The organism is Haloarcula sediminis, from assembly GCF_035656455.1.
In the GTDB taxonomy this organism is placed as follows: domain Archaea; phylum Halobacteriota; class Halobacteria; order Halobacteriales; family Haloarculaceae; genus Haloarcula; species Haloarcula sediminis.
Map to the genome: position 1 here is coordinate 57672 of NZ_JAYMGA010000006.1, position 54792 is coordinate 112463.

At 66.0% G+C, this 54792-nt stretch carries 58 protein-coding genes (2 of these 58 running past the window's edge); 31 read left to right on the plus strand and 27 right to left on the minus strand.

The window, feature by feature from the left end; all coding sequences use genetic code 11:
• Both VJ162_RS11170 and VJ162_RS11175 read right to left on the minus strand, forming a co-directional pair.
• On the minus strand, window positions 1–435 hold the 5' end (the start) of the coding sequence (locus VJ162_RS11170) for a glycosyltransferase family 2 protein (RefSeq protein WP_324664328.1). 483 nt of this gene lie to the left of the window's left edge; the window shows 435 of its 918 coding nt (coding positions 1–435); the start codon lies at window positions 433–435; its stop codon lies beyond the left edge, outside the window.
• The gene (locus tag VJ162_RS11175) at window positions 428–1657 is read right to left on the minus strand and encodes a glycosyltransferase family 4 protein (RefSeq protein ID WP_324664329.1); all 1230 of its coding nucleotides are present in this window, start codon (window positions 1655–1657) and stop codon (window positions 428–430) included. Before VJ162_RS11175 ends, VJ162_RS11170 begins: the two co-directional genes overlap by 8 nt.
• A 159-nt stretch (window positions 1658–1816) precedes the next feature.
• On the opposite strand from VJ162_RS11175, the gene VJ162_RS11180 reads away from it, so the two are divergent.
• Window positions 1817–2989, plus strand: a complete 1173-nt coding sequence (locus VJ162_RS11180) for a hypothetical protein (RefSeq protein WP_324664330.1) — start codon at window positions 1817–1819, stop codon at window positions 2987–2989.
• Window positions 2990–3116: 127 nt separating this feature from the next.
• On the plus strand, window positions 3117–4130 hold the full coding sequence (locus VJ162_RS11185) for a glycosyltransferase (protein WP_324664332.1): 1014 nt from the start codon (window positions 3117–3119) through the stop codon (window positions 4128–4130).
• Window positions 4131–4156: 26 nt separating this feature from the next.
• On the opposite strand, the gene VJ162_RS11190 is transcribed toward VJ162_RS11185, so the two are convergent.
• Genes VJ162_RS11190 through VJ162_RS11200 form a run of 3 tightly spaced genes read right to left on the minus strand, consistent with a single transcriptional unit; the run spans window position 4157 to window position 7679 of the window.
• Window positions 4157–5314, minus strand: coding sequence for a glucosamine inositolphosphorylceramide transferase family protein (locus VJ162_RS11190; RefSeq protein ID WP_324664334.1), 1158 nt, complete (start codon window positions 5312–5314; stop codon window positions 4157–4159).
• A gap of 26 nt (window positions 5315–5340) precedes the next feature.
• Window positions 5341–6666, minus strand: coding sequence for a hypothetical protein (locus tag VJ162_RS11195; protein ID WP_324664336.1), 1326 nt, complete (start codon window positions 6664–6666; stop codon window positions 5341–5343).
• Window positions 6666–7679 carry a LamG domain-containing protein gene (locus VJ162_RS11200; protein ID WP_324664338.1) on the minus strand — a complete coding sequence of 338 codons (1014 nt, stop codon included), beginning with the start codon at window positions 7677–7679 and terminating at the stop codon, window positions 6666–6668. Before VJ162_RS11200 ends, VJ162_RS11195 begins: the two co-directional genes overlap by 1 nt.
• 294 nt (window positions 7680–7973) lie before the next feature.
• On the opposite strand from VJ162_RS11200, the gene VJ162_RS11205 reads away from it, so the two are divergent.
• The gene (locus VJ162_RS11205) at window positions 7974–9374 is read left to right on the plus strand and encodes a PQQ-dependent sugar dehydrogenase (RefSeq protein ID WP_324664340.1); all 1401 of its coding nucleotides are present in this window, start codon (window positions 7974–7976) and stop codon (window positions 9372–9374) included.
• Here VJ162_RS11205 and VJ162_RS11210 read toward each other — a convergent pair.
• The 3 genes from VJ162_RS11210 to VJ162_RS11220 are packed head-to-tail and all read right to left on the minus strand — an operon-like array spanning window position 9371 to window position 12868.
• Window positions 9371–10840 carry a flippase gene (locus VJ162_RS11210; protein WP_324664343.1) on the minus strand — a complete coding sequence of 490 codons (1470 nt, stop codon included), beginning with the start codon at window positions 10838–10840 and terminating at the stop codon, window positions 9371–9373. The genes VJ162_RS11205 and VJ162_RS11210 overlap by 4 nt on opposite strands.
• A 1-nt stretch (window position 10841) precedes the next feature.
• Window positions 10842–11762, minus strand: coding sequence for an NAD-dependent epimerase/dehydratase family protein (locus VJ162_RS11215; RefSeq protein WP_324664346.1), 921 nt, complete (start codon window positions 11760–11762; stop codon window positions 10842–10844).
• On the minus strand, window positions 11759–12868 hold the full coding sequence (locus VJ162_RS11220) for a Gfo/Idh/MocA family protein (RefSeq protein WP_324664348.1): 1110 nt from the start codon (window positions 12866–12868) through the stop codon (window positions 11759–11761). Before VJ162_RS11220 ends, VJ162_RS11215 begins: the two co-directional genes overlap by 4 nt.
• A 280-nt stretch (window positions 12869–13148) precedes the next feature.
• On the opposite strand from VJ162_RS11220, the gene VJ162_RS11225 reads away from it, so the two are divergent.
• From VJ162_RS11225 to VJ162_RS11240, 4 genes are all read left to right on the plus strand, one after another.
• Complete coding sequence (locus tag VJ162_RS11225; RefSeq protein ID WP_324664350.1) at window positions 13149–13655, plus strand: universal stress protein; 507 nt, start codon at window positions 13149–13151, stop codon at window positions 13653–13655.
• A gap of 302 nt (window positions 13656–13957) precedes the next feature.
• On the plus strand, window positions 13958–16243 hold the full coding sequence (locus VJ162_RS11230) for a nitric-oxide reductase large subunit (RefSeq protein ID WP_324664352.1): 2286 nt from the start codon (window positions 13958–13960) through the stop codon (window positions 16241–16243).
• 325 nt (window positions 16244–16568) lie between these two features.
• Window positions 16569–17723, plus strand: a complete 1155-nt coding sequence (locus VJ162_RS11235) for a multicopper oxidase domain-containing protein (RefSeq protein WP_324664354.1) — start codon at window positions 16569–16571, stop codon at window positions 17721–17723.
• Window positions 17724–17987: 264 nt separating this feature from the next.
• A complete protein-coding gene (locus tag VJ162_RS11240) occupies window positions 17988–18560 on the plus strand; it encodes a plastocyanin/azurin family copper-binding protein (RefSeq protein WP_324664355.1) in 573 nt (190 codons plus the stop codon).
• Between the two features lie 258 nt (window positions 18561–18818).
• Here the strand turns inward: VJ162_RS11240 and VJ162_RS11245 are convergent, their stop codons facing one another.
• Window positions 18819–19124, minus strand: coding sequence for a CGCGG family putative rSAM-modified RiPP protein (locus VJ162_RS11245; RefSeq protein ID WP_324664356.1), 306 nt, complete (start codon window positions 19122–19124; stop codon window positions 18819–18821).
• A gap of 47 nt (window positions 19125–19171) precedes the next feature.
• Window positions 19172–19585 (minus strand): SRPBCC family protein, encoded by a 414-nt coding sequence (locus VJ162_RS11250; RefSeq protein WP_324664357.1) that lies wholly within the window; start codon window positions 19583–19585, stop codon window positions 19172–19174.
• A 107-nt stretch (window positions 19586–19692) separates the two neighbouring features.
• On the opposite strand from VJ162_RS11250, the gene VJ162_RS11255 reads away from it, so the two are divergent.
• The gene (locus tag VJ162_RS11255) at window positions 19693–20343 is read left to right on the plus strand and encodes a helix-turn-helix domain-containing protein (RefSeq protein ID WP_324664359.1); all 651 of its coding nucleotides are present in this window, start codon (window positions 19693–19695) and stop codon (window positions 20341–20343) included.
• 53 nt (window positions 20344–20396) lie between these two features.
• A complete protein-coding gene (locus VJ162_RS11260) occupies window positions 20397–20618 on the plus strand; it encodes a DUF2249 domain-containing protein (RefSeq protein WP_324664361.1) in 222 nt (73 codons plus the stop codon).
• On the opposite strand, the gene VJ162_RS11265 is transcribed toward VJ162_RS11260, so the two are convergent.
• Window positions 20615–21145, minus strand: a complete 531-nt coding sequence (locus tag VJ162_RS11265) for a hypothetical protein (protein ID WP_324664362.1) — start codon at window positions 21143–21145, stop codon at window positions 20615–20617. The genes VJ162_RS11260 and VJ162_RS11265 overlap by 4 nt on opposite strands.
• Before the next feature lie 87 nt (window positions 21146–21232).
• Between VJ162_RS11265 and VJ162_RS11270 the strand changes: the two genes are divergently transcribed.
• The 3 genes from VJ162_RS11270 to VJ162_RS11280 are packed head-to-tail and all read left to right on the plus strand — an operon-like array spanning window position 21233 to window position 22184.
• Window positions 21233–21601, plus strand: a complete 369-nt coding sequence (locus VJ162_RS11270) for a cupin domain-containing protein (protein WP_324664363.1) — start codon at window positions 21233–21235, stop codon at window positions 21599–21601.
• Window positions 21602–21660: 59 nt separating this feature from the next.
• A complete protein-coding gene (locus tag VJ162_RS11275) occupies window positions 21661–21894 on the plus strand; it encodes a DUF2249 domain-containing protein (protein WP_324664364.1) in 234 nt (77 codons plus the stop codon).
• A 2-nt stretch (window positions 21895–21896) separates the two neighbouring features.
• Complete coding sequence (locus VJ162_RS11280; RefSeq protein ID WP_324664365.1) at window positions 21897–22184, plus strand: cupin domain-containing protein; 288 nt, start codon at window positions 21897–21899, stop codon at window positions 22182–22184.
• Here the strand turns inward: VJ162_RS11280 and VJ162_RS11285 are convergent.
• From VJ162_RS11285 to VJ162_RS11295, 3 genes are all read right to left on the minus strand, one after another.
• Window positions 22181–22426, minus strand: coding sequence for a hypothetical protein (locus tag VJ162_RS11285; protein WP_324664366.1), 246 nt, complete (start codon window positions 22424–22426; stop codon window positions 22181–22183). The genes VJ162_RS11280 and VJ162_RS11285 overlap by 4 nt on opposite strands.
• A complete protein-coding gene (locus VJ162_RS11290) occupies window positions 22423–22692 on the minus strand; it encodes a DUF2249 domain-containing protein (RefSeq protein ID WP_324664367.1) in 270 nt (89 codons plus the stop codon). The genes VJ162_RS11285 and VJ162_RS11290 overlap by 4 nt, the downstream gene beginning before the upstream one ends.
• 61 nt (window positions 22693–22753) lie before the next feature.
• Window positions 22754–23869 carry a radical SAM protein gene (locus VJ162_RS11295; RefSeq protein WP_407066856.1) on the minus strand — a complete coding sequence of 372 codons (1116 nt, stop codon included), beginning with the start codon at window positions 23867–23869 and terminating at the stop codon, window positions 22754–22756.
• Window positions 23870–24021: 152 nt separating this feature from the next.
• Here VJ162_RS11295 and VJ162_RS11300 point away from each other — a divergent pair, with 152 nt between their 5' ends.
• Both VJ162_RS11300 and nirK read left to right on the plus strand, forming a co-directional pair.
• Complete coding sequence (locus VJ162_RS11300) at window positions 24022–25389, plus strand: hypothetical protein (RefSeq protein WP_324664369.1); 1368 nt, start codon at window positions 24022–24024, stop codon at window positions 25387–25389.
• A gap of 119 nt (window positions 25390–25508) precedes the next feature.
• Window positions 25509–26591, plus strand: coding sequence for a copper-containing nitrite reductase (gene nirK / locus VJ162_RS11305; RefSeq protein WP_324664370.1), 1083 nt, complete (start codon window positions 25509–25511; stop codon window positions 26589–26591).
• 141 nt (window positions 26592–26732) lie between these two features.
• Here the strand turns inward: nirK and VJ162_RS11310 are convergent, their stop codons facing one another.
• From VJ162_RS11310 to VJ162_RS11320, 3 genes are all read right to left on the minus strand, one after another.
• Entirely contained in the window at window positions 26733–26855 is a 123-nt protein-coding gene (locus tag VJ162_RS11310) for a hypothetical protein (protein WP_324664372.1), read from the minus strand.
• A 678-nt stretch (window positions 26856–27533) separates the two neighbouring features.
• Window positions 27534–28142 carry a hypothetical protein gene (locus tag VJ162_RS11315; RefSeq protein WP_324664705.1) on the minus strand — a complete coding sequence of 203 codons (609 nt, stop codon included), beginning with the start codon at window positions 28140–28142 and terminating at the stop codon, window positions 27534–27536.
• A 20-nt stretch (window positions 28143–28162) separates the two neighbouring features.
• Complete coding sequence (locus tag VJ162_RS11320) at window positions 28163–28777, minus strand: hypothetical protein (RefSeq protein WP_324664373.1); 615 nt, start codon at window positions 28775–28777, stop codon at window positions 28163–28165.
• A gap of 75 nt (window positions 28778–28852) precedes the next feature.
• Here VJ162_RS11320 and VJ162_RS11325 point away from each other — a divergent pair, with 75 nt between their 5' ends.
• The 3 genes from VJ162_RS11325 (at window position 28853) to rdfA (ending at window position 32225) form a co-directional block, all read left to right on the plus strand.
• Entirely contained in the window at window positions 28853–29455 is a 603-nt protein-coding gene (locus VJ162_RS11325) for a metal-dependent hydrolase (protein ID WP_324664374.1), read from the plus strand.
• Between the two features lie 187 nt (window positions 29456–29642).
• Window positions 29643–31595 (plus strand): archaea-specific SMC-related protein, encoded by a 1953-nt coding sequence (locus VJ162_RS11330; RefSeq protein ID WP_324664375.1) that lies wholly within the window; start codon window positions 29643–29645, stop codon window positions 31593–31595.
• Window positions 31596–31643: 48 nt separating this feature from the next.
• Complete coding sequence (gene rdfA / locus VJ162_RS11335) at window positions 31644–32225, plus strand: rod-determining factor RdfA (RefSeq protein ID WP_324664376.1); 582 nt, start codon at window positions 31644–31646, stop codon at window positions 32223–32225.
• A gap of 186 nt (window positions 32226–32411) precedes the next feature.
• Here the strand turns inward: rdfA and VJ162_RS11340 are convergent, their stop codons facing one another.
• From VJ162_RS11340 to VJ162_RS11350, 3 genes are all read right to left on the minus strand, one after another.
• Window positions 32412–33647: an FAD-dependent monooxygenase gene (locus tag VJ162_RS11340; protein ID WP_324664377.1), complete on the minus strand. Its 1236-nt coding sequence runs from the start codon at window positions 33645–33647 to the stop codon at window positions 32412–32414.
• Between the two features lie 133 nt (window positions 33648–33780).
• A complete protein-coding gene (locus tag VJ162_RS11345) occupies window positions 33781–34101 on the minus strand; it encodes a hypothetical protein (RefSeq protein ID WP_324664378.1) in 321 nt (106 codons plus the stop codon).
• Between the two features lie 139 nt (window positions 34102–34240).
• Complete coding sequence (locus tag VJ162_RS11350; RefSeq protein ID WP_324664379.1) at window positions 34241–35566, minus strand: CoA-binding protein; 1326 nt, start codon at window positions 35564–35566, stop codon at window positions 34241–34243.
• Window positions 35567–35695: 129 nt separating this feature from the next.
• On the opposite strand from VJ162_RS11350, the gene VJ162_RS11355 reads away from it, so the two are divergent.
• Window positions 35696–36145 (plus strand): MaoC family dehydratase, encoded by a 450-nt coding sequence (locus VJ162_RS11355; RefSeq protein WP_324664380.1) that lies wholly within the window; start codon window positions 35696–35698, stop codon window positions 36143–36145.
• A gap of 62 nt (window positions 36146–36207) precedes the next feature.
• Window positions 36208–37560 (plus strand): methyl-accepting chemotaxis protein, encoded by a 1353-nt coding sequence (locus tag VJ162_RS11360; protein WP_324664381.1) that lies wholly within the window; start codon window positions 36208–36210, stop codon window positions 37558–37560.
• A gap of 3 nt (window positions 37561–37563) precedes the next feature.
• Here the strand turns inward: VJ162_RS11360 and VJ162_RS11365 are convergent, their stop codons facing one another.
• Entirely contained in the window at window positions 37564–37962 is a 399-nt protein-coding gene (locus tag VJ162_RS11365) for a universal stress protein (protein ID WP_324664383.1), read from the minus strand.
• Between the two features lie 99 nt (window positions 37963–38061).
• Here VJ162_RS11365 and VJ162_RS11370 point away from each other — a divergent pair, with 99 nt between their 5' ends.
• From VJ162_RS11370 to VJ162_RS11380, 3 genes are all read left to right on the plus strand, one after another.
• On the plus strand, window positions 38062–38661 hold the full coding sequence (locus VJ162_RS11370; protein WP_324664384.1) for a GNAT family N-acetyltransferase: 600 nt from the start codon (window positions 38062–38064) through the stop codon (window positions 38659–38661).
• Window positions 38662–38765: 104 nt separating this feature from the next.
• Window positions 38766–39293, plus strand: coding sequence for a gamma carbonic anhydrase family protein (locus tag VJ162_RS11375; protein WP_324664385.1), 528 nt, complete (start codon window positions 38766–38768; stop codon window positions 39291–39293).
• 198 nt (window positions 39294–39491) lie between these two features.
• Window positions 39492–40259 (plus strand): IclR family transcriptional regulator, encoded by a 768-nt coding sequence (locus VJ162_RS11380; protein ID WP_324664386.1) that lies wholly within the window; start codon window positions 39492–39494, stop codon window positions 40257–40259.
• Here the strand turns inward: VJ162_RS11380 and VJ162_RS11385 are convergent.
• Window positions 40176–41111 carry a UbiA family prenyltransferase gene (locus VJ162_RS11385; RefSeq protein ID WP_324664387.1) on the minus strand — a complete coding sequence of 312 codons (936 nt, stop codon included), beginning with the start codon at window positions 41109–41111 and terminating at the stop codon, window positions 40176–40178. The two genes, VJ162_RS11380 and VJ162_RS11385, sit on opposite strands and share 84 nt — an antisense overlap.
• Window positions 41112–41217: 106 nt before the next feature.
• Here VJ162_RS11385 and VJ162_RS11390 point away from each other — a divergent pair, with 106 nt between their 5' ends.
• A complete protein-coding gene (locus tag VJ162_RS11390; RefSeq protein WP_324664388.1) occupies window positions 41218–42759 on the plus strand; it encodes a class I adenylate-forming enzyme family protein in 1542 nt (513 codons plus the stop codon).
• A 73-nt stretch (window positions 42760–42832) separates the two neighbouring features.
• Here VJ162_RS11390 and VJ162_RS11395 read toward each other — a convergent pair whose 3' ends face one another.
• The gene (locus VJ162_RS11395) at window positions 42833–44242 is read right to left on the minus strand and encodes an SLC13 family permease (RefSeq protein WP_324664389.1); all 1410 of its coding nucleotides are present in this window, start codon (window positions 44240–44242) and stop codon (window positions 42833–42835) included.
• A 93-nt stretch (window positions 44243–44335) separates the two neighbouring features.
• Window positions 44336–45085, minus strand: coding sequence for an ABC transporter ATP-binding protein (locus VJ162_RS11400; protein ID WP_324664390.1), 750 nt, complete (start codon window positions 45083–45085; stop codon window positions 44336–44338).
• A gap of 92 nt (window positions 45086–45177) precedes the next feature.
• On the opposite strand from VJ162_RS11400, the gene VJ162_RS11405 reads away from it, so the two are divergent.
• The 8 genes from VJ162_RS11405 (at window position 45178) to VJ162_RS11440 (ending at window position 52476) form a co-directional block, all read left to right on the plus strand.
• Entirely contained in the window at window positions 45178–46554 is a 1377-nt protein-coding gene (locus VJ162_RS11405; protein ID WP_324664391.1) for a CoA-binding protein, read from the plus strand.
• Entirely contained in the window at window positions 46547–47257 is a 711-nt protein-coding gene (locus VJ162_RS11410; protein WP_324664392.1) for an acetate--CoA ligase family protein, read from the plus strand. Before VJ162_RS11405 ends, VJ162_RS11410 begins: the two co-directional genes overlap by 8 nt.
• Window positions 47254–47658: an acyl-CoA thioesterase gene (locus VJ162_RS11415; protein WP_324664393.1), complete on the plus strand. Its 405-nt coding sequence runs from the start codon at window positions 47254–47256 to the stop codon at window positions 47656–47658. The genes VJ162_RS11410 and VJ162_RS11415 overlap by 4 nt, the downstream gene beginning before the upstream one ends.
• 69 nt (window positions 47659–47727) lie before the next feature.
• Complete coding sequence (locus tag VJ162_RS11420) at window positions 47728–47898, plus strand: hypothetical protein (protein WP_324664394.1); 171 nt, start codon at window positions 47728–47730, stop codon at window positions 47896–47898.
• 155 nt (window positions 47899–48053) lie between these two features.
• Entirely contained in the window at window positions 48054–49154 is a 1101-nt protein-coding gene (locus tag VJ162_RS11425; RefSeq protein WP_324664395.1) for a cupin domain-containing protein, read from the plus strand.
• Window positions 49155–49270: 116 nt separating this feature from the next.
• On the plus strand, window positions 49271–50512 hold the full coding sequence (locus VJ162_RS11430) for a substrate-binding domain-containing protein (protein ID WP_324664396.1): 1242 nt from the start codon (window positions 49271–49273) through the stop codon (window positions 50510–50512).
• A 6-nt stretch (window positions 50513–50518) separates the two neighbouring features.
• Entirely contained in the window at window positions 50519–51400 is an 882-nt protein-coding gene (locus tag VJ162_RS11435) for a branched-chain amino acid ABC transporter permease (RefSeq protein ID WP_324664398.1), read from the plus strand.
• Window positions 51397–52476, plus strand: a complete 1080-nt coding sequence (locus VJ162_RS11440; protein ID WP_324664399.1) for a branched-chain amino acid ABC transporter permease — start codon at window positions 51397–51399, stop codon at window positions 52474–52476. The genes VJ162_RS11435 and VJ162_RS11440 overlap by 4 nt, the downstream gene beginning before the upstream one ends.
• Before the next feature lie 113 nt (window positions 52477–52589).
• Here the strand turns inward: VJ162_RS11440 and VJ162_RS11445 are convergent, their stop codons facing one another.
• From VJ162_RS11445 to VJ162_RS11455, 3 genes are all read right to left on the minus strand, one after another.
• Complete coding sequence (locus tag VJ162_RS11445; protein WP_324664400.1) at window positions 52590–53294, minus strand: ABC transporter ATP-binding protein; 705 nt, start codon at window positions 53292–53294, stop codon at window positions 52590–52592.
• A gap of 124 nt (window positions 53295–53418) precedes the next feature.
• Window positions 53419–54297 carry a fumarylacetoacetate hydrolase family protein gene (locus VJ162_RS11450; protein ID WP_324664401.1) on the minus strand — a complete coding sequence of 293 codons (879 nt, stop codon included), beginning with the start codon at window positions 54295–54297 and terminating at the stop codon, window positions 53419–53421.
• Between the two features lie 89 nt (window positions 54298–54386).
• Window positions 54387–54792: the 3' portion of an SDR family oxidoreductase gene (locus VJ162_RS11455; RefSeq protein WP_324664402.1), read on the minus strand. It continues 482 nt past the right edge of the window; the window shows 406 of its 888 coding nt (coding positions 483–888); its start codon lies off the right edge, out of view — the gene reads right to left on this strand; the stop codon is at window positions 54387–54389.

Here is a 54792-nt window from a genome sequence, read left to right on the forward strand (position 1 = left end):
CCGGGCCGCGCCGGAGCGAAACAGCGTCTCCGAGACGGCGCCGGCGACCCGGCCCAGCTGCGAGAGCCCCGCCGTCGCCACGTCGCAGTACGCGCCGACCCACCCCTCGCCCCGCTCGGCCAGTACCGCGAGCTGTCGTTCGAGCTTCCGGGGCAGCCACTCGTCGTCCGAGTCGAGGAAGGCGACGTAGTCGCCGGTGGCGGCCTCGACGCCGGTGTTGCGGGCGGCGCTGACCCCACGGTTCGTGTCGTGGGCGAGATAGCGAACGCGGTCGTCGTCGTATCCGGACACGACCGACGCCGTGTCGTCGTCGCTCCCGTCGTCGACGACGAGGACCTCGATGTCGTCGACGGTCTGGGACAGCGCGCTGTCGATGGCCCGGCCGACGATATCGGCCCGCTCGTAGGCCGGAATCACGACGCTCACCTCAGTCATGCATGACCTCTCGGTGGATCTCGGACAGGCGCTGGGCGTGTCGGCGCCAGGTCCACTCCTGGTCGAGGAGGCGCCTGTGGCCCGCCGCCCCCATCGCCCGCAACCGCTCGGGGTCGGCGAGCAGGTAGTCGAGCGTCTCGGCGAGTGTCTCGGCGTCGTGTGGGGGGACGAGGACGCCGGTCTCGCCGTCGACGACCATCTCCGGGATGCCGCCGACGTTCGACGCCAGCACGGGCGTCCTCGCGGCCATCGCCTCGTAGATGACCGTCGGGCGCGCCTCGAAGTGACTGGGCAGGACCAGCAGGTCGGCCGCGACGTGGAGCCGCCGGACGGCGATTGGGTCCAGTTCCCAGTAGGCGTGGGCGGGGTGGGACAGCTCGCCGAGCTGTTCGAGGAACCACCACCGCAGCGCGCCGCCGTGGCCGACGGCGGCGACGGCCACGTCGTCCCGGTCGAGCGAGTCCAGGGCGGCGGTCAGCTCCCTGACGCCCTTTTCCTTCTCGAAGCGCCCGACGAACAGCAGCAGTTTGGTTTCGGGGTCGATACCAAGCTCCCGGCGTATCGCCTCGCGGTTGTCGACCGGGTAGTTCTCGGGGTCCTCGCCGATGGGGAGGGTCTCGACCTTGCTCGCCGGCGCGAACCGCCGGGCGACGTCGCTGAGCTCGTCGCTGACCGTGAGGACGGCCGAGCAGTAGTCGATGGTCTCGCGGATGTGGGACTGGACGCGGTCGTTGAACCGGTCGAAGTTCTTCAGGTCGCCCGCGTGTGACAGCGCCACAAGCGGGATGTCGTGGCGCTTGCAGTAGGCCAGACAGCTGTAGCCATCGAGGTAGAAGCCACAGGCCTGAACCACGTTGTGGGGCGTCTCGAACGTGCCCTCGACGAAGCGAGTGACCCGCTTCTGTGCGGAGTTGCCCGAGACGTGATAGAGGTACCGCTTGGGCAGTGCGTACAGAAACCGCGGGTAGTGGACCTCGTAGGAGCCCCACCGCTCGCTGGCCGGGACGCGTCTGTACTCGGCGTAGGGGCCGACCGGCGGGGCGTAGGGCGTCGGCGAGACGACGTCGAGGTCGGCGCCAGTGGCGTTGAGCGCGTCGAACGAGCGGTGATTGAACGGCGTCCGGACCGGGAAGATGTGGTTCGGGTGTTCCGTCGCACAGCCGAGCACCCGGTACGAGCGCTCTGTCGCTGGGTCGGTGCTGGATGACTGGTCGTCGGGCATGAGGGGTCGACACCGCGGCGCGGCGGTATGTTCGTCCTACCATACTCCGGAGTCGGATGATATGCTTTCCGGGCCGGGACAGACGTCGCAAACGCTTTCGTGGCGCCTGTCCAACACTGCTCGTGTGTCACATACCAGAAATTCGCCGACAGGGGGCCGATGAGCCCCGGTATCGGCCGCCGTCCGTTTCTCGCACTCGCTCTCGCGGCACCGCTTGCCGGCTGTTCGCTGTTCGGGGGCGATGACGTGCCCACGGAGACACAGGCCACGCCGCCCGCCGTCCAGTCGCTGGCCGACGGGCACGTCGTCGCCGTCGGTCGGGACTTCGAGCGGACGACCGTCGAGACGGCCGATACTGAGACGCCGGTTCAGGACGCCCTCGACGCCGTCGCCGACAGCGGCGGCCGCGTCTACCTCCCGCCCGGCGTCGTCACCGACAGCGGGCCGATTCGACCCCACGAGAACACCGGTATCTACGGGTTTGGGATGAACGTCTCGGTGCTGGAGATCGGCGGACGAGGGACCGACGGCATCCGGTTCGACCGCGGCGAGCGGACCCACCGCGTCCAGCTCGACGGTTTCGAACTGCGCGGCCCCGGCGTCGACGCCGACACCGGCGTCGCGGTCAACTTCCGGCCCAACGAGCGGGACGCGGCGACCGACCCCGCCGACTTCTACGTCGGCCGGCTCTACTGCCGGGAGTGGGGCAACACCGTCTACCGCGTCGCCGACGGCGTCGGTCCGTTCCAGTGTCGCCACGACTTCCTCCGCATCGACGACTGCGACGCCGGCGACCGCGACGCCCTCATCGAGTGGCACTCGGGGTACGGGCCGGCAAACTGGTTCGGGACCGTCGTCGCCTACCCGACGGCCTCGGCCAGCGGCGCCGACAGCCGGCTGCTCCACCAGCGCGGGGGCGGGCTCTCTATCGAGCACATCACCGTCGGCTCGACGACCGGCCGGCTGGTGGACACGGCCGGCGGGCGCCTCCACGTCGGCCGGCTCCACTACGAGCCCGTCGGACAGCGCTCGGTGCCGTCGGCGCTCGTCGCCATCGGCGACGACGCCGTCACGCGCATCGACGACGTCATCGTCGACTCGGGCGCGGTCGAGTATGTCTACGAACTCACCGCCGGGGCCGGCGACGCGATGCTCTCGAACGCGACACAGGGCAGCGGCGTCATCCGCGAGAACGTCGTCCACGTCAGCAACCGCCCCGACCCCGACCGCCCGTCGTTCTACTTCGGCCCCGCCCGTGATGTCGACGTCGCCGGCTCCTGGGACACCGGGAGCCTCCGCGCGCTCGGGGCAGCCGGGGTCGGACTGGGGTAATACCGGCGGCTGTGACAAACTGACGGAATTTGTCACCCAGGGGTGTCGAATGTCGTTAGGGACGTACAGCCGCCAGTATAACGCGACCACCGATAGGATTATTCGCCGACCCCGCGAGTGGACAGCCGTGTCGGACCAGTCACCCGACGACGACCCGTTTGTCACCGTCGTCGTCGTCACCTACAACTCGGCGGCGACGGTGGGAGAGACGCTGTCCTCGCTCGCCGACCAGACGTATCCGGATGACCGCTACGAGCTCCTCGTCGTCGACGGCGGCAGCACCGACGACACCGAGGCGCTGGCGGCCGAATACGGCGCCGCGTTCCATGCCGTCGAGGGCGGGACCATCGGCGCCTGTCGGAACCGCGGTATCGACCTGGCCGACGGCGACTACGCCGCTTTCACCGACTCGGACTGTGCGGTCCCGGCGACGTGGCTCCGCTCGCACGTCGACCGCATCGCGGACGCCGGGGACCACATCGCCGGCGTCGGCGGCCCGAACCGCCCGTTCCCGTCGGACCCGCCCTTCGCGAAGCTGGTCGGCAGCCTCCAGGGGACCGTCTTCGGTTCGGGCGGGTCGCCACAGTCCCACGCCATCGACCGGGTCCGGGAGGTCCGCTCCGTGGCCTGCTGTAACGTGCTCTACGACGCGGCCGTCTTCGAGCAGCACCGCTTCGACGGCGACATCAACGTCGGCGAGGACGCCGAGTTTCACTTCCGGCTCTCGGAGGCGGGTCACCGATTCCTTTTCGACCCCGCTATCGCCGTCTCTCATCACCTCTCGGCCACCTTCGGAGCGTTCTGCAAGAAGAGCCGCTCCTACGGCTACGCGATGGCCCGCATCCAGCGCCGACACGGCAAGGTCATCCGGTGGTACTCGGCGCTGCCGTCGCTGGCGCTGTTTGGCGGCTCCCTGGCGTCGCTTGCCGACCTGCGGGCGCACCGGCTCCGAGCCGTTCCGCTGCTCGCACTCGGGTTCCTGGTCGTCAGCGGCTACGCGACGGGACAGGTGTACCGGGACCGCGGGACCGCACTCGCCCTGCTCGTTCCGCTCATGTTGCTGGCCCAGTACACCTGCTACGGCGTCGGGTTCCTCCAGGGGCTGGCGACGCCGGAGCCGGTCCCACAGGAGCTCCCGTAGGCCCGAAGCTCGGGCCGGGCAGACTCCTAGGCCCGGTAGATGCCGATGGCCCAGTGGTGTTCGCCCAGCACCTGATACCCGAGCCCCAAGTTGCCATCGACCGCGCAGTGCCACCCCTCGCCGTCGTACCAGGGGTCGACCTGGTGCATGGCGCCGGAGTTCCATCCCAGCCCGCCGGTGGGATTGACGACCGGCGAGTCGGCACGCGGCGCGTCGACGTAGCTGTCGGGTGTCAGCTCGGCTATCTCGTAGGCGTGGATTCGCTCCCCATACCGGTGGGAACAGTCCTGGTAGAACGCCAGCACGCGGTCGTCGAAGACGATGGGGCGGCCGCCGGGACGGGCCGCCGTTGGCCTCCCCTCGACGACCGGGTTCGCCTTGTGTGGCGTCCACTCGGGCGCTTCGAGCTCGTCGCTGTAGTAGGCATAGAGGTCGGTCCCGTCGCCCAGCAGCGCCCACCACCGGCCCTCCCAGCGGAACGGGCTGAAATCGTGCAGCGGCGTCGCCGGCTGGACCAGGTCGGCCACCGGCTCCCACTCGTGGGGGAAGCGCTCGGCGCGGTAGAGGGTCACCCCCGCCGGCCCGCGTTCCTTCGCCCACCGGTCCGGCACCATGTAGTACTCGCCGTCGGCCCGGAAGACGTACGGATACGAGAGGTGTTCGTCCGTTTCGAGGACGACCCGGTCGTACGCCCAGTCGTAGCCGTCCGCGCTCTCGGCGTGGGCGATGGCCGCCGTCGGCTCGCGGTTGTGCGTGTACACCTCGAAGAACATGTGCCAGTCGCCGGCCTCGGTGACGTATAAAAAGGGGTCGGCAACGCAGTCCGTTCGGCCGAAGTCGGTCACGTCGGCCGCTGTCAGCACCGGGTTGATGTCGCCGGCCGGTTCGAAGACCGCGGGCCCCCTGTCGGCGTCGGTCGGGAACGACGGCACCGTCGCCCCGTCGTACCGGCCCGACACGCCGACCGGTGCCGGGCGGTGCCGGCCGGCCGGCTCGCGCATGTGGAGCCGCTCGCCGGCGTGCCAGACGGTCCGTTCCAGCAGCGTCGACTGGCCGACGGCCCGTCTGAGCCGCCCGACGAGTGGCTCCGTTCGGTAGCGAGCGTGGGCGAGCAGCCGGGTCGGTAAAGCGTCGTCGGCCATGTTAGCTGGCTCCGTCTCCGTCACGGGGATACTTGAACTCACACGTCTCGGGAACCTATCTGCCGCTGTCAGAACCCGGTGCCGGCCGTCCCGAGCGCGCGGAGGCCGCCGGTCGACCCCTGGCTGTGGGTGACGTCCACGTCGTCGGGCGAGCCCTGGTACAGCGACGGATTGCTCGCGTCGGCCGGATACGAGAGGTTGACGATGTTGCTCGCGATGTCGGCCTCGGCGCCCAGCTCGATGTAGGGGCCGAGTATCTTCTTGGCCGGTCCGCGGCCGTTGTAGCTGTCGTAGCCGACCTCGTAGACGTAGTCGGCCACGCCGGTGACGTGTTTCACGGTGTCGATGACGGCGGTCCCCTGGCCCAGCAGCCGGACGATGGCCGGCGGGTTCGTCGGGTTCGACGTGGGCTCCCAGTGGACGTTGCCAAACTCGATGAGGCTGTCCCAGGTCTGCTCGATGGCGACGCCGGCGGAGCCACCCATCGTCAGATAGTCGACGGTCTGGGTGCCACCCCGGGAGTAAAACACCGTCGTGTTCCGCCCGCTAACGGTCGCGCTCGGGTAGGCTGCGATGGTCCCGAACCAGTTGGCCGGCCCGTACCACGAGCGAAACTCGAAGAGGCCGTCTTGGTCGCCGGCGTCGCACTCGTAGATGGTTATCTGGTCGTGGCGACACTGGAACGGGCCCACGCCCTCGTCGACGCGGTAGACGGAGTTGTTCCAGCCCCACAGCAGCAAGCGACCCACGTAGAGGTCCTGAGTGTCCCTGTTCGTGTGGTGGATGGCCACGCCGGTGGGCAGGTCACCGGCCGGTCCGTTCAGCGCGAAGCCGTCGAGTTTCACGCGGCTCACGCCCGAGTCGCGGTCGAACAGGATACCGTCGGCGTCCCGGTCGGTGATGGAGACTTTCGATATCTCGATGCCGAGCCCGAGTATCTGGGTCTCCTCGTAGGGCCGGATGGGACCGGTCTCCTCTATGACGCCCGCCGGGAGGCGGACCTCGCCGCCGCCCGCGGCCGCGGCGATGTCGAGCGCGTCCTGGACGGGTGTGTCCGTCTCGGCCGGGTCGACCGACTGCGGGGCCGAGTTGTTCCGGCCCAGCGCGACGACGAGGCCTTGGAGCAACAGCGAAGTAATGCCGTCGCCCTCGACCGTCGAGTCGCTATCGCCGATGGTCCCCAGCTGGGTCCAGTCCCCGCCGTCGCCGATGTAGACGTTCCCGGTGTCGGTCGCGAGGAACTTCGCGCCGGTCTTGGCCACGTAGTTCCCGCGGCTCGCGTCGGTGTCGCGTATCTCGACGTCCGTGTCGATGCGTTCGAAGTTGCGGTTCAGCGGTTCGTCCCAGTTGAGGCTGCCCTCGGCCGGGGTCTCGTATTGGTGGTTGTCTGTCATTAGTTGTCTCCTGTCGCGCCGCCGAAGCCGTAGTCGCCGTAGCCTACCTCGCCGAACTCGTCGTTTGGCACCGGCGTCACTGTGGGTGTCGGCGTGGGTGTAGGTGTCGACGTGGGTGTAGGTGTCGACGTGGGCGTGGGGGTCGGCGTCTCCCCGATACCGGCGCCGTCGAACAGCGCCCCGATCTCGGTTGCCGACAGCGCGCGGTCGTACACCCGGAGGTCGTCGACGGCGCCGTCCATGTCGTAGTAGGTGGTGTAGCCGTTGTCGCCGTAGCCGATGTACAGCGGCCGGTCGGCGTGGACGACGGCGCCCGACTGGGACGTGTCGCGGTCGACCGCCTCGCCGTTGAGGTACATGGTCAACGCGGCGCCGTCCCACGTACAGGCGACGTGGTGCCACTGGCCGTCCTGGGTTGGGACGCCCCAGGGGTTGACCGACGCCCGGCCGCTCTCGACGCCGACGTGGGCACGCAGGCTGTTTGTCGTCTGGACCTCCACGGCGAAGCCGCGGTCGCCGTAGCGGGCGTCGGCTTTCTGGACGACGGTCTGGCTGTTCTCGCCGCTGTCGGTCCTGAACCAGCCGCTGACGGTGAGCTGCTCGGGACGTAGCGCGCCCGCGTCGGGCACCTCGACGTAGTCGTCCGGACTCTCTCCGAAGGCGACGGCCGCGGTGTCGTAGACGCCGGCGACGCCCCGCTCTGGCTCGCCCCGGACCGTCCCGTCGTTCCCGCCGGCGGCGTCATCAACCGCGCCGCTGGTCCCGTCCAGGGGCCAGTGGCCGACGAGTCCGTCGCTCGGTGCGGAGAGCGACGACGCGAGCAGCGCCGGGGAAACCCCCGCGGCCACCGCCCAGGTGTGCCCACCGTAGCCGAGCTGGTACTGGGTGTTCCTGTCGGTTCCCAGACAGCCGGCGAGCGACGTCGCAGCGGCCGCACTGACACCGGTGAGTTTCAGCATCGTCCGCCGTGTCAGGGCGGCGTCATCATCGCCTGTCGGCGGTTCGGTTGCCATGTTCGTACCGTACACTACCAGCAAATATATCCTTTTCTACTACTATCGTCGATGATAGCTCGGACCAACCGGGCAGCCGCGCCGAGTCTCCCGATTAAACACGTACAGGGCGGCGCCTTATCAAGCAGTGTAACCGCAGCGGTCGCAGAACAGACGGTGACTGTCGAAGGAAGCGAGCGGCCGGACACGTCGCGGCCGGCGCGCTGTCTACGGGGCCGGAACATACCGGATACCTGCAACAGGACCCATCAGAGTTTGATTAACGGTTATATGGTCCCACGACATCGGTGGCGTATGCATCGGAAACCACAGGGGGGCTCGTCCGGCGCCGCCCGGCTCTCACGTCGACGCCTGCTGGGAACCATCGGCGCCGCCGGTGTCGCGGGCGTTCTCGCCGGCTGTTCGACCGACGGGCGCGACAACGCCCGGAAGACACAGACCCCGCCGGGAACCCGGGCAGGCACCGGCGGGCCGGGCGGCGATAGCGGCGGACCGACGAACTACTTCGAACAGGGACCGACTGTCGACGCCGAGACCGTCGCGACGGGGCTCGTCTCGCCGAGCGCGCTCGTCACCGCCGACGACCGCCGGTTCGTTCTCGACCAGGTCGGACAGGTCTACGGGCTCGGCGACGACGGACTCCGCTCTGACCCGTTTCTGGACCTCTCCGACCGACTGGTCGCGCTGGGCGAGGGGCTCCCGAACTGGGTCGCCTACGACGAACGCGGGCTGTTGGGGCTGGCCTTCCACCCCGACTTCGAGACGAACCGGAAACTGTACGTCCGCTACAGCGCACCGAGTGACGACCCCGAACTGGACCACCGCGAGCTCCTCTCGGAGTTCACCGCGACCGAAGACCGGGACGGCGTCGACACATCGTCCGAGCGCGTCCTGCTGGACCTGCCCTGGCCGCGGCCGCTCCACCAGGCCGGCACTATCGAGTTCGGTCCCGACGGCTACCTGTACGGGGCCCTCGGCGACGGGCTGAACTCGTTCAGCGGTCAGGATATCGACACGCTCAAGGGCTGTATCGTTCGCATCGACGTGGATTCCCGGACCGGCGACCTGCCCTACGGTATCCCCGAGGACAACCCCCTCGTCGGGGGCGAGGGCCGCGACGAACTCTACGCCTGGGGGCTGCGAAACCCCTGGAAGATGGGCTTCAGCGGCGACCGACTCATCGCCGGTGACGTCGGCCAGGCCACCTGGGAGGAGGTCAACGTCATCGAGGCGGGCGCCAACTACGGCTGGCCGCTCAAGGAGGGGTTTCACTGTCACGACCCCCAGCTCGGCACGAGTACCGGCGGGGAGTGCGTTCGCGAGTCCGAGCGCGGAGAGCCCCTCGTCGACCCGAAACTGGAGTTTCCCCACTTCGACGAGGCGGGCGACGCGGTCGGCTTTGCCGTCATCGGCGGGCACGTCCACACCGGGGATATCGGCCCTCTGCGGGACGACTACCTCTTTGGCGTCTTCACCAGCTCCTTTACCAGCGCGGCCGGGCGCCTCGTCGCGGCGACCCCACAGGAGTCGGGGCGCTGGCCGACCCGCGAGGTTCGCGTCGAGGGCGGGCTGGACATCCAGGTGCTCTCGCTCGGGCAGGCCGACGGGGACAGCTACGTGCTGGGCACCCGCGCGGCGCTCGCCGACGACCCGCTCTCGACGGACGAGGGCGTCGTCTACCGGCTGACGAGCTAACCGCGGATGTCCCGGACGTTCTCGATGACCTTCATGCGCAGCGGCGGCGCCGCCAGCACGCCGGCGCCGTAGACGACCCCCGACAGCGCGACGGCCGCCAGAAGCACTGCCGGCGTCTCGACTGGCAACAGCTGTGTCAGCCCCCACAGCGCGACCCCCATTCCGAGGGCGGCGGCGACGGTCCAGCCGATGTCCCGGACCGGGAACCGCACCGGCGTGAGCTTTCGGAGATAGTAGCCCAGAAGCAGCGTGTTCACGACCACCGAAAGCAGCGTGGCGGCGGCCGCCCCGACCAGCCCGTATCTCGGTACCAGCGCGACGTTCAGGACGATGTTCATCGAAAGCGAGACGACGGTGGCGATGGCGCCGTATTTCGGGCGGTCGAAGGCCTGAATGGCCTTGTCGAAGACGAGGTTCACGGCCTGTGGGAGCTTCTCGACCATCAGGACTAGAAATGCGGCCGCCGCGACGGTGTATTCGAGGCCGAAGATGACCCCCAGTATCTCCCGCCCGATGAGCGCGACCCCGACGACGGAGGGGACGATGAGCAACAGCGAGGTGGTCATTGCGTCCGAGATGAGGTCCCGGACCTTCTCGGTGGCGCCGTCGGCCTGCCAGGCCGACAGCTGCGGGAACAGGGCCTTGGCGAAGACGGTGCTGAACATGATGGCCGTCGTCGTCAGCCGCCAGGCCAGCTCGTAGGCGCCGACGGCGGCCTGCGAGAGGAAAAAGCCGATGACGATGACGTCCATCCAGTTGTAGACGTGCCCGCCCAGCCCCCAGATCCCGTTGAACTTCGCGTAGTCGTACAGCGACCGAAGGTGGTACCGCCCGGGGCGGGCGAGTGGGGTCGAGAGCCGGAGGCTCCCGGCGACCAGTAACACGGTGTAGCTGACCAGCAGCGCCCAGACGAGCGCCCGGACGCCGTAGCCGTACTGGAGCAGTCCCACGGCGACCGTGATGAACGTCAGGCTCCGGAGGAAGTGCAACACGGCGGTCTGGGCGACCCGCAGCTCCCCCTGGAGGACGTGGACGACGAGCATCGACAGCTCGAAGGCGACGACCACGCCGACGAGCTCGACGGCCAGGTCGGTCCCGATGTAGGCCCCAAGGGGCTCCCGAACCGCGAGGACGGCGACCGAGACCACGACGATGAGCAGGAGCTTCAGGACCACGGCCGCGCCGAACATCTGGCCGGGGTCCTCGCCGGCGCTGATGCGCTTCTCGACGGCCCCGCGCAGCCCGAAGTCGACGACGGTCGCCATCGTGTACAGGGTCGCCTCGAACAGGAAGAAGACGCCAAGCAGCGTCGCGCCCAGCTCGCGGGCGAAGTAGACCGTCCCGAAGAAGCCGATGGCCGTGTTGAGCAGTTCGACGACGAACAGGAGCGAACTCGCGCGGGCGAGGTTCATCGTCCGCCCCAGCGGCGACGGGGCGAGCGTCCCGCGTGGCCCACGCCCGCGCATGCTACAGCAGTCCCACCTGCTCGTACCAGGCCACGGTGTCGCCGATGGCGGCCTGCCAGGAGCGCTGGCGGACCGGCGCCCGCTCGGTCAGGTCGTCCCGCACCGTCCCGAAGTCCTCGCGCTCGGTAAAGCCCGCGCCCGGCACCGGCGAGACGCCGACCCGGTACAGCAGGTCCATCGCGGGCTTGACGCCGTATCTGATGACGGGGTAGGGGACGGTCACGACCCGACAGGCCCCCGGCGTGTGGCGTGCAACCGTCGTGAGGAACTGTCGGTTCGTGAGGTTCGGCCCGGTGACGAGGTGGCGACCCGCGTGGCCGTCCAGACAGTGCGTGATTGTCCCGACCACGTCGTCGACGTGGACGACGTTGTACTTCGCGTCCGTGTACAGCGGCGGCACCAGCACGCGGTTGGTCGCGATGGGCCGGACGTGTTCGTAGCGGGTCAGCCGGTAATCCCGCGGGCCGAAGATGTAGGTGGGGTAGATGGCCGACACGTCGAAGGGGTGGTCCCGGCCGAAGAGCAGCTCTTCGGCGGCGACTTTCGACTGCTGGTAGGTTGAGTCGGCGTCGGCCGGCACCTCGGGGTGGGCGCCGATAGTGCTCAGGAACACAACGCTGTCGAGGTCGGCCTCGGTGGCCGCCTCGACCAGCCGCTCGGTGCCGGCGACGTTGGTGTCGGCCATACTGGCGGTGTCGTACACCGCCGCGGCGAGGTGGACGACGCCGTCGGCGCCGCTGAGGGCGGCGGACAGCGACTCGGGGTCCGAGAGGTCGGCCTCGACGGTCTCGATCCCGTCGGGGAGCCGGGCCGTCGAGGAACTCGGGCGGACCATCGCGACGGGGTCGTAGTCCGACTCATCGAGGGCAGCGAGGAGGTTCAGGCCGATAAAGCCCGCCGCGCCGGTGACGAGGACGGTCACGGCTCGGCCCCCCAGTCGACGCTACACTGCCCGTACACCGCGTCGATGACCTCGGCGACGGCGACCCCGCGGCTCGCCGGGGCCGCCGTCTCGCGGTCGCCCGCCGCGGCGTGGTCCGCGAAGTCGTGGAGCCGGGCGGTGTGGGCGTCCTCGTCGGTGGCGCCAAAGAGGTTCGCGACGCCGATGTCCACCAGGGGTAGCTCCCCGTGCTGGTACTCGAAGGGACGGCCGTGGATGTCACCCTGAAGCGTCTCCGAGTCCAGCTCCAGCCACCCCTCGGTGCCGACGACGAGGACGCGGGTGACGCCCTCGGTCTGTGTCCAGGTCGCGGATAGCTCGACCGGGACGCCATCAGACTCGCTGTGCTCGTCTGATGAGCCTCCGTCGTCCGCGGAGACGCCATCGGACTCGCCGCGCTCGTCTGACGACCCCCCGCTCGCGGCGGTGCCGTCAAAGGACAGCGACACCCGCGCCGCGTCCTCGACCGCGCGGTCGCGGAGGTGGCGGACCGACGCGTCGGTCACCGTACAGTCCTCGCCAAACAGCTCGAAGAGCACGTCCAGCGAGTGGGGAAACAGGTCGCGGGCGACGCCCCCGCCCGAGAGCGCGGGGTCGTAGTACCAGCCCACCGACGGCGGGGCCGAGTGGTGGGCGATACTCACCTCGACGATGTCGCCCAGCATGTCGTTTGAGAGCAGTTCGAGGGCGCGCTCGTAGTTGCGGTAGTACCGGTGGAGGTAGCCGACCTGCGTGACGACGCCGGCCTCGTCGGCCGCCGTGGCCATCCGCCGGGCGCTCTCGGCGGTCAGCGCGAGCGGTTTCTCACAGAGGACGTGACAGCCCGCCTCGACGGCCTGCAGGAAGATGGCTTCGTGCGTGCTTGGCGGCGTGCAGATGCTCACCACGTCGAGGTCGTGTGCGGCGAGCATCGATTCGGCGTCCCCGTAACCCGGCAGCGACTGCTCCCGTTCGACGGTCGCCCGTCGGTCGCTGTCGCGCTCCGCGAAGGCGACGACCCGGGTCCGCGGATGCGAGGTGAACGCCGGAACGTGGTAGTCGGTGGCCATCCAGCCGGCGCCGACCACCCCGACGGCGAGTTCAGTCATACCGTCCTGTGTTCAGTCACCGCCATAAACCCACCTGCTGCGGTTGTCTCCGCCAGATATTGCCGGAATGACTACATAACTCGCGGGCCGGGGTGTGGCTGTGACCGAACCAACGACCCCTGTCAATCGCTCGTTACAGGCGGTCTCACGGGGAGTGATACGCCGTCGCCCGGCCGTTTGGCGGCGGTCGGCACGGCTGAGCGACCGCCGAACAAACCTGTTTGCAGTACACGCCCCCCATCTTTAAAAGTCAGGCAGTCTAACTTTCACGTGGAAGACCATGTACAATCACGTTCTATTCCCGACAGATGGCAGCGAGGCCGCGGACGCGGCCCTTGACCACGCCGTCGACCACGCCCGGCAGTACGACGCCGTCTTGCACGTCCTGTTCGTGGCGCAGGACGACTTCGGGCCGTCGGGACTGGTTCACGGGGACCACGACGACATCGAACAGTCCGACATGGTCGGCGAACACGACGCGGGCCAGTCGTCCGGAATGACAAACGAGGAGCCCGAGCGGCTGGGCGCCATCGCCGAACACGGCGAGACCGTCGTCGCGGACGTCGCTGACACGGTCGGTGACGACGTGACCGTCGAGACGGCGGTCCGCAGTGGCAACGCCTACGAGCGCATCCTCGATTACGCCGACGAGGAGGGCGCGGACCTGGTCGTGATGGGGACCCACGGGCGGACCGGCGTGGACCGGTACCTCCTCGGCAGCGTCACCGAGAAGGTGGTCCGGACCGCAGATGTCCCGGTCCTCACGGTTCGTGCAAAAGAGAGCTAGTGGCTTCGACACCACCGTTTTCAACAGGCCGTTCCGGACGGGGAAAGACCGCGCTCCGCACCTGACAGCCGTTGCAGCCCCCGCTGTCGCTCGGGGGCGTCACCCGCCGGGCGAGCGTCGGCCCGGCAGCGAGGGAACACACCGGCGAGTGAGTGACAGAAGCGCCGACTGCGGTGGGACGGACGTATGAACTGCAGTGGCCGAGACAACTGACGGTGGCCCCCTGTTCGCCAGTGGGTCGGCGAGAGTTCGGTAACATGTTCGGGAATTCGGTTTACCCCCTCCAGTAGGCACCTATCGATATGGAGCTACAGCGCAGGACGATTGCGAAGGTCATCGCGGCGGCCTTCATCTTCAACCTCGTCGTCATGGGCGCAGGTGCGTGGTTCGCATATCAGGAGGCCCCACCGATTCCGGACCGGATGGTCGGTCCGGACGGTGAGGCCGTCGCGACGGGCGAAGACATCAGGGACGGGAAGAAAGCCTTCCAGCGCGACGGGCTGATGAACCACGGGTCGATTCTCGGGAACGGCGCGTACTACGGCGAGGACTACACCGCCGACGCGCTCGAACTGAAGACCCAGTTCATGCGGACCTACTACGCCAAAGAGCGGTACGGTGACGGCTACGACAGCCTCCCCTCGGAGGACCAGGCCGCCGTCGACGACGTCGTCAGGTCCGACATGGACAGCGACTACGGGGGCGGGAACATCGAGTACTCCGCGGCGGAGCTGTACGCCCACCAGCAGGTCCGCGAGGAGTACGTCGAGCGGTACCACGAGGGGAGCCACGAGCGGGGCGTCCCCGTGGACATGATCGACAGCGAAGAAGAGGCCCGGCAGTTCGCCGACTTCGCCATGTGGACGGCGTGGTTCTCCCACACTGACCGACCCAACAGCGACCACTCCTACACGAACGAGTGGCCCTACGCGCCCGGCGCCGGCAACGACGCCACGGCTGCGGCGATGACCTGGAGTGTCATCGCGATGGTGTTGCTGGTCGCGGGTGCCGGGTTCGGCATCTGGCTGTACAGTTCGGTCCGACTCCCCGAGCCCTCGACCGAGGGGCTCTCGGTGCCGGAGCCGGGTGACGTGAGCGTCTTCCCCAGCCAGCGGTCCGCGCTGCGGTTCGTGCCGGTCGCGGCCGGGCTGTTCCTGGCACAGGTGTTGTTGGGCGGACTGCTCGCGCACTTCTACATCGAACGGGCCGGCTTCTTCGGCATCGAGGAGATATTCGGCGTTCACATCCTCCAGATACTCCCCTTCGCGATGGCCAAGACGTGGCACATCGACCTGGGTATCCTCTGGATTGCGGCGACGTGGCTCGGGGCGGGCCTGTTCCTCCCGCCGCTGCTGACCGGCCACGAACCGAAACACCAGTCGACGCTCGTCGACGGACTGCTCGGTGCCATCGTCGTGGTCACCGTCGGCGGGCTGGGCGGCATCTGGCTCGGCGCGAACGGCTACTTCGACGGGAACCTGTGGTGGCTGCTGGGCAACGAGGGCCTAGAGTACCTCGAAGTCGGGAAGATATGGCAGGCCGGGCTGCTGGTCGGCTTCGGGCTCTGGGCGGTCCTCGCGATTCGAGGGCTCAAGCCGCTGCTGGACCGCGAGCCGCCCTATGGCCTCGCGCACATGATACTGTACGCCGGCGGCTCCATCGCCCTGCTGTTTACCGCGGGGTTCTTCTTCACGCCGTCGACCAACATCGCGGTGACTGAGTTCTGGCGCTGGTGGGTCGTCCACATGTGGGTCGAAGGCGCCTTCGAGTTCTTCATCGTCGCCATCATCGGGCTGACGCTGGTGTCGATGAACCTGCTGAGCCGCCGCAGCGCGGAGAAGGCGGTGATGTTGCAGGCGCTTTTGGTGATGAGTACCGGCGTCATCGGCGTCTCCCACCACTACTGGTGGGTCGGGATGCCGGACATGTGGGTGCCTATCGGGAGCGTCTTCTCGACGCTCGAGCTCATCCCGCTCGTGTTCATCCTCTATGAGGCGCTGGGCCAGTACCGGGCGATGAACGAGGGCGGGAGCTTCCCCTACCGGCTGCCCTTCATGTTCATTATCGCCAGCGGGGTCTGGAACTTCGTCGGCGCCGGCGTGCTCGGCTTCTTCATCAACCTCCCGCTTATCAACTACTACGAACACGGGACCTACCTCACGGTCGGCCACGCCCACGCGGCGATGTTTGGCGCCTTTGGCTTCCTCGCGCTCGGGATGGTCACCTACATGCTCCAGATAGCCATCGAACCGGGCCGCTGGGACGGCTCGTGGCTCCGCGCGGCCTTCTGGTGTTGGAACGTCGGGCTCGCGCTGATGGTGTTTGTCTCCGTCCTCCCGGTCGGATTCCTCCAGCTCGAAGCGGTGTTCACGGGGAGCTACGCCGCCGGGCGCAGCCTCGCCTTCTACAACCAGCCGCTCGTCCAGACCCTGTTCTGGGCCCGGCTCCCCGGGGACACGCTGCTCATCCTCGGGACGGTCATCTACGCTGCGGACCTCGTGCGCAAGCGGTTCGTCCTCCGCAAGTCCGAGGACGACCCCGCGGTCGACGACATGGCCGTGGCAGAGGGCGTTCTCAACGACGACTGATACTGGTGGCTGTAAGTTCGGAAAGATATTCGCCACCCCGGGGTGGCGAATTACTTCAGTTTGTTACAGCCACCAGTATGAGCGTCGGCTGGCACCGACCTCGGGACCATCCACGGCGGCTCCGCAGGACGTGTCGCGATATTTATCCGGTACCGCTCGGCGAACAGCCGCCGGCTATTCGGACCGGTCGCCGCTTCCGGGCCGAACCACGTACGTTCCCCTGTCATACGTATCCGGCTGTCGGCGAACATATTCGTGCCCTGTCCCGCGAATTAGGAATCCGCCGTCCCCCTATACCGGAGCACTGCAAAGCGTCGAGCGTATCATGACCAACCGTTTCGGTGCCCCTGGCACAGGACTGTCGCGGCGGGAATTTCTCACGGCGACCGGCGCAACCGGCGTTTCGGCGCTGGCGGGCTGTTCGACGGGCGGCTCGGACACACCGGCCACAGCGACGAACTCCCCGGCTCGCTCACAGGCTGACGCGGACGACTTACCCTACACGAGCCCGCCATCGGTCGTCAACGTAGACGAACAGGGCGGGGCGGTAACGATGAAGACCAAGCAGGCCCGCCACGCCGCCCATCCGACCGACACGATGGGCGGTCCCGTCGAGTTCCCGCGGGTCTGGGCGTGGCAGGCCGACGACAACGACCCGAGCGTCCCGGGGCCGGTCCTCCGGACGACCGAGGGCAACGCGATGGAGGTCACACTCGACAACACCAACGGGCGCCGGGCGCACACGATTCACTTCCACGGCGTCCAGAAGACCTGGAAGAACGACGGTGTGCCGACGACGACGGGCATAGAGGTCCCGCCGGGCGAGAAACACACGTACGAAATTCCGGCCAACGTCCCGGGGACGCACCTCTATCACTGTCACTTCCAGACCCAGCGCCACATCGATATGGGGATGTACGGCATCTACCGGGTCGACCCCGAGGGGTACGAACCGGCCGACCGCGAGTACTTCCTGACGATCAAGGACTGGGACTCCCGAATCCCGAAGAAGTGGGCCGGCGAGACGGATTTCAGCTACGACACGACCAGTCGAAACCCCGACGTGTTCACCGTCAACGGCAAGAGCGCCCCGCGGACGCTCCACCCCGAGAAGGGCTCGCCGCTCATCGTCGAGAAAGGCGACACCGTCCGCGTCCACCTCGTCAACGGCGGGTACATGTCCCACCCGATGCACATTCACAACCACCGCTTCCAGCGCGTCGAGAAGGACGGCGGGACGATTCCACAGGCCGCCCGACACGAGATGGACGTCACGAACATCGCCCCCGCTGAACGACACACCATCGAGTTCACGGCCGATGCCGACCCCGGCATCTATCTGATGCACTGCCACAAGGTCAACCACGTGATGAACGGGTCGTTCTACCCCGGCGGGATGCTCACCGGCGTCGTCTATAAGTCCGTCATGGACACGGACATCTTCAACCAGCTCATGGAGTACGCTGGCTACAGCCAGTAGTCACCGTCGGCGCGGCTATCCGCGGCTGTAGGCGGAGACTGTCTCCGTTTTGCTCGTCGTGCTGTCCGGGACACTCAGTCCGGACTCGCCGTTGTGCTGTCGCTATTTTTGTCGCCGTCGGTGGCGTGCCCCGGTGGACTCGAATCCGACCAGCGGCTGCCGGACCGGGACGGCGCCCCAGCGGGAGCGGCGAGGGACCCTTCCAGGGAAATATGGGAACATATTCGGGACTGTACTCACTACTCTAGGCTCGATAGGATGCATATGGAACGACGACAACTCCTGAAAACGAGCGGCGCCGCGTTGACTGCTGGACTCGTCGGGATGGCCGGCTGTAGCGGTGGCTCCGACGACACTGGGGGAGCGGACACTCCACAGTCCACCGATTCACAGTCCGATTCCTCCGGTTCATCGTCCAGTCCCGTCGACGGAACGACCGTACAGATGGTCACGGAGGGCGGGGAGTATTACTTCGACCCGATCGGTCTCGCCGTCGACCCGGGAACCACGGTCACGTTCGAAAACGAGAGCGGCAGTCACTCGTCGCTATCGTACCAGGACGGGGTCGGGCAGGCGTCGACGACCCGTATCCCCGAGGGCGCCGAGTCCTGGGAGAGCCAGATATTCACCGAGTCCGGCGCGACCTTCGAGCACACGTTCGAGACCTCGGGGACGTACGACTACTTCTGTGGCCCCCACAAGTCGCTGGGCATGGTCGGTCGCATCGTCGTCGGGGAGCCGGGCGGCCCTGCCGAGGGGAGTATGCCCCCGGACGGTGACGTACCCGAGAGCCAGACTATCGTCGACTCGGGTAGTGTCGCCTACTCGGACTTCTAGAAGACGAAAGCCGCCGCGACTCGGTCGGTCAGCGAACCAGCGGGGTGACCCAGGTCCGGGCGTCTCCCGGCCGCGGCAGCGGACGTTCTCGGATGGCTCTTCCGGGGAGTCGCTTCCAGCGGTGTCCTCGCCAACCGGCGTCTCGACGATACCGGCGACGGCATCCCGACGGGTTCGGACCCCAATCGCGGTTCCAGTCACGGAGCAACGACGCTCGTGGGACGGGACCGCCGTCGGGAGAACGGCGACCCGTCGGTCTCAGCGGACGTGGACGCGGGTGACGTGGCCGCCACAGCCACACTGCTTGACGTACTCGACGTCGATATCGTCGCCGTAGGCGTCGTCGAGATGCGGGTACAGGTAGCTCTCGGGGTGGCCGTGGTTCGCGTGCGTGACGAGGTTGACGTGGTTCCCCGGCACCGTCCACTCGATGGCTGCCGCCGCTTGCGAGAGCACCAGCTCCTCGTCGTCGGCGTGGTGGGGCTTCTCGAGGTTGGCCGACCACGAGTTGTCGTGGCTGTGGTCGGTCACCGGTTCGACCGAGTCGTGAGAGTGTGCGGTCATACGGGCTAGTTCGACTCGCGTCGGTGTAGCCCGTGTGCCGAACATGTTCACTCCGGGAGCGACGCGAGGTAGTCGAACTGGGCCCGCAACTCGCGCCGGCGCTGGCGGGAGACGACGGTGGCGTCGAGGACGGGGCCGACGAGCCGGGCCCGGACGGCGAACTCCGTGGTGGCCTCGACTTCGACCCCCTCGGTGGTCTCCCGCAGCGTGTACCGGGTGACCATCTCCTCGAAGATGCCGTCGCGTTGCTCGTAGACGAGGACCGCGTCGCTGTCCTCGACGACTTCAAGCTCCAGCTCGATGGTCGCGAGGCCGACGTGGTTGGTGATCCACACGGTATCGCCGTCGACGGCCACGTCGTCGAACTCGGCGGCGCGCATGAACGGCCCGACATCGGTTATCGCGTCCCGGAGGCTGTCGATGTCCGCGTCGAGCGTCTCGGTTACTGTGACGGTTTCCATAGTTGAGCGTAGTCGCCCCACCCGGGCCAATGTTCCGGACAGTGGGACCAGTGTCGGCGAACATGTTCGGGAACACTGACGGTATTGCGGACCGACTACCGGGACGTATGCCAAACGCGAAACTCAGACTCACTGTGCCCGAAGAGGTCTGGCTCGGTGAGATCACTCGGAGCTATCCCGAGACCCGCATCCGCGTGCTCGCGGCCATCCCGGACGGGCTGTCGGGGGTCGGGCTGGTGGAGATAACCGGCCCCACGACGGACGAAGTCGTGGCGTCGATGGGCGCACAGGACGACGTCACCGACATCGAGACGCTCCAGCGGCGGGACGACGAGGCGCTGGTGCAGTTCGAGACCTCCGACCCCCTCTTGCTCCTGCCGGCTCGCGGGTCGAACGTCCCCCTCGAAATGCCGTTCGACATCAGGGACGGCGAGGTGACCTGGTCGGTGACGGCCCCGACCGAACAGCTCTCGGAGCTGGGCGGGCAACTGGACGAGTTCGGCATCTCCTTCTCGGTGGAGTACATCCGCCAGGAACCGGACCAGGAGCGGCTGCTGACCGACCGGCAACAGGAGGTCATCGAGGCGGCGGTCGAGGCCGGCTACTACGACACGCCCCGCCAGTGTTCGCTGACCGACCTCGCAGCGCAAATCGACATCGCCAAGTCCACCTGTTCGAACACCCTCCACCGGGCGGAGGAGGCCATCATCAAGGAGTACGTAAAGCGGGAGATCATCGGGGACATATCGCCCGTCTGATTCGAATATGTTCGGGGCAATCGCTACTCGGTGACACCGCTAATACGACGGATATGACGGCAGATACCGTACTGGACGTCCGGGAGGTCGAGGGCGAACCGTTCGGGGATATCGTCGCTGCCCTGGACGAACTCGACGAGGGCGCGACCCTGGAACTGGTCAACAGTTTCGAGCCGGAGCCGCTGTACGACGTGTTGACGACCCGCGGATTCGAGTACGAGAGCGAGCGCGTCACCGCGGACGAGTGGCGCGTCCGGATACGCCACGCCGATTAAAACGGGGGACTGCCGGATTCGGCCGTCTCACCGGCCGGAACGTCCTCGCCGTCCCGCAGCGCCGCTTCCTGCTGTTTGAGCTTCCCGTTTATCGCCGTGGCCTCCTGGTGTATGGGCGCGACGCGGACCCGGACGAGGTCGTACTCGTGGCGGTGGCTCTCGCCGTTGAACGCCCGCATCGCGCCGGCGGTGAGCGTGTCGCTCTGCGGGCAGAACTCGGTCGTGGGAGTAAACTCCGCGCGGAGGACCGCGTCGTCGTCGGCCTCCCGAGCGTATCGGAACCCGGCGTCGGGGTGTCGGCGGTCGACGTTAAGCCGGGCCAGGTTGTAGCCGAAGGTCATGTCGTACACGCCCCGTTTTTCGAACAGCGAGCGCGCGAGCCGGTGGGTGGCGAGGTGGTCTGCCCCGGTCAGCACGTCGTGGTCGGCGATGAAGGCGCCCGGCTCGGGGACGGACTCGGGCACGAACTCGTCGTACGCGTCGAACGTGTCGTCGCCGTCGGTCGCGAACGGGTTCGGGACGTTCATAGACGCCAGTATGGTCGCGATGAGTCTATCCGTATCCCCGAACGTGTTCGGCACAACAGGGAGCCGTTCGGCCGACGAGGGGTTCCTATGGTCGCGACAGCGTTCGACAGTGACCGCGAGTACGAGTCGGACCGGTTTCACGCACACGTCCTCCACGAATCGGACGCACAGAAAGTCGTGCTTGGATACTTCAGACCGGGGCAGTTCATCCCGGTCCACGCGCCGGACAGCGACGTGGCTATCACCGTCCACGAGGGGACCGGCATCGTCCGCGAGGGCGACCGAACACACGAGGTAGAACCGGGCTCGGTCGTCGTGGTGCCGGCCGGCAAAGCCCGCGGGGTCCGCGCCGAGACGGAACTCGAAGCCACACTCGTCACCGCCCCACCGCCGGGCGAGGCGGCCCACGAACCCGTCCGCCGGGGCCTCGCCGAAGGGACGTTCGAGCCGGAGTGAGTGCGACCCGAACGTGTTCGCGCGCAGCTACTCGGTCGATGGCGGCGTACCGTCGGTGTATGCCAGCAGAGACACTCGACCTGCGCGACGTACCGCCGTCGGAGCGACACCCCAAGATTCACTCGGCGTTCGAGGCCCTGGCGAGCGGTGAACGGCTCGAAATCGTCAACGACCACGACCCGAAACCGCTGTTCTACGAGTTCCAGGCCGAGGTCGAGGCCTTCGACGCCGAGAACTACAGCTGTGAGCGCCAGGGCGTAAACGAGTTCGTGGCGACGCTCCCGAAACAGTGACCGTGGAACGGGCCACGGTCGACGCCGACGAGACGGGCCGACAGTCCCTCTTCGAGGGCGAGCCCCGGACGGTGCTGCTCTCACTGGCGGCCGACGAGCGCGTTCCCGCCCACTCCCACCCCGAGCGGGCGGTCGTCTTTCAGGTCCTCTCGGGGGAGATCGAACTGACGCTCGACGATGAGACCGAGACGCTGCAGGCCGGGGAGCTAGTCCGCTTCGACGGCGACTGCGACATCTCGCCGTACGCCCGGACGGCCTCGCGGGCGCTCGTGACGCTCGCGAAGCGCTAGTCCGGACACAGCAGCATCTCGGGCTCGCTCTCGCCGGCGTCGGGGCCCTTGGTGGCCGCCTCGTCCGGGTCGAACATATCGAGGAGTTCGTCGGTGAGGCCGTCGGCCAACCGCTCGACGGTCGCCCGCTGTTCGGCCGTGAGCCCCCCGTCGTTTCGCAAGCGGTTGAGTGCGCGTTCGACCTGCTCGTCCCGAACCGCGTCGGCGTCCGCGGGCCGCTCCAGCCCGTTCCTGTCTGTCATTTCTCGGTCCAGATGACCGTCGTCGTCACGCCCGTCTGCGTGACCGTCTCGTAGCTGTACCCGCGGTCGTCGAGTTTCGGGTAGAGGTGCTGGGGGGCGCGGTCGTTGTACTGTACCAAAACCGTCCCGTCGTCTAGCTCCGCCAGTCGTTCGAGCGTCTCCCGGAGCGGCTTGGGCGGGCCTAACTGGCGCACGTCGAGCGTCTCGACCGGCGCGTCGCTCGGCGCGTTAGTCCGGTACAGCAGTGAACCGTCTGGCTCTCCCATGGGCGGCGGTACGACACACAGGGGGGCGACAGTTTTCCCGAACATGTTCGCGATCCTTGCCTCAATCGCCCGCGACATCTGACTTACCGGCCTCCCCGTCCCACCTCTCCGGCACGTGGGCACAGAGGGGGTCACTCGCCAGCGGGTCGCCGGTCGCGGCGTAGGCGCGGGACCGGCTCCCGCCACAGACGTGTCGGTACTCGCAGGCGCCGCATTTCCCCGTGAGTCGGTCCCGGTCACGGAGGGCCTCGAACAGGTCGGCGTTGCGGTACACGTCGACGATGTCGTCGGTCCGAACGTCGCCGGCGGCCTTCGGGAGAAATCCCGACGGGTAGATGTCGCCGGTGTGGCTCACGAAGGCGAACCCGTCCCCGGCGATGATGCCGGCGCGGCGTTTCGCCCCCGGGGGCTGGTCGTCTGTCGGCTGCTCGCGCGCTTCTAGGCCGACCCGCCGGTAGTGCGGGGCCTCGGTCGTCTTGATGCCGAAGGGAACGTCCGCCCGGATATCGTGGAGCCACGTCATCACGTCCTCGGTCCGTTGGGGCGAGACCGGGTCGAGTATCCGCCCGCGGCCGACGGGGACGAGGAAGAAGACGCTCCAGAGGACGGCCCCGAGGTCCGCGACCAGTTCGGCGATGGCCGGCAGCTCGTCGACGGTCCCCGCACAGACTGTCGTGTTGATCTGGAGCGGGAGCCCCGCCCGCGTGGCCGCTCGGGCCGCCCGCAACGTCTCCTCGAAGCTCCCACGCTCGCCCCGGAACGCGTCGTGTGCGTCGGCCGTCGCCCCGTCGAGGCTCACGGCCATCCGCTTGAGCCCGGCCGCCGACAGCGCCTCGATGCTGTCGGCGGTCAGCGCGCTCGTCCCGCTCGGGGTCAGCGTCATCGTGAGCCCGATGTCGGTGCCGTACTCGACGAGTTCGACGAGGTCCGGCCGCTGCATCGGGTCCCCGCCCGAGAGCACGACGAGCTGGTTCTCGGAGAACTCCCGGACGTCGTCGAGCAGCGCCTTCCCCTCGGCCGTCGAGAGCTCGTCCGGGTGACGCCCCGGTTTGGCGTCGGCCCGGCAGTGTTCACACGCCAGTTCGCAGGCCTGTGTGACCTCCCAGATGAGGACCATCGGCCGCTCTCCCGTGTCCGTCGGCGGTCGCATAGGCGAGGGTACCCCCCTCACGGACATATCGGTGCCACGCTGTTCCCGTTCGGTGGGAACCAGCCCGAAGATGTTCGCACTGAGTTACTGGGACCGCCGGCGGCTACCACCCAGTGTGAGATATCCGACTGTCACGGCGGGGTCCGGACGGCCACGCCGTTGCCGGAGGGTGGTGTAGTATGGGCGCCGTTCCCGGCAGCATCGACACGGACACCGACCTCCCGACGACGGTCCCGTTGCGCCACTTCATCGCCGGACTGGGCTCTCTCGCCGCCGGCGCGCTCGTCGGTCTCGGCGCGATCGCCGGCGTCGTCCCCGGCTTTGACTCGCTCACCCACGTCCATCTCTTGCTCGTCGGCTGGGTCTGTGTGACGATCATGGGCGCGATGACGCAGTTCGTCCCGGTGTGGTCGGGCACGTCGCTGCACTCACAGCGGTTGGCGTCGGCCCAGTTAGGGCTCGTCCTCGCCGGCCTGAGCGGCTTCGTCGTCGCGCTCGCCGCCGGCGCGATGGCGTGGCTGGCCCCCTTCGGCGCCCTGATGGTCGCCGGGTTCTGGGTGTTCGCCTACAATATCCTTCGCACGCTCGCGACTCTCGACGAGTACGACGTGACCGAACGACACTTCGGCTACGCCCTCGGCTTTTTCTGCCTGCTCACGCTCTTTGGACTCGTTCTCGCCGTCGATTTCGCCTCCCCGGTCACGGCGTCGCTGCCGGTCAACCACGCGAATCTCAGACAGGCACACGCGACGCTGGCTGTCTTCGGCGCGGTGCTTACCACTATCTACGGTGCTCTTTACCAGCTGGGGACGATGTTCACACAGACCGAGCTCCACGGCGTCGACCACTCACTGCAGTCGGTCGAAGCCCTGGGCCACCCGGTCGGTGTCGTTCTGCTGGCCGGCGGTCGGCTCGTGGGCTCGGCCTTCCTCGCGCGAGTCGGAGCCCTGCTCGTCGTGGCGGCCGCGCTCGCGATGAGCGCCGTCCTCGGGCGGCGGCTGTACGAGATGCAGGTCGACTGGGAGCCGATGCACACCCGCTACGCCGTCGTCGCCGTCGCGCTCGCGGCGTGGGCCCTGTCATCTCTCCCGGCGTGGATAGCGGCCCCGACGGCCGGGGCCAATCTGTTCGGTGCCAGCGGCTCGGGCCATCTGCTCGCACTCGGGGTCGTCGGTACGGTGCTCGTCGGGACGCTGTATCACGTCGTCCCGTTTATCGTCTGGGTCGACCGGTACAGCGACCGCCTCGGGTTCGAGGCGGTGCCGATGATAGACGACCTCTACGACGACCGGCTCGCCGCCGCCGACGGGACCCTCTGGGTCTGTGGCGCCGTCTGTCTCGTCGGCGCGGCGTGGGCCGGACTGTCGCCGCTCGTCGCCGGGGCCGGCGGAGCCATGGTGACCCTGAGTGTCGCCGCCTTCGCGGCGAACATGCTGCTGGTCGTCCACGAGCACGGCCCGGACCCGATAGACCGGGTCCTCCTGGGCTCGCTCAGCCCGCGACCGGCGTCAACCCCCGAAGACGACGCCCAGCGCTCGGATGTATAAACCGCCGGTAGAACATCTTCGCGTGTCCTTCTCGGGGGTTGAGAACTGTCTCGCTCCCCTATGGCATCGTGGCACAAACACACAGCTGTCGACGGAGTCCGCTCCGTGGTGACTACACTATGTCAACGATACCAGAACAAACTCGGCGGCGTGTCCTACAGGCGCTCGGTGCTGGAACCGTCCTGCTTGCCGGCTGCAGCAGCTCCGGCTCGGAGACCCAGCAACAAGCGACCTCGACGCCACAGACGCCCAGCCAGAACGGTGCACAGAGTACCGACGTCGACCGTGTCGCCGCGGACCCGACCGATATCCCGGCTCCCATCGACCGGAACACGTCGGAGACCATCGAGGTCGAGATGACGACCCACGAGCAGGTCGCCGAAATCGAGCCCGGTGTCACCTACGAGTACATGACCTTCGACGGGCAGATTCCGGGGTCGATGATTCGCGTCCGCCGCGGCGACACGGTAGAGCTGACCATCACGAACGACGAGAGCAACGCGATGCCCCACAACATCGACCTCCACGCCGTGCGAGGGCCCGGCGGTGGGGCCGAAGACTCCACGGTCGCACCCGGCGAGACGGCGACCTTCCGGTTCGAGGCGACCTACCCCGGCGCGTTCATCTACCACTGTGCCGTCCCCAACATGGACTACCACATCTCCTCGGGGATGTTCGGGATGATTCTCGTCGAACCCAGGGACGGGCTGCCCGAGGTAGACCACGAGTTCTACTTCGGCCAGCAAGAGCTGTACACGACCGGCGACACCGGCGAGGAGGGCCATCACGACTTCGACATGGACGCGATGGCCGCCGAGGAGCCGACCTACGTCCTCATCAACGGGGAGCGAGCGGCTATCACGCCCAACAACTACGGGTCACCGAGCATCGACGTCGGGGAAGACGCCCGGGTCTACTTCGTCACCGGGGGCCCGAACCTAGACTCTAGCTTCCACCCCATCGGCTCGGTCTGGGACAAGGTGTACCCACAGGGGGCCATCGCGAGCGACCCCCACCGGTTCGTCCAGACGACGCCGGTCCAGCCGGGGTCGTGTGCGATCACCACGCTCCACGCCGAGGTGCCCGGAAACATCAAACTGGTCGACCACGCGCTCTCGCGGGTCGCCCGGAAAGGCGCCCTGGCGGTCATCTCCCGCGAGGGCGAGGAAAACACCGACGTCTACGACCCCGACCCGGCCTGAGAACCCGGTCCACCCCGCGGATTCGTTCTCGGTGCCGTCTTCACCGCCGTAGGACGGACCCGCGGCCTCGCCGTGTCCGACCATGAGCAGGGCCCGGACGACGGATTCGTCAGTCACGACACCGAGCGAACGGCCGGCCGGTTACCAGGCCTCGAGGAAGGCGAGCAGGTCGACGCCGATGATAAAGAGAACGACCAGCAGCGGGACAGCGATAATGACTTTGAGGAACCAGGGGAACGAGTCATCGGCGTCGGAGTCTCCCATACGTGTCCGTTCCTGCCACAGCAGCCTGAACGTTTCGCTGTTCCGATGGGTCCATCCGGTGGCTGTACCGCTCAGGCAGGCCGACCGTGTGGGCACCCCCTGCCGTGTCGACGCTGGACTCGCGTTCGAACGCCGAACAGACGGAGTGAACAGTTCGAATTCGAGATGGTTTACTGAAGTACTAGTTAATTTATATAGAGCCGGCACCGTCTCCGCGGTGTGCTATCGGAAAGTGACGCCCCGACGGTGGGGTCACTGACGTGGCTCTCAGTATATACAGGCCGGCAACAGTTTTGAGGTGGTTCTTCCACCGAAATCCGGGAGAGCTGTCCGATAGTGGCAGTCTCGTTTTAGAAATTGTAGTTTGGGACTTCGTCCCGTTGTGGTCCACGACAGCGGCCAGCCGGAGCGGCTGAACGCTGACGTGAACCGGTGTATCGTCGGTCTAGCCTGTTCCCGTATTTGGCGGTGACTGGCTGCAGCTCGGCTTTCGGTCTCCCATCGAGCGGGCCTTCGAGAACGTCTACCCCCACAACTATCAAAATGAGAGATTATTTCTAACGCTGGTAGTTCTGCCACACCCGTCCGAACACTGGCTACACTGTTCGTGTGTTTGCCCGCGCCGGAACATACAGGCCAGTCGGAACTCCAAGCGGCGCGGGTTCGGTTCCGGGTATCTCACGACTCTTCGCCGAAGACACGCACGCGGACTGTCTCAGCGACACTGGTCAGGTGTGCCTGCCCGAAGATCGCGACGACGAGCGCCCCGAGCGAGTTGTACATCGAGTCCCGGACGGTGTCGTCGAGGCCGTGCTGGGCCAGGGGCATCGTCAGGCCCGTCAGGTCATCGAGGATATCGAGCGCGAACTCGAACAGTTCCCAGATGACGCCAAAGGAGAGGACGAAGATGAAGATGTAGACGAAGAAGAACCGCCTCGGGATGTGTATCTCGTCGCTGTGGAGGTCGAGGGCGCGGGCGGCGGTGTATCCCACTGCTGCGGCGACCGAGGCCGACATCGCGTGTGTGAGGTGGTCCCACCAGTCTATCTGGCCGTAGAGACCCGCTGAGCCGGCCGTGTGGAGAAATACCGCCGTCGTAATCCACAGGCCCAGCCACGGGTCTATCGGCAGCTGGTAGTTCCGTTCGAGCACGGCGGGGAGAAACGTGATCAGAAGGCCCATCCCGCCGTTGGTTATCGCCTTCGGTCGACCGGCGACGAACCCATAGCAGACGAGCCCGAGCAGTAGCAGTTGCATCCCGCGTGTCAGTCGGCGCTGGGTCCGCATCGACGGACGGGGCAGGAGCCTCATCGTTTCACCCGCTGTCGGATTGCCCGCCAGAGCTGGCGGTCACGCCGCTTGAAATAGCCGTCAAACAGCAGGCCCGCAGCGATGCCGGCGAGCGTGACGTAGAGCCACTCCATCATGAGTGTCTCATTGTCGACGAGATACGCGGTCCCGAGCATCCGGTCCGCGTTCCACCGAAACACGGTCCAGGCGGCGACCGCTGCCATCGTCGTCAGCACGACTAACACGACAGCGAACCAGTGTGTGACCGAAAGCGTCGTGAACATGTGTAGCTCCACGATGACCAGCAGGGCCAGCGCGGCGAGTGCGAGATACGTGGCGAACGTCCCGACCGTCCCGCCCAGCAGTCCCCGAACCAGTATCGGGAGCGTCGCGAGGACGAGCAGTTCCCAGGGAAGCATCACCTGCCACTCGCGAAACGCGAGCGGGGGGATGAGGACGATAAGTCCCACGAATCCGACGAACAGCGTCCACTGGTAATCGAGGTCGAGCCCGCTCTCGACGAAGACAACACCGAGCACGCCGACCAGCAGCCACGAGAGGAGCGCGTTCGTCCGGCTGTCCCGGAAGAGTCGTTCAAGCGTGTTGTCGGGTGATTCACGGCTGGCACTCATTGAATCCAACAGAGTCTACCACCCCATAAACCCGGCGACGTGTTTATACCCGGGCCCGGCCACTGTTCGTACTGTATGATGCTGCCGACGCACGCGGTCGTGGGCCTGGCGCTTGCGACACCACTCGCCGTCATCGCACCCGAGTTTGCCACGGCGGTGCTAACAGGCGGGTTAGTCGGCGGCATCCTGCCGGATCTGGACCTCTATGCCGGGCACAGGCGGTCGTTGCACTACCCGACCGGGTACACGCTTGTGGCCGTCGCGGTGGGTCTCGTCGCGGCGCTTTACCAGACGCAACTGCTTGCCGCGCTCGCGTTCCTGTTTGTCGGGGCGGCGGCCCACTGCCGGATGGACCGATACGGCGGCGGCCTCGAACTTCGCCCGTGGGAGGGGACATCCGAGAAAGCCGTTTACGACCACGTCCGGGGGCGGTGGCGAACACCGAAGCGGTGGATACCGTACGACGGATCACCCGGGGACATCGTTTTGCTGGGGGCCGTCGCCGTCCCCCTGGCGCTGGTTTTGGACAGCCCGTTCCGGTGGGTTCCCCCGGTGGCGCTTATAGCCGGTTGCACGTACGGGCTGCTCCGGCGGCGATTAGCGGACCTCGCACCGGCTGTCTTCGAACGCGTCCCGGACTCGGTGTCGTCCTACGTCCCGGCGCGCTACAGACAGTGAAACGTGGCCTCTGGGCATCCCGCCGGCGGGGCCACTGTGGTACGTCGGTTTACACATGTACGTCTGTTAACTAGACGGGTCCACACGGCGGTCGCGTCCGCAGATCCGGTCCACGGACGGCCCACGATAGGCGCCGCTCGGAGGGGGCAACACCATATTTATATTCCAGCGAACTTGACACTCGATAATGGTAACATCACAACAAAAAACGGGGTCAGCACACTTCGACGTAGAAAATATCGGGGGGATCGACTCGACCAGTCTCTCGCTCCCGCCGGGCGTCACTGTGCTCACCGGGGAAAACGCGACAAACAGGACGTCGTTTCTGCAGTCCATCATGGCGGGCCTGGGCAGTCGGCAAGCGACTCTCAAGGGCGATGCCGATGAGGGGAGCGTCGAGCTATCGATAGCGGGACAGACGTATCGGCGGACGTTACAGCGCACGGGCGATAGCGTTCAGTTCGAGGGCGAGCAGTATCTGGACGAGCCGGCGGTCGCGGATCTCTTTGCGTTCCTGCTTGAGAACAACGAGGCACGACAGGCCGTCGCACGCGTCGAAGACCTCCGTGAGCTGATTATGCGCCCAGTCGACACGGAGCAGATACGCAGCGACATTGACGAGCTCGAACGGCAAAAAGACGAACTGGACGAGAAGATAGCCGACATCGAGCGCGAGCGCGAGAAGCTTGCGGAACTGGAGGCAGAAAAGTCACAGCTGCGCGACGAGATATCCGAGAAACGGGACGAGCTGGCGGCACAAGAGGAACAGATCGACGACAAAAGCAGGGACCTCGAGGAGAGCAAGGACGAAAAGGAAGCGCTCGAATCCAAGTTAGATGAGCTTCGGGAGGTGCGGTCGGAACTCGAAACCGTCAGGGGACAGCTAGAGAAACAGAAGGAGAGCCTGTCGTCGTCGAAACGAGAGCGGGCAGAGCTGCACGACGAGCTAGACGAGATAGCAACGGCGCCGACGGACGAGTCACAGGAGCTCGAAGCCGAGATCCAGGAGCTCAGGGAGCGGCGAAAGCGACTCAGCTCCGAGGCCTCGGACCTACAGAACCTCATCCAGTACAACGAAGAGCAACTCGAACAGAACAGCGCCGAGCTTCTGCGGTCGGCCGACGGCAGTCGGGACGACAGTTCGGTTACCGGTCGGCTACTCGAGACGGACTCGGAGGGGACCGTATGCTGGACGTGTGGCTCGGACGTACAACGGAGCCAGATAGAGGAGACGATAGAGCGACTACAGGAGGTACACAGCCGGAAAATGGACGAGCTCAACGAGGTCAAGAGCCGACTGGAGCCCCTGAAGTCCACACTGCGTGAGAACGAACGCCTCCAGGACCGACGTGACGAGATAGCGCGTCGAATCGAGCGTCTCGAATCGGAGATCGAACGCCGCGAGGGGGAGATCGCGTCGCTGACCGAACGGCGAACGGAGCTGACGGAGCGAGTCGAAACACTGGAAGCCGCCGTCGAGGAGATGGAGTCGGACGATTTCGAGGCGGTGCTCTCGCTCCACCGAGAAGCGAACCAACTGGAGTTCGAGATAGACCGGCTGGAGTCCGAGAAGGCGGATATCGAACAGCGCATCGAAGCGATCGAACAGTCGGTGAGCGACCTCGAATCGCTAAAGCGGGAACGGGACGAAGTGGCGAACGAACTGACCGACCTGCGGACCAAGATAGACCAGTTCGAGACGGAAGCGGTGGCGTCGATCAACGAACACATGGAAGCGATACTAGATATATTAGATTATGATAACATCGAGCGAATATGGATCGAGCGACGGGAACAGACGGTGCGGGAGGGCCGCCGCAAAGTCGACCGGACCCGGTTCGACCTGCATATCGTCCGCACGACCGATAACGGCACGGGCTACGAGGACACGATCGACCACCTGAGCGAGAGCGAGCGGGAGGTTACCGGTCTGATATTTGCCCTGTCGGGGTACCTCGTACACGACCTACACGAGACGGTGCCGTTCATGCTGCTGGACTCGCTGGAGGCGATCGACTCGAACCGGATCGCGGCGCTCGTCGACTATTTCTCGGAGTACGTCGAGTTCCTGGTCGTGGCGCTGTTGGAGGAGGACGCACAGGCGCTGGACAGCGAATACAACCGAATACGGGACATCTGAGCGATATCATCGATGACTGCTTCTACCGACGGAAAACCGTCAAACAAGGTGGCAGAGCTGATAGAGACGTACGACCTCGACGGACTCGGCGGCGAACTGAAGGCGTACTGGACGGGGGAGGGCGTCGAACGGATGAGCCTGCGGGACTTGGCGGCGTATTTCAACAAGAAACTGCTCGAAGCCAAGATGGAAGCGGCGGGGATGAGCGTGCTAAACAACGATATCGACAGGATGTATCGGAATCTGACGAGTGACAGTGTCAGCGGCGGTGTGCGGACAGACAGCGAGAACAAACTGTCCGAGAACGGCATCGACCCGGCGCAACTCACACAGGAGTTCGTCTCACACCCGACCCTGCGGACGTACCTCAAGGAGTATCAGGACGCCGAGTACGAGACGATCTCGGACGAGGGGAAAATCGACAAAGACACACAGATGATAGACCGACTTCTGACCCGGGCCCAGTCCGTGGCGACGGACCGGATCGAGAAGTTGATCTCGACGGACCGGATTTCACCTTCGAGTTTCGAGGTTTTCGTCGATATGAACGTACTCTGTAAGGACTGTGGGACCCAGTATTCGATCGGCGAATATCTGGAACGCGGTGGCTGTAGCTGTCCGCGCGAGTGACGGGATGTGTCCGCCCGGGGCGTGCTCGCCGCCGACTCAGGTAGGCCGGTGGCGCTGTTGCCGAGCCCGCCGGGCACACGAAAAACACAGTGGCAGGCCGTTCCGGTGGGCCCGTCCGCGAACTGGGCCCGGAAACGCACAAGCTGTCGTTATCGTCGGCGCCGGTCACCGGCGACGGTCGGCCGTTCAGTAGTTCCCGGTCGAGACGATTGGCGGGGCGTCGTGGGGACCGTATGGCGCGTCGTCGAGGTACTCCCCGGCCGGCTCGAAGTAATCGGCCAGAGACGCTGCGGCCTCCTTCCGGAGCACCGTCGCCGGGTTCTCCCCCTGGAGATACTCCAGGGCCTGTCCGGCCGCGTTCAGGTTGTACTCGGCGGCCTTCTCCCGCCGAGCCGCGTACAGTTCGACCTCGTCGCGGGCGACAGCGTCGTTCTGGGCGTAGTACGCCGTGGCGACTGCGGAGGCGGCCTCGTCGGCGTCGGCGACGCCGGAGTTCATCCCACGAGCGCCAAACGGCGCCAGCAGGTGTGCGGCTTCGCCGGCGAGGAGTACCCGCCTGTTGTCGTCGATAAACGTGTCGGCCATGACCTGCAGGAACTTGTAACTGGACACCCAGTGGACCCCGTCGACGTACTCCTCGCCCATCACCGCGGCGACGAACTCGCGCATCTTCTCGTCGGTGACCAGCTCCTCCGGGTCGTCGTCTTCGAGGCACTGGATGTCGAGGCGCCAGCCGCCGGTAAACGGGACGAGCATTACGTTCCGGCCGCCGACTTCCGGGGCGTCGTAGTGGAACAACCGTTCGAGGGGCCACTGTTTGTCCTCGTCTTCTATTTCCTCGACGTCGGCGATGATGAACGAGTTCTCGGACTGGTCGCCCTCGAACTCGGCACCGATCTCCTTTCGGACCGTCGACCCGCCGCCGTCGGCGCCGACGAGATAGGGGGTCTCCCACTCGCGGCCGTCGGACGTCTCGACGTGGACGCCGTCTGCGCTGGACTCGACTGACTCGACAGCGCAGTCCCAGTGGATTTCGATGCCGGCCTCGTCGAGAGCCTCGTGCATGAACTCCTCGGTGCGGACCTGTGGGACGCTGGTGAAATGCGGGAACTTCCCGTCGCCGCCGGGGTTGTCGTACGTCCGCTTGAACACTTCCTTGCCCCGCCAGCAGGTCCGTCGGGTCGGCCACACGAGCCCCTCCTCGACGAGGTTCTCACCGAGGCCCGGATGGACCCGTTCGAGTGTGTGAAGTGTGGTCCCGTGGACGTAGATGGCTCGGCTGCCGGCCCGGTCCCGGTCTTCGGACTCCGCTTCGAGGATCGTTACGGGCACACCGCGTGCCTGCAGTGCGAGCGCCGTCGTCATCCCGACCGGCCCCGCACCAGCGATCAACACTGGTTGCTCTGTATCAGTCGTACTCATCGTGTTCACATGTCCCTTACGACAGTACCTTCATAATTATTGTGGTTAAGACCCGAATTGCCGCCGCTAAACCTCTCTAAAACGGATATTCGCGCCGCTGCTCGACGGGGTGCGAGCACCACCAGCGTCGTCCTTACAGATCGAGCTGTGTCTCGACCCAGTGGTCGCGGGCGGCAAACACCATCTCCTCTTCGTCTGCGAAGGCTGTCGTCTCAGCGACGAAGCTGTCCCAGCTGCCGTCGGGCACCAGTTCGAGAGTCTCGGCCGAGTCCGCCTCCGACGGGCTGGCCGCGACCATCTCGTCGAAGGTCTCGAAGTCGGTGTTTGTCTGCATGAACGCCGTGTCGAAGATCTCCTCGATCGGGATCTCCTCGTTTTCGCCGACGATCTCGCGCGGGTCCGGAAGGTCTTCGGCTTCGGCAGCCGCTTCTGTCAGGTTGCTTGCTCGAACCATACGCCATGTCTCGACTGATACTACCTAAACTTTTCTGATAGTTGGCTTCACGATTCGGCGGGAGCGCCGGAAACCCGGAGGCGACATCGGAGTCGGTGCGAAAAGCGAGCGTGGAGACGCGCCCTGGTCGGTCCGGAGCTTACCGCGACGTTTCGGCGAGAACGGACGCGGCGTACGCCCCGCGTTCGGGACTGTCAAACGTGGCGACGCCGAGGTCCTCCATCCGTTCCCGGTCGTCGGCCAGGGCCGCGTCCGGTCCGGCGACGGTGAAGACGACTGGTTTGTCGATGTCGGCGGTGAGCCGTTCGAGCTCCTCGACGGGATACCCCAGCGAGTGCTCGAATATCTCGTAGACGAGGACGATATCGACGTTGTCGTCGCGGCCCACAGCGTCGATGACGTCACCGAACTCCGGCATCGGCCGGCCCGTGTCGACGGGGTTCCGGTCGTAGGTGAACCCAAGCAGGATGTCGTCGAGACGCTCCCGGGTTTCCTCGGTCAGTTCGGGGAAGTTCACGCCGCGTTCGTCGAGATAGTCGGCCATCATGATTCCCGGTCCGGCCTGTGCGGTGACGAGTCCGACGTTCGGGCCGTCGGCCTGCGGACACTGTGCCAGGACACGGCCCCCGTCCAGGAGCTCGGTCATCGAGTCCGCCATGACGGCGCCCGCGTCCGTGAGCGCTCGCTCGTAGCGCTCGTACTCCTGTATCGGTGCCGCCGTGTGGGCCTGGACGAACTCCTCCATCTCGTTGCCCGACTTGAGCGCGACGACGGGCGTGTTCGCCTCGTCGACCGCGTCGATAGTGGCGTCTATCTCCTCGGTCCCCTCGATGTGGAGCGCCATGGCGTCGACTTCCGGGTCGTCGTCGAGCATCGGAACGACGTCGTCGAAGTCCGTGTTCACGCGGTTCCCGAGGCCGTACATCCCGGCGGTCCCGTACCCCTCGCGGTCCAGCTGGAACGTGGCTGTCACCCCGACCCCCCCGCTCTGGGCCGCTACTGCGACATCGCCGGACTCGATCTCGTCAAAGCCGGGCACGAAGGAACTGAACAGGTCCCTATGCGGGATGATGTGTCCGGCCGTGTTCGGTCCGAGGATGGAAATGTCGTACTCGTCGGCGAGCGACCGGATCTCGTCCTGCAGCTCTTTTCCACGCTCGCCGGCTTCGGCGAACCCACCGGCGAAGACGACGGCGGCGCCGACGCCGGCCTCGCCACACTCCTCGATGACGTCCGGGGTCGCCGGGCCGGGCACACAGCAGAGCGCGAGGTCGGCGTCGGTGTCACCGACAGAATCGACGAAGTCGTAGCCGTACACTGACCCCTCCCCCGACGGGTTGACAGGGTATACGGGGCCGTCGAACTCCTTTGCGTTCGCCATCGCGTCGTTGCCGAGCTTCCCCGCTGTTTCCGACGCGCCGATGACAGCGATGCTGTCCGGATCGAACAAGTCTGTGAGACTCATACACTCACTTTCCCCGATGATTGAATATAATTTTCGACTGTTAGCTATCGGTCGGCGAGGCGGGACCGCCCGGCGGTCGCCGACGGCGTTCACGTCGGTTTTTTATCCGCTCGTCGCATCTGCGTACGCATGCAGTTCTACGAGGACGTCTCGGTCGGTGATACGCAACACTCGGACGGGTATCGCATCTCCAAGGCCGAAATAGTCGAGTTCGGCGAAAAGTACGACCCACAGCCGTTCCATACGGACGAGAACGCAGCCCAGGACACCGTCTTCGGCGGACTGGTCGCTTCGGGGTGGCAGACGGCCGCCATCTGCATGCGTCTTCACGTCCAGAACAGCGAAGACACGGCGACACAGGCCGGCCTCGGAATCGACGACCTCCGGTGGCACCGACCGCTTCGACCCGGTGACGAGCTACGGCTGCGCACCGAGATACTCGACAAACGCGCCTCCGAAAGCGACCCGAGTCGGGGCATCGTGACGACTGGCCACGAGGGGCTGAATCAGGACGACGACACGGTTATCTCGTACGAGGCGACCGCGCTGGTCCAGCGGCGAGCGGACGGCAGCGAGTGAGGGGGATGTAACAACCCCGATATGCGATGTTTTATCATGTGGTGGGGAAAAACCTCCGGGACATGTCCACACCTCACCCGGACGACGTGACACTAGCACCCGACGTGCCGGACGAATACGGGGAAACCGAACGCCTGCGCGCTGAGCGTGACCACTGGCGGAGTCTCTTCGACCAGATGGCCGCGCTGTTCCCCGAGCCGGTCATCGTCGTCGACGACGACGGGCGCCTGACACACTGGAACGACGAGCAAGCGGCGTTCATCGGGACTCCCGCCGAGGACGCGCTGGGTCGTCCGGCACACGAGGTCGTGGGGACCGAAGACGTGACCGAGACGCTCGCGGAAGAGGTGGTTCGGACGGGTGAGGCCATCAGGGAGACGAGTGTCAGGACGGGCTCTTACGACGACGGCACCGACTGGCACGTCCGCGCGACCGGGGTCCCGCTGGTGTCCCCCGAGGGGGAGATAGCCGGCTGTTTCGAGTACGTCAGTCGGGTCACTGACCTTGTCGAACAGCGCGAGTCGATGCAGGCGGTACAGGAGCGGGTCCAGAAAGACATCGACGCGTCCGTCGGCGACCTCGAGTCCGCGGCCACGCAGGTGACCGAGAACGCGGAGGAGATAGCGGATATCGCGGAGGCAGAGGCCGACAACATCGAAAGTGTAGACGGGGAGATACAGACGCTGAGCGCGACGACCGAGGAAGTCGCGTCGAGCGTCGAGACCATCAGCACGCAGAGCGACGCGACTGAGACGCTGGCCGAAGACTCCGAGGCCGCCACGCAGGAGTTGCTGGAGACGGTAGAGACCGTCACGGAAGCGAGCGAACAGATGGCGACCGATGCGACAGAGCTGGCCGACCAGATAGCCGAGATAGACGATGTGGTGGCGACTATCGACGACCTGGCCGAACAGATCAACATGCTCGCGCTGAACGCCTCCATCGAAGCGGCTCGTGCCGGTGAGGCCGGCGAGGGGTTCGCGGTCGTCGCGGACGAGGTCAAGAGTCTAGCGGCCGAATCCCAGGTAGAGGCCGACCGAATCGAAGGGATGATAGACGCAATCTCGGCGATAGCGACCGAGACCGTCACCAGCGTCGAAGAGACGGCCCAGAAGGTCGCGGACATCGAGACGGAGATACGAGCGGTGAACGAGAACCAACGGCAGATACAGGACGCGATTACGGACATCTCGACGCAGCTAGACCAGATAGCCGACGCGACCGACGACCAGGCGACCAGTGCCGAGGAGATTACGGCCACGCTTGACAGAACCGTCGAAGGCGTCAAGGGGGTCGCGGACGAAGTGTCCGAACTCGCCACGGCGAACCAGCGACAGACCGCACAGATACGACAGATTCGCGAGAGCGTCGAAGCCCTGGACCGGAACCTCGAAAAGGCGGTCGACCGGAGCTAACCGTTACGTCTCCGAGCTGCCACAGACCAGTACCGGGCGATTGGTTCCAAGAATCACGTCCTGTGTGACGCTCCCGAACAGCGCTTTGCCCGCCGGACTCCGCTTTCGGCCACCGACACATACCTGATCGACGTCGTGCTCCTTGGCGTGTTTGAGTATCTCCTCTGCCGGGTCGCCGCTGGATTCGAGGAGGTCGACGGTGACGCCCGCGGCTTCGAGCCGCTTTTTCGTCTCCCTTACCGCTTCCACCTGGTGGACAGAGGCCCCCTCCGGGTTGTCGTCGAAGACGTGGAGGATAAACGCCTCCGCGCCGTCCGCCGTCTCGACCATATCCTCGATAGCAGTTATCTGTGCCTCTGCCTGTGATAAATTGTCGTCAAGCGCCAACAGCAGTCGTACCATAAAATTACGTTCGTCCCAGGTATTCTTATAACTACTGTCTGTTCTCACCGTTTTGCGCTTCCGGCACCTGTTAACTGTCTAGAGCCTGTAATAGTTCGCATGGACGAGGGGAACGAACTAGCCTGTGACGGCTGGGACAGCAGCGAGTGCGAGGGGACCCCGTACTGCCCCCCGCGCTGTCCGCGCTTTACCGACCGCGAGTCGGCTACGAGAATCGTCCGGCCCCACCAACACATCGACATGGATTCGTTGGTCGAGATGTATCTCGACCTCGACCCCGGGGACCGGACGATGGGGTTGCCGCCGGCCACCGAAGATGGGCTTCGGCAGTGGCTCGGTCGGTTTACCGACGACGGGTGGAGCCTCGTCGCCAAAGCGGACGACACAGTCGTGGGTCACACGGGCGTGACGCCGGAGGACGCGGCGGCACCACATCTCGTCGTCTTCGTCGCCGACGCGGCACAGAGCCGCGGTATCGGGTCGGAACTGATACGGCAGCTCGTCGCATACGCGGCCGACCGCGGACACGAAGCGCTGACGCTGACCGTGGAGGCCCGCAACGACGCCGCCGTCACGGTGTACGGTAACATTGGGTTCGATATCATCGAACGGCTCAGCGGTGAGCTCAAGATGCAACTCTCACTGGACGACCCGGTCGCGGATCAGGTCCGCCTGCCGCCGGCGGAGCAGGACCGTTGAGCGTGCTGATGGCGCCGACTCAACGACTATCTGTTCGACTCTGTCGAACGAACTGTCAATACTTGCGAGTCAGGTTTTAGTCACTGCGCAGTCCTCAGGTGTGTATGGAACGAGCGTTCGACGGCGTGGCACCAAGAATCGCGGGCGAGGCGTTCATCTCGGAGATGGCCTATGCGATAGGCGACGTCGAAGTCGGTTCGCGGTCGAGCATCTGGCCGTTCGTCTGCCTGCGCGGCGACGGCGGGGCGGTCACAGTCGGGGAGGAGACCAACGTCCAAGAGTTCACGATGTTACACGGCGCGACGCTGGGTGACGAGGTGACAGTCGGCCACGGTGCCGTCGTCGACTACGCCGACATCCACGATCACACACTGGTCGGGATGGGCAGTGCCGTCATGGGCGGTGCGACTGTCGAGTCGAACTGTATCGTGGCCGCAAACGCCGTCGTGCGGCAGGGACAGCGGATTCCAGCGGGCCATATGGCCTACGGTGTCCCCGCCGAGACACGCCCGCTCACTGACGAACAGGTGGCACAGATCGGCGAGACACACCGGAACTACGTCGAGCTGGCGGCCGAGTACCGTGGGACACCGGCCGACGCGCAAACCGGTGCGGACGGGCGAGTGGATTAACAGGCGTACACTTGTTAATTAGCGACGTTCGGCTGGGTGTGGTGGAGGGCAGTACTTTAACACATGTACACCTGTTAATTCTTGGCGAAGGAGGGCGATACGTGTTGTTCGATACTGTCGAACAACGGGCTGGTAATCACCGCGCAGTCGACAGGCGACTCAGCAATGCTTAATTATGAGGTATACGTTGCTCGTAGTATGAAACAGCCCTCGAAAACCGGGAAGGGAATCAAGTCGGACGAGACGCTGTTCGCTCTCATCGAAACACTCCGGGAGCTCGACGGGGCGGGCGTGACCGAACTGGCGGACCGTCTCGGTGTCGCGAAAAGTACCGTCCACGGCCACCTGACCAGCATGCGTGAGCACGGCTTCGTGGTGAAACGCGGGGCGGAGTACCACCTCGGGCTGGGCTTTTTCGACTATGGCCAGTACGTCAGGGGGGAGCTGAACATCTTCCGCTCAGGGATGGAAGCGGTCGACGAACTGGAGCGTGCGACCGGCGAGATGGTGTGGCTCATCACCCACGAGAACGGGCGAGCGATGTACATCTACGGTCGCGGCGGACAGAACGACATCGACATCAACACCATTCTCGGGAAGCGGTCGTACATGCACTGTAACTCCGGCGGGAAAGCCATCCTCGCGCACCTGCCCGAGCGGCGGATAAACAAAATTGTCGACGAACACGGGCTGCCATCCCAGACCGAGAACACGATCACGTCCCGCGACGCGCTGTTCGACGAACTTGAACAGATCCGAGAACAGGGGTACGCGCTGAATCTCAGTGAAGACCTCAGGGGCATCCACGCCATCGGCGTCCCGCTTACGTTCGAGGGGGAGATACAGGGGGCGCTGAGCATCGCCGGGCCTGCCCACAGACTCTCACAGGAACGCTGTGAGGGGGAGGTCTTCGACCAGTTGCAGGCCGCGACCGACGAGATCGAGCTGAACCTGGCCTATCGCTGAGAGCGGGGTCAACCGGCTCACCGCCGTCCACCCGGCACAGTCGCGCCCGCAGAGCCCGAAAAACAGCGCGCCGACAAACACGTAGCTAAGCCCCATCTGTACCCTGACAGCCGTACCCGGCGACAGGGACAGCGTCGCCACGGCACAGCCGGCGGCTGCGATGGCCGCGGCGACAGCGAGCGGGGGGAGAACCCGGGCCCCGACAGCACCCAGGACGACCAGCGCCGTGACCGTGAAGCTGCCGACAGCGGCCCGCTGTGTGCCTGTCGGGCCCGCGATGACGGGTATCGTGCGTTTCCCGATGGTGCGGTCGAACGCGGCATCGAGCCGGTCGATACCTATCTTTATGCCGGCCAACAGCAACGCGACGCTCGCCGCGGCCGCGACGACGTCGGCCGGTAGCGTCCCGGTCTGTGTGGCGACCCCTCCGGCGAGTGTGGTCGCGATGCCGACCGGGTAATCGACGGTCACCGGGACGGGATGCCGATCGAGATACGGGGCGTGTAACAGCGCGAGACAGAGCAGTACGACGAGCGACCCCGTAGCGAGCGCGTTCGCAGTCACGGCAAGCGAGGCCGCAAGGAGGAGTACGACGGCGGCCCCAGCTGCCGTCGCCCGCTGGTACGTGGTCACCGAAAGCAGCGGCCGTTCCTCACCGCGGACGTGGCCGTCGACGAGCCCGTCACGCAGGTGGGCAACGAACAGCGCTGCCCCGGCCGCTACCGCGTGCTGGGTTAGGAGCCACCCGTCCACGCTCGGCGCAAGCAGCGCCCCGCAGACCGATATCGCGACGACCGGCAGCATGAACACGGGCCGGACGTGTGCAGCCAGCCCGGCGAGGCGTCCACCCATAGGCCAGCTACTGTACAGACCGACTTAAGCGACGCCGTCCGGTTACGCCGGGGTAACCAGAACTATTAATAGTGCAGTAAGTTTGGTAGGCGATAGCAGAACTACCATGGAACTCAGAGAGGCTTTCGCCCGGACAGTCCGGTGTTATCCGGATAAGACGGCCGTAATCACGGATTCCGGGCGGTCATACACCTACGAGACCCTCGATGAGCGGAGCACGCGCCTGGCGAACGCACTCCATCACAGGATCGGTGATGGGCGTTGCGCCGTGCTGGCGCTGAACGGCCTCCCGGCCATCGAATCGATGCTCGCCAACAACAAGCGTGGTGTCGGCACCGCGCAGCTATCTACCCGCGCCCCCGTCAAGGAACTTGAGCGAATGGTCGAGACGGCCTCGGCGCGTGCGCTCCTCTTCGACGACGCCAACGCCGAGACGGCCCTGGAACTGGTAGACAGGACCGGGGTCGAAGTCGCGGTACACGCCGGCGAGCGGGATATCGACCACGACCGCGTGGAGTCATACGAGACTGTCGTCGCCGACGCCGACTCCAGTCCGGTCTCGCCGGCCGGCAACGAGTGTGGTGTCCTCTATACGAGCGGCACGACCAGCATGCCCAAGGCGGTCTCGTTCGACCAGGAGCAACTCTGGTACGGGGCTATCCAGGTCGTGATGGAACACGGCATCGACGAGACGGACACGGCGCTGTGTACGACACCGTGGTATCACATGGTGACCACCGACGCCTGGCTGTACCCGCACCTGGTCGCCGGCGCGACGATCGTCCTCCACACGACGTTTGACCCCACGGAGGCCCTGGAGCTAATCGAGGCCCACGACGTGAGCGGTCTGCTCGCCGTTCCGACGCAACTCAAGGCACTCATCCCCGTACAGCGCGAACGGGGGTTCGACGTGGACACGCTGGAGTACATCAGGACGGGCGGCTCCATCGTCACGGAGGACCTCGTCGCGGACGCGACCGAACACCTGACCGACCAGGTCTACAACACCTACGGGATGACAGAGGCCGGACCTGACCTCACGTTCGCCCACCCGAGCGTCCAGGAGGACCACCCCGGGACCATCGGCAAAGAGTCGTTCTCGTGGGAGATCCGGGTCGTCGAGACGGCACCGCTCGACGAGCATCCGGACCCGGAGGCGACAGTCGACGCCGGCGAGCGCGGCGAGATAATCGCCCGGGGCCCGGGGATGTCCGACGGGTACATCGACAACCCCGAAGCGGAGTCAAAGACCTACTTCGACGGCTGGCTCCGCACGCGAGACGTGGCGACCGTCGACGAGGACGACTACCTCTACATCGTCGACAGGGTGGACAACATGATCGTAAGCGGCGGTGAGAACGTCTACCCCGCCGAGGTGGAGGAAACGCTCGAGAACCACCCCGAGGTCGAGGAGGTCTGTGTCTTCGGCCTCGACGACGAGCAGTGGGGACAGGTCGTCACCGCCGTCGTCGTCACCGACAGCGACCTCACGGCCGAACAGCTCGACGAGTACTGCCTCGAAACGGAGTCGCTGGCGGACTTCAAACGCCCCCGCGAGTACGCTGTGACCAGCGACCCGCTCGCACGGAGCGACACCGGGACCGTCGTTCGGAGCCGCCTCGTCGAGAAGCACTTCCCGGACCGATAGCGCACACTGCCGGCCGGCAAACTGACGGAATTTGTCGCCTCAGGGGGGCTCTACGAACGTCTAGCCGGCAGTATCAGAACAGCAGCGCGAACAGCCCTATCTGGACCGGGACCAGCAGGAGAAGCGTCGCGAGCGAGCAGAGGCTCGCCATCTTCGTCAGTTCCATCGAGTCGACGACATCAAGGCCCAGAATAGCCACCAGTACCGCCGACTGATACGGGAAGAAGTAGGCGTTCAGCGCAACGGCCTCGATCATCGCCACGGGGACGAGCGGGATGCCGGCGCTGGTGGCAAACGACACGAGCACCGGCGTCAGCACGCTGGCGACGGCAAGCCCCTCCATCACGAGCGTCAGCGCCAGTGACGCCACGACGACGACGCCGAGTACCAGCGGGAGAGAGGGGTCCGCCGGGAGCGTCGACAGCAGTCGGTTCGCGGCCAGGTCGGTAAACGCCGTCTGTCGCAGCCCCTCGGCGATGGCGAAGATCGCCCCGAGGAAGAAGAGAATAGAGAAGTCGGCCTCGCCAACCGCGTCGGGCCCGACCACGCCGACCGTCGGGGCAAACGCCAACAGCGCCACGACGATGGCCCCGAACAGCGGGTGGAGGCCGTGGACGAAGTCCGTCGCCCAGATTGCGACGCCAAGCAGCAGGAAGGCAAGCATCCGGCGCTCTCGCGCCGTCGTCGAGAGGGGCTCGTCCCGGTCCGGAGTGTGTACGCTGTCCCGGTCGCGCGGGCGGTACAGGAAGTACGCGATGCCCACGATGAGGGCGACGCGGCCGATGCCCATCACGGGGCCGAGCCACAGCGTCCACTCCGTCCACGTGATCGTCGGACCGCCGCTGGACTCGACGAGACCGGTGACGATGATGTTAGCGAGCGAGCCGGTGAGAACGCCCGAAGACCCGTAGAACGTCGCAAACAGCGGACCGAGGAAGATGCCGACTTTCGCCCGCCGCTCCTCGAACAGGTCCCCAAGCGACTGCAGAATCGGCGCGAGGATGAGGACCCGAACGAGCGACGACGGGACCAGCACCGCCAGCGCGAGACTCCCAAACGAGAGGGCCACCAGCAGATACCGGTAGGCCGCGACGGCGTCGGTCGCCACGGCCGCCGGCATCCGGTGTAAGGCGAGTCGCTCGATGAGGTCCGCGAGGCCGCTTTGCCGGGCGGCCTCGCCGATGAGGATACCCACGACGACCAGCCACGTCGCCGGCGACTGGAACCCCGTCAACGCGAGGTCGGCAGAAAATGTGACGCCGATGAGGCCGATACCGACCAGCGCGGTGAACCACGGCTTGACCGGCGCGCCCACCCACAGCGCGATACAGAAGAGCGCGATGGCGAGCATCCGGGCCGCACCGGTGGCAAGCGGCGCGAACCGGAGGACGGCCCCGGCTGCGAGTACCCCGACCGGCACGGAGAGCCACGACGGGTCGACATCGCGGATGACGGCTGCAGGACTTGCAGTTTCGTCCGACATTCTGGATACCAGACGACACACTGTCAAAGAGTATCAGCGTATCGGTCCCGAAAGACGCTGTCGGGCCGACTCCGTCGAGAAGGCGCCGTCTCCTCAGTCGCCGGTGACCGCGTTCGAGAGGTCCTTGTTTGCGTGTTCGCCCAGGTACGCCTCGATGACGTCGTTGTCGTTCTGTATCTCGTCGGGCGTCCCCTCGGCGATGAGACGGCCGTTGTTCAGTACCATGACCCGCTCGCTGACGCTCATCAGCGCGCGCATCACGTGGTCGATGAGGAAGACGGTCTTGCCCTCGTCTTTGATGTCGCCGATGAGGTCGACGATGTCCTCGGTTTCCTCGGGGTCGAGGCCGCCGGCGACCTCGTCGAAGAGGACGAGTTCCGGGTCGGTGGCCAGCACGCGAGCGATCTCGAGGCGTTTGAGCTGGCCGACGCTCAGTTCACCGGGGTCGCTGTACTGGATGTCCGCGAGGTCGACGAACTCGAGCATCTCCCTTGCGCGCTCGCGGACGTCGTCGAACTCCCGTCCGCCAAATTCCGCGCCGACGGCGACGTTCTCAAGCAGCGTCATGCTCTCGAACGGCCGGACGATCTGGTGTGTCTTCGCGAGGCCGCGGTGACAGATCTCGTGTGGGGCCTCGCCGGTTATCTCCTCGTCGTCGAAGAATACGCGTCCCTCCGTCGGTTCGTGGACGCCGGTGATAGTCCGAAACAGCGTCGACTTGCCGGCCCCGTTCGGTCCGATGAGTCCGATGGCCTCCCCGCGTTCGACCGAAAACGACACGTCGTCGATGGCCACTACGCCGCCGAACTTTTTGGTCAGGTTCTGCCCTTCGAGTAGCGTCATTGGGAAGTGATACCTTATCCACTCAAATAAACCTGCCCCTGTCACATCGTGACGGGGAAAACGCTTTGGCCCAGTTGTGTCAAAGAGTGGCTGTGACACTCAAGCAGATGTTCGATCCGTCGGCCGTAGCCGTCGTCGGCGCCTCGGCGACCGAGGGGAAGATAGGCTACGAGGCGATGGCGAACGCGACGCAGTTCGACAGACCAGTGTATCCAGTCAACCCGTCCGGCGAAGGGACGCTGTTCGGAGAGGCCTTCGTCCCGTCAGTGGGCGATATCGACGACGACGTCGACCTCGCGCTCTGTTGTGTCCCCGGCCCGGCGACCCCGGACGTCATCGAGGAGTGTGGCGAGGCCGGCATCGGGGCGGCGGTGATCTACGCCGGCGGCTTCGCGGAGGCGGGCGAGGACGGCGAGCGGCTCCAGCGGGCGGTGGTCGAGGCAGCCGAGGAGTACGGTATCTCGGTGCTCGGGCCGAACACGAGCGGCTTCGTCGTCCCCCGAACGAACCTCCTGTGTTCGTTCGCCAGCGGGGCCGAGAAGCTCCCGGCGGGGAACACCGCCGTCGTCGCCCAAAGCGGCGGCGTCGCACACGCGCTTGCCTTCCAGTCCCGCAGGCAGGGACGCGGGGTCTCCGCCATGGTCGGCCTCGGAAACCGCGCGAACGTCGGGTTCACCGAGCTCATCGAACACTTCGACGGCGACGAGGGGACCGACGCCATCGTGCTCCACGTCGAGGGGACGGACGACGGACGCGCCTTACTGGAGGCCTGTCGCGAAAGCGAGACGCCCGTCATCGCCTACAAGGTCGGGCAGTCGGACGTCGGTGACTTCGCGGAGTCACACACCGGCGCGCTCACCGGCGACCACGAGCTGTACATCGCCGGGTTCGCGCAGTACGGTGTCCCCACCGTGGACGCGACGGACGACTTACTCGACGCCGCCGCGGCGCTCGGTGGCTCGCCCGAACCGGACGGCCCGAACGTCGGCGTCGTCACCGCGCAGGCGGGCCCGGGTATCATCATCACCGACCGCATCCAGCGTGGCGGCGGCCAGCTCCCCGAGCTCACCGCCGAGACACGGAGCCGGGTCGACGAGCTCCTCCCGGGCGTCACCTACACCGGCAACCCGGTCGACACCGGTCGTCCGATGCCGGCCTTTGGCGATGTCGTCACGGCCGTCGCCGAGGACGACAACACCGACATCGTGCTGGTCTATGAGCTGTTCGAGCAGGCGATGGGCTTTCCCGTCGACGCGCTCGACGGCCTCGCCGAGCGTGTCGACAAGCCAGTCCTGTTTGCCACCGACGGCATCGAGGAGGACATGGCCGAGGATATGGCGGCGCTGGCAGACGCTGGCGTCCCGGTGTTCGAGACGCCGGAGCGGGCGGGCGACGCCGCGGCGGTCCTCGCTCGCTACGCCGAGTTGCAGGGCCACACCGAGGGTCTGGAGGGGGTCGCCCATGACTGACGGTCCCATCGCGGCCGCACGCGCCGACGGGCGACGCACGCTGACCGAAGCCGAGGGAAAGCGGCTGCTCGCGGACGCGGGGCTGGACACGCCGCCGTTTGCGGTGTGTGCGACCGCGGCGGAGGCCGTCGAGGCCGGCGCGGACATCGGCTATCCCGTCGTCGTGAAAGTCTCCTCGCCGTCGGTCACCCACAAGAGCGAGTGGGCCGACGGCGCGGGAGTCGCTGTCGGCATGGAGTCGGCCGACGACGTGCGTGCCGCAGCCGAGCGCATCTTCGACGCGGCCACCGAGCGGGACATCGACGCGGACGTCCTCGTCGAGGCGGCGATGGACCTAGACGCCGGCACCGAGATACTCGTCGGCGGGTTGCGTGACCCCTCGTTCGGTCCGGTCGTGGTCACGGGGCTGGGCGGCGTGTTCTCGGAGGTGTTCGCGGATACGAGCCATCGGATCGCGCCTGTCACCCGCGCCGAGGCGCGGGCGGCCATCGCGGAACTGCAGGTCGCGGACCTGCTGGCCGGGTATCGCGGGAGCGACGCGGCCGACCTGGACGCGCTCGCGGACGTGGTCGTGACCGTGGGCGACCTCGTGGCCGACCACCCCATCGCGGAACTCGACCTCAACCCGGTGCTTGCGTCATCAGACGGAGCCGTGGCGCTGGACGCGCTCGTCGTCCTCGAAGAGACGGAGGCGGACCGATGAGCTTCGAGCGGACGTGGACCGTGCGGTTCTCCGATTCCGACCCGTTCGGCATCGCTCACTACCCGCGTATCGTCGACGCCCTCCACGAGACGTCGGACATATTCATGGAAGAGATAGGGTTCCCGTTCTGGGAGAACGCCCTGGACCGCGGCTTCGGTCTCCCGCTCGTCGAGATGGACTTCGAGTTCCACTCGCCCGTGGAGGCCGGCGACGAGGTGACAATCGCGCTGACGCCGGTGGTGGGCGACAGGAGCGTCCGGTTCGAGTACACCGCGACGTGTGACGGGACGGTCGCCTTCGAGGGATACGAGCAGCGGGTGTGTGCCGAACACGGCGGCGGCGGCGCGATCGAGGTACCGGACGACCTGCGTGATGCGTTAGCTGCATACACCGAGGGATGACTGGCACGGTTGAAACTGTGCTTTCGGGGTAGCGAAGCGTTTTTATCGATTCCACAATATTGTATGGGTATGGCGGAGTTCGAAAACCCATACGCAGCGGAAGACCCGTTTGTAGAAGCACACTTCGACTGCCTGGACTGTGGCGGGAAGCTCTGGGAGTACGCCATTCAGCGACAGATGGTGTGTGAGGACTGTCGGTCGCTGTTTGCCTCCGGTGACGTCTTCGAGGTACAGGCGTAACGCCCGAATCGGACTGGAGTGACTCGTAGCGCCAGACCCCGGGCTTAGAGGGATGTCTGTGCGCCTCGAAACGCCGTTCTAGACGCTTTCAGGCTCTCTACCCGGCGTCTGTCCAATACACTTATCATGCTGGTGTGTCAATGACTTCCTAGACCATGGCCCAGACAGAGCCAGACGAACAGGAGCTTGAGGAACAGCTCGAGTTGAGTTCCGACACACGGGGTCTCCTCGAACGGCACAACCTCCGCCCGCTGTGGGAGGTCGAGGACGACTTCGGAAACACGATCGACGACCTGGAGGCGGACATCTGGAAGTGGGAGGACATCCAGGCCGCCATCGACGGCGTCGAAGACGACGTCCCGATCAACGACCTGCCGCCCGGCTTCCAGCGCCGCGTGGCGGTCCCGATCAACGCCTCGTTCGGGAACGCGATCTCGAACACCATCTACGTCGGCGTCCAGACCGTCTCGCCCGGTGAGACAGCGCCGTCACACCGCCACGGCGCGAACGCGCTGCGGTTCTCCATCGACGGCAGCGAGGACATGAAGACCATCGTCGCGGGTGAGGAGTTCCCGATGAAGGACAACGACCTCATCACGACGCCCCAGTGGGAGTGGCACGACCACGTCAACGACTCCGACGAGACGGCGGCCTGGCTCGACGTGCTCGACCTGCCGCTCGTGCTCGATTCCCTGAACGCCCGGAACACGTTCGAGAACCACGAGCTCGAACGCCAGCCGGTCACCAAGACCCAGGGGTACTGGGAGTCCCAGTACGGCCAGGGCCGCCCCGAGGCGGACAAGAAAGACAAGGGCATCCCCGGCCCGTTCGAGGGCATCCGGGAGGCGACGCCGCCCCACCGGTTCAAGTGGTCCGAGATGCTCCAGGCGCTCCGCCAGCGGGCCGAAAACGACGAGCCTGACCCCTACGACGGCTACAGCCTCTCGTATGTCAACCCCGCGACCGGCTCGCCGCCGCTGTTCCCGACGATGTCGTTTCGCGCACAGCTGTTACAGGAGGCGACGGACGCACACTTCCACAACACGACGGAAGTGTACTTCGTCGTCGAGGGCGAGGGCGCGACCCACGTCGACGGCGAGGCCATGGAGTGGGCCGAGCGGGACATCTTCGTCGTCCCGCCGGACGCGACCCACCACCACGAGCCCGACAACGGCGAGGCCATCCTGCTCGGCATGACCGACCGGCCGGTGTTCGAAGCGATGAACTTCTACGCCGAAGCCAGCCCGTCGTCGTAACGGCTGGACCGCCCGTCAGTCGGGACTCGGTCCCAACCTTTTGCTTCTGCCGCCTGGAGATATCTCCGTAATAACGGGAATCTTTATAATCTATCATCTATATCGATACACACAGCATGGTAAGCGACGACAGCCCAGTCACGCGTCGGTCGTACCTCAAAGCAACCGCCGGCACTGCCGCGGTCGCCAGCCTCGCTGGCTGTGCGTTCGGTGGCGGCGGGAGCGGTGACGACACACTGACCATCGCCGGAACGGTTCCGGAGACGGGGCAGTTCTCCTCTCTCGGGGAGGACCTCCGACGCGGCTACGAGCTCGGCCAGGCCAGGATGAGCGAGCAACTCGACCGCGACGTCGAGCTCATCCTCCAGGACGACGAGAGCGACGCGCAGACGCTTCGGCAGAACCTCCAGCAGATGACCAGCAACAACGACGTCAACATGATCTGGGGGAGCTTCTCCAGCCTGCTGGTCACCGCCGGAAGCGCCTTCGCCGAGAACCAGAACCTCCCGTTTCTCGGCATCGCGTTCGCTTACGAGGAGCCACACCGGAACGACAACTACGAGTGGACATACTCGCCGTTCCCGAAGTCCCGCGACGTCGCCCGGTCCACGCTCGGGACACTGGACCTCATCCCCGAGGAGGAGCGACCGAGCCGCATCGGTATCTGGGAGCCAAACTCCGGGTGGGGCAAGGAACAGGCCGACTACTGGGAGAACCGCCTGGGCGAGGAGGGGTACGACATCGTCCTGCGCGAGACGTTCGAAATCGGCTCACAGGACTTCTCGACGCTTATCAGTCAGTCACAGAGTGCCGACGTGGAAGTGTTGCTGTCGAACCCGACGCCGGGCGGCGGCATCACGGCGGTCAACCAGATGCAGTCGAACAACTGGTCGCCCAAGATGTTCAAGTTCGTCCGCGGGGCGGACCCGTCCGCGTGGTGGTCGGCGCTCGAGGACGCGGGCGCGTACGCGCTTATGTGCCCCGGATGGGTCCCCGGCCTGACGGGTAACGGCAACCAGCGCCTCCGGGAGTCCTACATGAGCGAGTACGACACGGAAAGCGAGTACATGCCGGTCAACGTCGGCGGCTCGTACAACCTCACGCAGGTCGCCCTGCAGGCCGTCCAGGCCGCCGGGTCCATCGAGGCCGGCGACATCCAAGGCGCGCTCCGCAGCGAGACGTTCCAGACGGTCATCGGCGAGTTCGGCTTCGAGGACAACGGCCTCCCCGCCGAAGGTGAGCTGACGGCACCGACCGGGCAGTGGTGGGACGGCGCGCAGCGACTGGCCTACCCCGACACTGACTCCGAGCGCTCCCTCGACTTCCGGTACCCCATCCCACCGTGGAGTGAGCGCTAGATACCCATGGTAGCAGGCGAACTCATCTCGCAGTCGATTGTCAACGGGATACTCCTGGGCGGCATCTACGCCGTCGCAGCGCTTGGCCTGTCGCTCGTGTTCGGTATCATGGACATCGTGAACCTCGCTCACGGCCACATGCTGATGGTCGGGGCGTACGTCGCGATCCTCGTGTTCGCGGCGACGGGCGTCACGCCGCTAGTCGGGATGTTCATCGCGATGGGGCTGCTGTTTGCCCTCGGTGTCGTCCTCCAGAAGGTGCTGCTGAAACACGTCGTCGGCGAGGGCATCGAACAGCCCATCATCGTGCTGTTCGGGCTCGCGCTGATACTCCAGAACATCGGGCAGCTGGTGCTTGGCGGTGACGCCCGGACGGCGGACCTCGGCATCCCCGGCGACGGCATCGACCTCGGGTTTGCGTTCCTCTCCCTGCCACGGACAGTGACGTTCGTCGTCGCCGTCGTGCTCATCGCTGCGACGTGGGCGTTCCTCCAGTACACCAGGACGGGACAGGCCATCCGTGCGACCGCCCAGAACAGGACAGCGGCCCGCTACATGGGTATCGATACCGACCGAATCTACGTCCTCACGCTCGGCATCGGGACGGCGCTGGCCGGTGCGGCCGGTGCACTGCTCTCGATGCTGTTCCCGATAAACCCCTTCGTCGGCTGGTCGTACCTGCTGAAGGCCTTCGCCGTCGTGGTGCTGGGCGGCGTCGGGAGCATCCTCGGAACCCTCGTGGGCGGCGTCATCCTCGGGGTCTCCGAGAACCTCGGTGCGCTGTATCTCGGTGGCGGCTACCGAAACGTCGTGAGCCTGCTCATCTTCCTCGGTGTGTTGCTGCTCAAGCCCGAGGGACTGTTCGGCAGCGGTGGTGGTGGCGAATGAGCTTGCTCGAACGTCACCCCGAGGAATCGCTGCTCGCAAACCGCCGCCTCCAGGTCATACTCGGCGTGGTCGTGCTGGCACTCCTGTCGGTCCCGTTCGTGACGACCGACTCGCTGACCGGGCTCATACTCACGGGGCTCGTGTTCGTGATGCTCGGCGTCTCGTGGAACCTGCTTGCGGGGTACGCCGGCCAGATCTCACTGGGTCACGCCGCCTTCTTCGGCATGGGCGCGTTCATCGCCGCGTGGTTGACCACGCCCACCGCAGCGGGCTTTCCCGCATCGATACAGCTCCCCATACTGGCCGCGGTCGTCCTCGGCGGCGTGGCGGCTGCGCTGATCGCGCTGGTGCTCGGGCCGGTTCTCTTCCGGCTCAGCGGGCACTACTTCGCCATCGGGACCCTCGCGCTGGCGGCGGTCATCGAGCTGGTGATGCTGGACCAGCGGTCGCTGACCGGCGGCTCGACGGGGTACTACGTGCAGGGCGACCTCGGCCTCAACGAGTTCGTCAGCCACGGGGACGTGATGTTCCTCCTGACGCTGGTCGCGACGTTTCTCACCATCGCCGTGACCTACCGCATCGTCACTGGCGCGGGCGGGCTGGCGATGAAGGCCATCCACGACGACGAGGACGCCGCGTCCAGTCTCGGCGTCAACCCGCTGAAGTACAAGATGTACGCGTTCGTCGTCTCGTCGTTTTTCGCCGGGCTGGCGGGTGGCCTGTACGGCCACTACACGCTGTACATCAACCCGCAGTCGACGCTCGCGGTGACCTGGACCATCGATTCGCTGGTCATCGTCATCCTCGGCGGGATGGGGACGTTCGCCGGGCCGGTCCTCGGCGCGGGGCTCTTTCTCCTGCTCGATACCGGGCTGGCCGCTATCGTCGGGAGCGTCGCGACGACCGTCGAGGGCGCGCTCATCATCCTGTTTATCATCTATCTCCCACAGGGCCTGTACGGCCTCGCACAGGATTACCTCGTCACCGATGTCGCCACGGACGGGGCGGCGGACGCCCCCCACTCCACTGACGTGACACCGGACGGGGACCCCGACGTCGTCACCGACGAGGACTGACCGGCTCCCCGGCCGTTTCACTTCGAGTCCACAAAACGAGTCGCGGTCTCTCACTGACTCAAACGGTTTGTCGTCGTCCCGTATCGGCCGCGAGGTCGAACGCTGACTACACCTCAGGCCCCGAGGTACGACTCTGCGACGCGCTCGTCCTCCGCGAGTTCCGCGGCCGTTCCCGACAGGGTCATCTTCCCCGTTTTGATGACGTAGCCGCGGTCGGCCACCCGCAACGCGTTGTAGATGTCCTGTTCGACCAGCAACACCGTCGTCCCCTGCTCGTTGATGCGCTCGATGGCCTCGAACACGTCGTCGACCAGCACGGGCGCGAGACCGAGACTCGCCTCGTCGAGCAACAGCAGGTCGGGGTCGCTCATCAGCCCGCGACCGATGGCGAGCATCTGCTGTTCACCGCCCGAGAGCGTCCCCGCCCGCTGGTCGGCTCGCTCCTCCAGCCGGGGGAATATCTCGTACACCTCCGCCAGTTGGTCCTCCATCTTGCTACGGTCGACGTACGCCCCGAGTTCGAGGTTCTCCCGGATGCTGCTGTCCGTGAATATCTCCCGGCCTTCCGGGACGTGCGCGATGCCCTTCTCGACAACCTCTTCGAAGGGTGTCCCGCCGATGTTCTCGCCTTTGTACCGGACTTCCCCGGCGGTCGGCGTCAGGTCGCCACAGATACTCTTGAGCGTGGTCGTCTTGCCCGCGCCGTTCGCGCCCAGTAGCGCGACTGTCTCGCCGCGCTCGACGGAGAAGCTGATGTCCCACAGCACCTGTACGTTCCCGTACGACACATCTATCGAGTCGACTTCGAGGAGTGCCATCGATTATCATGTGGTTTGTCGCCGCTTTTCTTAAGCCTACCCCTCTCTGGGACGGGTCGGCGTGGCCACTGGCGAGCGTTCGGAACCGCAGAGAAGTGGAATGAGTGACTGCGGTCAGACTGCCCTACTCCTGACCGCCCTTCTGTACGTCGGCTTCGGCGTAGCTCACGTCGCGCTCGGTGACGTCGACGGTCATCGACCCGACGGACTCGATCTCCGCGTCGATGGTGTCGCCGTCCGAGAGCTCGCTGACGCCCTCGGGCGTCCCGGTGGTGATGACGTCGCCCGTCTCCAGCGTGGCCCCGAGCGAGGCGTACTGTACGATATCGGCACACGTATAGACCATGTCGCCGGTGTTCTCGTACTGTCGGCGCTCGCCGTTGAGTTCCAGTTCCATCTGGAGGTCCTGGGGGTCGTCTATCTCGTCGGCCGTCGTCACGCAGGGGCCGATGACGGTGAAGGTGTCGTAGGACTTCCGGTTCGACCGGTCCTGGTCCCCGCGCAGCGAGATGTCGAGCAGGATGGTGTAGCCGAAGATGTGGTCCCATGCCTCTTCGGCGGGGACGTCCTTGATGTCGCCCTCCATGACGAACGCGAGTTCGACCTCGTGGTCGGTCCGCCGGTCGGTAAAGGGAAGCTCGATACCGTGGTCCGGACCGACGACGCTGGAGGGGGCCTTTAGGAAGTAACCCTTGTCCTTGATGGAGAACCACTCCTCGGTGGTGATGTCGCGGTCGGACAGCGCCTCCTCGATGTGGTTCTCGTAGTTCAGCGGCGCGGCGATGACCTTCCCGGGCCGGCCCACGGGCGAGCCGACCTCCACGTCGGCCACGTCGTGGTCGGCGTCAGCGTCCGCGTACTCGCTTGCGTCGTACTCCCCGTCGATGTACTCGACCAGCGGGTCGTCGGCGTCGATGCCGAGCCGTTCGTTCAGCGCGATGATGCCGGAGCCGTCGTCTGTGAGCAGACCGAGCTGGTCGTCGTCGTAGCGGACGAATCGCATAGACGAATCATCGTCCGAGACCATGATAAAAGATGCCTTTCTCTCCGGTCGGCGAAGAGCTGCGGCGAGAGCGGCCCGCCGCGGACCACTCAGAAGTGCGAGTCCGTCCGCGTCAGCTCGACGTCGGCGGCCACGTCCTCCGCGAAGTGCTCGGCCAGCGACTCGAGGCTCCACCCGTCGGGTTCGACCCCGACGGCGGCCATCGACGGGTCCGAGAGCACGCCGACGCGGTCCCCGCCCGCGTAGAGCGTACATCCGGTCACGTCCTCGGCCGCCTCGCTCGCGAGGTAGGCGACCATCGGCGCCACCTTCTCCGGGGGCATCTCCTCGCGCGTGTACGGGCGGTGTTCCTCGGGGACCGTCTCGGTCATCCGCGTGTACCCGTTGGGAACTAGGGCGTTGACCCGCACGTCCGAGCGGTGCATCTCCGTTGACACCGACCGGACCATCCCGAGGACGCCGGCCTTCGCGGCGGCGTAGTTCGCCTGTCCGAGG

What these genes read in the sequence shown, in the direction of transcription:
- VJ162_RS11440 (WP_324664399.1), top strand. Translation starts at nt 51,397, where the DNA reads ATGAGCTTGCTCGAACGTCACCCCGAGGAATCGCTGCTCGCAAACCGC.
- VJ162_RS11235 (WP_324664354.1), top strand. Translation starts at nt 16,569, where the DNA reads ATGACCAACCGTTTCGGTGCCCCTGGCACAGGACTGTCGCGGCGGGAA.
- VJ162_RS11420 (WP_324664394.1), top strand. Translation starts at nt 47,728, where the DNA reads ATGGCGGAGTTCGAAAACCCATACGCAGCGGAAGACCCGTTTGTAGAA.
- VJ162_RS11210 (WP_324664343.1), bottom strand. Translation starts at nt 10,840, where the DNA reads ATGCGCGGGCGTGGGCCACGCGGGACGCTCGCCCCGTCGCCGCTGGGG.
- VJ162_RS11320 (WP_324664373.1), bottom strand. Translation starts at nt 28,777, where the DNA reads ATGAGTGCCAGCCGTGAATCACCCGACAACACGCTTGAACGACTCTTC.
- VJ162_RS11325 (WP_324664374.1), top strand. Translation starts at nt 28,853, where the DNA reads ATGATGCTGCCGACGCACGCGGTCGTGGGCCTGGCGCTTGCGACACCA.
- VJ162_RS11300 (WP_324664369.1), top strand. Translation starts at nt 24,022, where the DNA reads ATGGGCGCCGTTCCCGGCAGCATCGACACGGACACCGACCTCCCGACG.
- VJ162_RS11435 (WP_324664398.1), top strand. Translation starts at nt 50,519, where the DNA reads ATGGTAGCAGGCGAACTCATCTCGCAGTCGATTGTCAACGGGATACTC.
- VJ162_RS11195 (WP_324664336.1), bottom strand. Translation starts at nt 6,666, where the DNA reads ATGACAGACAACCACCAATACGAGACCCCGGCCGAGGGCAGCCTCAAC.
- VJ162_RS11255 (WP_324664359.1), top strand. Translation starts at nt 19,693, where the DNA reads ATGCCAAACGCGAAACTCAGACTCACTGTGCCCGAAGAGGTCTGGCTC.
- VJ162_RS11430 (WP_324664396.1), top strand. Translation starts at nt 49,271, where the DNA reads ATGGTAAGCGACGACAGCCCAGTCACGCGTCGGTCGTACCTCAAAGCA.
- VJ162_RS11315 (WP_324664705.1), bottom strand. Translation starts at nt 28,142, where the DNA reads ATGCGGACCCAGCGCCGACTGACACGCGGGATGCAACTGCTACTGCTC.
- VJ162_RS11355 (WP_324664380.1), top strand. Translation starts at nt 35,696, where the DNA reads ATGCAGTTCTACGAGGACGTCTCGGTCGGTGATACGCAACACTCGGAC.
- nirK (WP_324664370.1), top strand. Translation starts at nt 25,509, where the DNA reads ATGTCAACGATACCAGAACAAACTCGGCGGCGTGTCCTACAGGCGCTC.
- VJ162_RS11275 (WP_324664364.1), top strand. Translation starts at nt 21,661, where the DNA reads ATGCCAGCAGAGACACTCGACCTGCGCGACGTACCGCCGTCGGAGCGA.
- VJ162_RS11230 (WP_324664352.1), top strand. Translation starts at nt 13,958, where the DNA reads ATGGAGCTACAGCGCAGGACGATTGCGAAGGTCATCGCGGCGGCCTTC.
- VJ162_RS11340 (WP_324664377.1), bottom strand. Translation starts at nt 33,647, where the DNA reads ATGAGTACGACTGATACAGAGCAACCAGTGTTGATCGCTGGTGCGGGG.
- VJ162_RS11365 (WP_324664383.1), bottom strand. Translation starts at nt 37,962, where the DNA reads ATGGTACGACTGCTGTTGGCGCTTGACGACAATTTATCACAGGCAGAG.
- VJ162_RS11200 (WP_324664338.1), bottom strand. Translation starts at nt 7,679, where the DNA reads ATGGCAACCGAACCGCCGACAGGCGATGATGACGCCGCCCTGACACGG.
- VJ162_RS11450 (WP_324664401.1), bottom strand. Translation starts at nt 54,297, where the DNA reads ATGCGATTCGTCCGCTACGACGACGACCAGCTCGGTCTGCTCACAGAC.
- VJ162_RS11350 (WP_324664379.1), bottom strand. Translation starts at nt 35,566, where the DNA reads ATGAGTCTCACAGACTTGTTCGATCCGGACAGCATCGCTGTCATCGGC.
- VJ162_RS11175 (WP_324664329.1), bottom strand. Translation starts at nt 1,657, where the DNA reads ATGCCCGACGACCAGTCATCCAGCACCGACCCAGCGACAGAGCGCTCG.
- VJ162_RS11260 (WP_324664361.1), top strand. Translation starts at nt 20,397, where the DNA reads ATGACGGCAGATACCGTACTGGACGTCCGGGAGGTCGAGGGCGAACCG.
- VJ162_RS11245 (WP_324664356.1), bottom strand. Translation starts at nt 19,124, where the DNA reads ATGACCGCACACTCTCACGACTCGGTCGAACCGGTGACCGACCACAGC.
- VJ162_RS11415 (WP_324664393.1), top strand. Translation starts at nt 47,254, where the DNA reads ATGAGCTTCGAGCGGACGTGGACCGTGCGGTTCTCCGATTCCGACCCG.
- VJ162_RS11445 (WP_324664400.1), bottom strand. Translation starts at nt 53,294, where the DNA reads ATGGCACTCCTCGAAGTCGACTCGATAGATGTGTCGTACGGGAACGTA.
- VJ162_RS11345 (WP_324664378.1), bottom strand. Translation starts at nt 34,101, where the DNA reads ATGGTTCGAGCAAGCAACCTGACAGAAGCGGCTGCCGAAGCCGAAGAC.
- VJ162_RS11360 (WP_324664381.1), top strand. Translation starts at nt 36,208, where the DNA reads ATGTCCACACCTCACCCGGACGACGTGACACTAGCACCCGACGTGCCG.
- VJ162_RS11390 (WP_324664388.1), top strand. Translation starts at nt 41,218, where the DNA reads ATGGAACTCAGAGAGGCTTTCGCCCGGACAGTCCGGTGTTATCCGGAT.
- VJ162_RS11330 (WP_324664375.1), top strand. Translation starts at nt 29,643, where the DNA reads ATGGTAACATCACAACAAAAAACGGGGTCAGCACACTTCGACGTAGAA.
- VJ162_RS11400 (WP_324664390.1), bottom strand. Translation starts at nt 45,085, where the DNA reads ATGACGCTACTCGAAGGGCAGAACCTGACCAAAAAGTTCGGCGGCGTA.
- VJ162_RS11410 (WP_324664392.1), top strand. Translation starts at nt 46,547, where the DNA reads ATGACTGACGGTCCCATCGCGGCCGCACGCGCCGACGGGCGACGCACG.
- VJ162_RS11180 (WP_324664330.1), top strand. Translation starts at nt 1,817, where the DNA reads ATGAGCCCCGGTATCGGCCGCCGTCCGTTTCTCGCACTCGCTCTCGCG.
- VJ162_RS11370 (WP_324664384.1), top strand. Translation starts at nt 38,062, where the DNA reads ATGGACGAGGGGAACGAACTAGCCTGTGACGGCTGGGACAGCAGCGAG.
- VJ162_RS11240 (WP_324664355.1), top strand. Translation starts at nt 17,988, where the DNA reads ATGGAACGACGACAACTCCTGAAAACGAGCGGCGCCGCGTTGACTGCT.
- VJ162_RS11295 (WP_407066856.1), bottom strand. Translation starts at nt 23,869, where the DNA reads ATGTCCGTGAGGGGGGTACCCTCGCCTATGCGACCGCCGACGGACACG.
- VJ162_RS11250 (WP_324664357.1), bottom strand. Translation starts at nt 19,585, where the DNA reads ATGGAAACCGTCACAGTAACCGAGACGCTCGACGCGGACATCGACAGC.
- VJ162_RS11395 (WP_324664389.1), bottom strand. Translation starts at nt 44,242, where the DNA reads ATGTCGGACGAAACTGCAAGTCCTGCAGCCGTCATCCGCGATGTCGAC.
- VJ162_RS11285 (WP_324664366.1), bottom strand. Translation starts at nt 22,426, where the DNA reads ATGACAGACAGGAACGGGCTGGAGCGGCCCGCGGACGCCGACGCGGTT.
- VJ162_RS11290 (WP_324664367.1), bottom strand. Translation starts at nt 22,692, where the DNA reads ATGGGAGAGCCAGACGGTTCACTGCTGTACCGGACTAACGCGCCGAGC.
- VJ162_RS11375 (WP_324664385.1), top strand. Translation starts at nt 38,766, where the DNA reads ATGGAACGAGCGTTCGACGGCGTGGCACCAAGAATCGCGGGCGAGGCG.
- VJ162_RS11310 (WP_324664372.1), bottom strand. Translation starts at nt 26,855, where the DNA reads ATGGGAGACTCCGACGCCGATGACTCGTTCCCCTGGTTCCTCAAAGTC.
- VJ162_RS11225 (WP_324664350.1), top strand. Translation starts at nt 13,149, where the DNA reads ATGTACAATCACGTTCTATTCCCGACAGATGGCAGCGAGGCCGCGGAC.
- VJ162_RS11205 (WP_324664340.1), top strand. Translation starts at nt 7,974, where the DNA reads ATGCATCGGAAACCACAGGGGGGCTCGTCCGGCGCCGCCCGGCTCTCA.
- VJ162_RS11270 (WP_324664363.1), top strand. Translation starts at nt 21,233, where the DNA reads ATGGTCGCGACAGCGTTCGACAGTGACCGCGAGTACGAGTCGGACCGG.
- VJ162_RS11220 (WP_324664348.1), bottom strand. Translation starts at nt 12,868, where the DNA reads ATGACTGAACTCGCCGTCGGGGTGGTCGGCGCCGGCTGGATGGCCACC.
- VJ162_RS11265 (WP_324664362.1), bottom strand. Translation starts at nt 21,145, where the DNA reads ATGAACGTCCCGAACCCGTTCGCGACCGACGGCGACGACACGTTCGAC.
- VJ162_RS11380 (WP_324664386.1), top strand. Translation starts at nt 39,492, where the DNA reads ATGAAACAGCCCTCGAAAACCGGGAAGGGAATCAAGTCGGACGAGACG.
- VJ162_RS11425 (WP_324664395.1), top strand. Translation starts at nt 48,054, where the DNA reads ATGGCCCAGACAGAGCCAGACGAACAGGAGCTTGAGGAACAGCTCGAG.
- VJ162_RS11385 (WP_324664387.1), bottom strand. Translation starts at nt 41,111, where the DNA reads ATGGGTGGACGCCTCGCCGGGCTGGCTGCACACGTCCGGCCCGTGTTC.